General features: G+C 41.8%; 62 protein-coding genes and 2 rRNA genes (1 of these 64 running past the window's edge). 56 read left to right on the forward strand and 8 right to left on the reverse strand.

Translation table 11 applies throughout. The features are described from left to right. From BUB92_RS00700 to rsmI, 12 genes are all read left to right on the forward strand, one after another. A 23S ribosomal RNA gene (locus BUB92_RS00700) occupies positions 1-80 on the forward strand; the annotation flags it as partial. A 57-nt stretch (positions 81-137) separates the two neighbouring features. Then, positions 138-252: ribosomal RNA gene (gene rrf / locus BUB92_RS00705) — 5S ribosomal RNA — on the forward strand. A gap of 581 nt (positions 253-833) precedes the next feature. Beyond that, on the forward strand, positions 834-2,405 hold the full coding sequence (locus BUB92_RS00715; protein WP_073088947.1) for an esterase/lipase family protein: 1,572 nt from the start codon (positions 834-836) through the stop codon (positions 2,403-2,405). Positions 2,406-2,570: 165 nt separating this feature from the next. Continuing rightward, positions 2,571-2,789 carry a sigma factor G inhibitor Gin gene (locus tag BUB92_RS00720; RefSeq protein ID WP_073088949.1) on the forward strand — a complete coding sequence of 73 codons (219 nt, stop codon included), beginning with the start codon at positions 2,571-2,573 and terminating at the stop codon, positions 2,787-2,789. A 104-nt stretch (positions 2,790-2,893) separates the two neighbouring features. Next, on the forward strand, positions 2,894-4,327 hold the full coding sequence (locus BUB92_RS00725; protein ID WP_159432286.1) for an aminotransferase class I/II-fold pyridoxal phosphate-dependent enzyme: 1,434 nt from the start codon (positions 2,894-2,896) through the stop codon (positions 4,325-4,327). A gap of 23 nt (positions 4,328-4,350) precedes the next feature. Next, positions 4,351-4,989: a dTMP kinase gene (tmk, locus tag BUB92_RS00730; RefSeq protein ID WP_341372061.1), complete on the forward strand. Its 639-nt coding sequence runs from the start codon at positions 4,351-4,353 to the stop codon at positions 4,987-4,989. After that, positions 4,970-5,419, forward strand: a complete 450-nt coding sequence (locus BUB92_RS00735; protein ID WP_073088955.1) for a YaaR family protein — start codon at positions 4,970-4,972, stop codon at positions 5,417-5,419. Before tmk ends, BUB92_RS00735 begins: the two co-directional genes overlap by 20 nt. A 37-nt stretch (positions 5,420-5,456) precedes the next feature. Further along, positions 5,457-6,416 carry a DNA polymerase III subunit gene (locus BUB92_RS00740; RefSeq protein ID WP_073088956.1) on the forward strand — a complete coding sequence of 320 codons (960 nt, stop codon included), beginning with the start codon at positions 5,457-5,459 and terminating at the stop codon, positions 6,414-6,416. 53 nt (positions 6,417-6,469) lie between these two features. Next, positions 6,470-7,273, forward strand: a complete 804-nt coding sequence (locus tag BUB92_RS00745) for a PSP1 domain-containing protein (RefSeq protein WP_084728260.1) — start codon at positions 6,470-6,472, stop codon at positions 7,271-7,273. Then, positions 7,191-7,469, forward strand: coding sequence for an initiation control protein YabA (locus tag BUB92_RS00750; protein ID WP_073088958.1), 279 nt, complete (start codon positions 7,191-7,193; stop codon positions 7,467-7,469). Before BUB92_RS00745 ends, BUB92_RS00750 begins: the two co-directional genes overlap by 83 nt. Beyond that, positions 7,442-8,212 (forward strand): tRNA1(Val) (adenine(37)-N6)-methyltransferase, encoded by a 771-nt coding sequence (locus BUB92_RS00755; protein ID WP_159432287.1) that lies wholly within the window; start codon positions 7,442-7,444, stop codon positions 8,210-8,212. The genes BUB92_RS00750 and BUB92_RS00755 overlap by 28 nt, the downstream gene beginning before the upstream one ends. Beyond that, positions 8,202-9,044: a 16S rRNA (cytidine(1402)-2'-O)-methyltransferase gene (gene rsmI / locus BUB92_RS00760; protein ID WP_242938965.1), complete on the forward strand. Its 843-nt coding sequence runs from the start codon at positions 8,202-8,204 to the stop codon at positions 9,042-9,044. Before BUB92_RS00755 ends, rsmI begins: the two co-directional genes overlap by 11 nt. Before the next feature lie 17 nt (positions 9,045-9,061). Here the strand turns inward: rsmI and BUB92_RS00765 are convergent, their stop codons facing one another. Then, positions 9,062-9,310 carry an AbrB/MazE/SpoVT family DNA-binding domain-containing protein gene (locus tag BUB92_RS00765; protein WP_073089133.1) on the reverse strand — a complete coding sequence of 83 codons (249 nt, stop codon included), beginning with the start codon at positions 9,308-9,310 and terminating at the stop codon, positions 9,062-9,064. Between the two features lie 310 nt (positions 9,311-9,620). On the opposite strand from BUB92_RS00765, the gene metG reads away from it, so the two are divergent. The 17 genes from metG to BUB92_RS00850 all read left to right on the forward strand — a co-directional run bounded on the left by metG (position 9,621) and on the right by BUB92_RS00850 (position 23,399). After that, positions 9,621-11,558, forward strand: a complete 1,938-nt coding sequence (gene metG, locus BUB92_RS00770) for a methionine--tRNA ligase (protein WP_073088963.1) — start codon at positions 9,621-9,623, stop codon at positions 11,556-11,558. A 14-nt stretch (positions 11,559-11,572) separates the two neighbouring features. Beyond that, the gene (locus tag BUB92_RS00775) at positions 11,573-12,340 is read left to right on the forward strand and encodes a TatD family hydrolase (protein WP_073088965.1); all 768 of its coding nucleotides are present in this window, start codon (positions 11,573-11,575) and stop codon (positions 12,338-12,340) included. A gap of 235 nt (positions 12,341-12,575) precedes the next feature. Next, positions 12,576-13,544, forward strand: a complete 969-nt coding sequence (locus BUB92_RS11915) for a 3D domain-containing protein (RefSeq protein ID WP_073088966.1) — start codon at positions 12,576-12,578, stop codon at positions 13,542-13,544. A 165-nt stretch (positions 13,545-13,709) separates the two neighbouring features. Continuing rightward, positions 13,710-14,330, forward strand: a complete 621-nt coding sequence (locus tag BUB92_RS00785) for a YhcN/YlaJ family sporulation lipoprotein (RefSeq protein ID WP_073088968.1) — start codon at positions 13,710-13,712, stop codon at positions 14,328-14,330. 191 nt (positions 14,331-14,521) lie between these two features. Continuing rightward, positions 14,522-15,409 (forward strand): 16S rRNA (adenine(1518)-N(6)/adenine(1519)-N(6))-dimethyltransferase RsmA, encoded by an 888-nt coding sequence (gene rsmA / locus BUB92_RS00790; RefSeq protein ID WP_073088970.1) that lies wholly within the window; start codon positions 14,522-14,524, stop codon positions 15,407-15,409. Beyond that, complete coding sequence (locus BUB92_RS00795; protein WP_341372062.1) at positions 15,396-15,872, forward strand: ribonuclease H-like YkuK family protein; 477 nt, start codon at positions 15,396-15,398, stop codon at positions 15,870-15,872. The genes rsmA and BUB92_RS00795 overlap by 14 nt, the downstream gene beginning before the upstream one ends. A gap of 173 nt (positions 15,873-16,045) precedes the next feature. After that, positions 16,046-16,324, forward strand: coding sequence for a Veg family protein (locus tag BUB92_RS00800; protein WP_073088971.1), 279 nt, complete (start codon positions 16,046-16,048; stop codon positions 16,322-16,324). 120 nt (positions 16,325-16,444) lie between these two features. After that, the gene (locus BUB92_RS00805; RefSeq protein WP_143156822.1) at positions 16,445-17,212 is read left to right on the forward strand and encodes a hypothetical protein; all 768 of its coding nucleotides are present in this window, start codon (positions 16,445-16,447) and stop codon (positions 17,210-17,212) included. 91 nt (positions 17,213-17,303) lie between these two features. After that, a complete protein-coding gene (locus BUB92_RS00810; protein WP_073088975.1) occupies positions 17,304-18,590 on the forward strand; it encodes a glycosyltransferase in 1,287 nt (428 codons plus the stop codon). Positions 18,591-18,608: 18 nt separating this feature from the next. Further along, positions 18,609-19,274, forward strand: coding sequence for a glycosyltransferase family 2 protein (locus BUB92_RS00815; RefSeq protein ID WP_242938968.1), 666 nt, complete (start codon positions 18,609-18,611; stop codon positions 19,272-19,274). A 132-nt stretch (positions 19,275-19,406) separates the two neighbouring features. Beyond that, complete coding sequence (locus tag BUB92_RS00820) at positions 19,407-19,982, forward strand: hypothetical protein (RefSeq protein WP_073088978.1); 576 nt, start codon at positions 19,407-19,409, stop codon at positions 19,980-19,982. Between the two features lie 76 nt (positions 19,983-20,058). Next, the gene (locus tag BUB92_RS00825) at positions 20,059-20,277 is read left to right on the forward strand and encodes a hypothetical protein (protein ID WP_073088980.1); all 219 of its coding nucleotides are present in this window, start codon (positions 20,059-20,061) and stop codon (positions 20,275-20,277) included. 58 nt (positions 20,278-20,335) lie between these two features. Beyond that, entirely contained in the window at positions 20,336-21,199 is an 864-nt protein-coding gene (locus BUB92_RS00830) for a patatin-like phospholipase family protein (protein ID WP_073088990.1), read from the forward strand. An 84-nt stretch (positions 21,200-21,283) separates the two neighbouring features. Further along, a complete protein-coding gene (locus BUB92_RS11205) occupies positions 21,284-21,442 on the forward strand; it encodes a ribbon-helix-helix protein, CopG family (RefSeq protein WP_084728245.1) in 159 nt (52 codons plus the stop codon). A 164-nt stretch (positions 21,443-21,606) separates the two neighbouring features. After that, the gene (locus BUB92_RS00840) at positions 21,607-21,981 is read left to right on the forward strand and encodes a GntR family transcriptional regulator (RefSeq protein ID WP_073088992.1); all 375 of its coding nucleotides are present in this window, start codon (positions 21,607-21,609) and stop codon (positions 21,979-21,981) included. Continuing rightward, positions 21,974-22,666 (forward strand): ABC transporter ATP-binding protein, encoded by a 693-nt coding sequence (locus tag BUB92_RS00845; RefSeq protein ID WP_073088994.1) that lies wholly within the window; start codon positions 21,974-21,976, stop codon positions 22,664-22,666. Before BUB92_RS00840 ends, BUB92_RS00845 begins: the two co-directional genes overlap by 8 nt. Next, positions 22,659-23,399: a hypothetical protein gene (locus BUB92_RS00850; protein ID WP_073088996.1), complete on the forward strand. Its 741-nt coding sequence runs from the start codon at positions 22,659-22,661 to the stop codon at positions 23,397-23,399. The genes BUB92_RS00845 and BUB92_RS00850 overlap by 8 nt, the downstream gene beginning before the upstream one ends. 42 nt (positions 23,400-23,441) lie before the next feature. On the opposite strand, the gene BUB92_RS00855 is transcribed toward BUB92_RS00850, so the two are convergent. Together BUB92_RS00855 and BUB92_RS00860 are read right to left on the reverse strand one after the other, a co-directional pair. Next, the gene (locus BUB92_RS00855) at positions 23,442-24,095 is read right to left on the reverse strand and encodes a hypothetical protein (protein WP_073088998.1); all 654 of its coding nucleotides are present in this window, start codon (positions 24,093-24,095) and stop codon (positions 23,442-23,444) included. A 25-nt stretch (positions 24,096-24,120) separates the two neighbouring features. Then, positions 24,121-24,702: an anthranilate synthase component II gene (locus BUB92_RS00860; RefSeq protein ID WP_073089000.1), complete on the reverse strand. Its 582-nt coding sequence runs from the start codon at positions 24,700-24,702 to the stop codon at positions 24,121-24,123. 168 nt (positions 24,703-24,870) lie between these two features. Between BUB92_RS00860 and pabB the strand changes: the two genes are divergently transcribed. The 18 genes from pabB (at position 24,871) to BUB92_RS00960 (ending at position 41,025) form a co-directional block, all read left to right on the forward strand. Then, the gene (pabB, locus tag BUB92_RS00865) at positions 24,871-26,247 is read left to right on the forward strand and encodes an aminodeoxychorismate synthase component I (protein ID WP_073089001.1); all 1,377 of its coding nucleotides are present in this window, start codon (positions 24,871-24,873) and stop codon (positions 26,245-26,247) included. Further along, positions 26,231-27,049, forward strand: coding sequence for an aminotransferase class IV (locus tag BUB92_RS00870; protein ID WP_073089003.1), 819 nt, complete (start codon positions 26,231-26,233; stop codon positions 27,047-27,049). Before pabB ends, BUB92_RS00870 begins: the two co-directional genes overlap by 17 nt. 591 nt (positions 27,050-27,640) lie before the next feature. Then, a complete protein-coding gene (locus tag BUB92_RS11210) occupies positions 27,641-29,101 on the forward strand; it encodes a stalk domain-containing protein (RefSeq protein WP_084728246.1) in 1,461 nt (486 codons plus the stop codon). A 435-nt stretch (positions 29,102-29,536) separates the two neighbouring features. Continuing rightward, a complete protein-coding gene (locus tag BUB92_RS00895; RefSeq protein WP_073089006.1) occupies positions 29,537-30,487 on the forward strand; it encodes a COG1470 family protein in 951 nt (316 codons plus the stop codon). Between the two features lie 49 nt (positions 30,488-30,536). After that, complete coding sequence (locus BUB92_RS00900; RefSeq protein WP_073089008.1) at positions 30,537-31,007, forward strand: hypothetical protein; 471 nt, start codon at positions 30,537-30,539, stop codon at positions 31,005-31,007. Between the two features lie 176 nt (positions 31,008-31,183). Then, entirely contained in the window at positions 31,184-31,645 is a 462-nt protein-coding gene (locus tag BUB92_RS00905) for a hypothetical protein (protein ID WP_073089009.1), read from the forward strand. Between the two features lie 261 nt (positions 31,646-31,906). Then, positions 31,907-32,491, forward strand: a complete 585-nt coding sequence (gene spoIIR / locus BUB92_RS00910; RefSeq protein WP_073089011.1) for a stage II sporulation protein R — start codon at positions 31,907-31,909, stop codon at positions 32,489-32,491. 297 nt (positions 32,492-32,788) lie between these two features. Then, positions 32,789-33,598 (forward strand): ABC transporter ATP-binding protein SaoA, encoded by an 810-nt coding sequence (gene saoA, locus BUB92_RS00915; RefSeq protein ID WP_073089013.1) that lies wholly within the window; start codon positions 32,789-32,791, stop codon positions 33,596-33,598. 37 nt (positions 33,599-33,635) lie between these two features. Continuing rightward, positions 33,636-33,968, forward strand: coding sequence for a DsrE-related protein SaoD (gene saoD / locus BUB92_RS00920; RefSeq protein WP_073089014.1), 333 nt, complete (start codon positions 33,636-33,638; stop codon positions 33,966-33,968). A gap of 29 nt (positions 33,969-33,997) precedes the next feature. Beyond that, entirely contained in the window at positions 33,998-34,258 is a 261-nt protein-coding gene (gene saoT, locus BUB92_RS00925; RefSeq protein WP_073089016.1) for a thioredoxin-like (seleno)protein SaoT, read from the forward strand. Beyond that, positions 34,259-35,350, forward strand: coding sequence for an efflux transporter SaoE (gene saoE, locus BUB92_RS00930; RefSeq protein ID WP_073089017.1), 1,092 nt, complete (start codon positions 34,259-34,261; stop codon positions 35,348-35,350). It abuts the gene before it with no gap. Beyond that, positions 35,347-35,811 (forward strand): Cys-Cys-COOH (seleno)protein SaoC, encoded by a 465-nt coding sequence (saoC, locus tag BUB92_RS00935; protein WP_073089019.1) that lies wholly within the window; start codon positions 35,347-35,349, stop codon positions 35,809-35,811. Before saoE ends, saoC begins: the two co-directional genes overlap by 4 nt. A gap of 23 nt (positions 35,812-35,834) precedes the next feature. Next, on the forward strand, positions 35,835-36,935 hold the full coding sequence (saoX, locus tag BUB92_RS00940) for an ABC transporter substrate-binding subunit SaoX (RefSeq protein ID WP_073089020.1): 1,101 nt from the start codon (positions 35,835-35,837) through the stop codon (positions 36,933-36,935). Then, positions 36,895-37,773: an ABC transporter substrate-binding (seleno)protein SaoB gene (gene saoB / locus BUB92_RS11295; RefSeq protein WP_143156824.1), complete on the forward strand. Its 879-nt coding sequence runs from the start codon at positions 36,895-36,897 to the stop codon at positions 37,771-37,773. Before saoX ends, saoB begins: the two co-directional genes overlap by 41 nt. Continuing rightward, on the forward strand, positions 37,722-38,534 hold the full coding sequence (gene saoP, locus BUB92_RS00945) for an ABC transporter permease subunit SaoP (RefSeq protein WP_073089022.1): 813 nt from the start codon (positions 37,722-37,724) through the stop codon (positions 38,532-38,534). The genes saoB and saoP overlap by 52 nt, the downstream gene beginning before the upstream one ends. A 131-nt stretch (positions 38,535-38,665) precedes the next feature. Next, positions 38,666-39,535, forward strand: coding sequence for a 4-(cytidine 5'-diphospho)-2-C-methyl-D-erythritol kinase (gene ispE, locus BUB92_RS00950; RefSeq protein ID WP_073089023.1), 870 nt, complete (start codon positions 38,666-38,668; stop codon positions 39,533-39,535). Continuing rightward, entirely contained in the window at positions 39,535-40,230 is a 696-nt protein-coding gene (locus tag BUB92_RS00955; protein WP_073089025.1) for a GntR family transcriptional regulator, read from the forward strand. Before ispE ends, BUB92_RS00955 begins: the two co-directional genes overlap by 1 nt. A 15-nt stretch (positions 40,231-40,245) precedes the next feature. Further along, positions 40,246-41,025 (forward strand): nucleotidyltransferase family protein, encoded by a 780-nt coding sequence (locus BUB92_RS00960; RefSeq protein WP_073089027.1) that lies wholly within the window; start codon positions 40,246-40,248, stop codon positions 41,023-41,025. Positions 41,026-41,061: 36 nt separating this feature from the next. Here BUB92_RS00960 and murJ read toward each other — a convergent pair whose 3' ends face one another. The 5 genes from murJ to BUB92_RS00985 form a co-directional block, all read right to left on the reverse strand. After that, positions 41,062-42,609 carry a murein biosynthesis integral membrane protein MurJ gene (gene murJ / locus BUB92_RS00965; protein ID WP_073089029.1) on the reverse strand — a complete coding sequence of 516 codons (1,548 nt, stop codon included), beginning with the start codon at positions 42,607-42,609 and terminating at the stop codon, positions 41,062-41,064. A gap of 35 nt (positions 42,610-42,644) precedes the next feature. Beyond that, the gene (locus tag BUB92_RS00970) at positions 42,645-43,943 is read right to left on the reverse strand and encodes a nucleotide sugar dehydrogenase (RefSeq protein WP_073089030.1); all 1,299 of its coding nucleotides are present in this window, start codon (positions 43,941-43,943) and stop codon (positions 42,645-42,647) included. A gap of 159 nt (positions 43,944-44,102) precedes the next feature. Beyond that, the gene (locus BUB92_RS00975) at positions 44,103-45,257 is read right to left on the reverse strand and encodes a glycosyltransferase (RefSeq protein ID WP_073089031.1); all 1,155 of its coding nucleotides are present in this window, start codon (positions 45,255-45,257) and stop codon (positions 44,103-44,105) included. 9 nt (positions 45,258-45,266) lie between these two features. Beyond that, on the reverse strand, positions 45,267-46,526 hold the full coding sequence (locus BUB92_RS00980; protein ID WP_073089033.1) for an O-antigen ligase family protein: 1,260 nt from the start codon (positions 46,524-46,526) through the stop codon (positions 45,267-45,269). Between the two features lie 16 nt (positions 46,527-46,542). Next, the gene (locus BUB92_RS00985) at positions 46,543-47,028 is read right to left on the reverse strand and encodes a DUF4330 domain-containing protein (RefSeq protein WP_073089034.1); all 486 of its coding nucleotides are present in this window, start codon (positions 47,026-47,028) and stop codon (positions 46,543-46,545) included. Between the two features lie 189 nt (positions 47,029-47,217). On the opposite strand from BUB92_RS00985, the gene BUB92_RS00990 reads away from it, so the two are divergent. The 9 genes from BUB92_RS00990 to mfd form a co-directional block, all read left to right on the forward strand. Further along, positions 47,218-47,628: a hypothetical protein gene (locus BUB92_RS00990; RefSeq protein WP_073089036.1), complete on the forward strand. Its 411-nt coding sequence runs from the start codon at positions 47,218-47,220 to the stop codon at positions 47,626-47,628. Positions 47,629-47,648: 20 nt separating this feature from the next. Further along, a complete protein-coding gene (locus BUB92_RS00995) occupies positions 47,649-48,782 on the forward strand; it encodes a glycosyltransferase family 4 protein (protein WP_073089037.1) in 1,134 nt (377 codons plus the stop codon). A gap of 25 nt (positions 48,783-48,807) precedes the next feature. After that, complete coding sequence (gene csaB / locus BUB92_RS01000) at positions 48,808-49,905, forward strand: polysaccharide pyruvyl transferase CsaB (protein ID WP_073089039.1); 1,098 nt, start codon at positions 48,808-48,810, stop codon at positions 49,903-49,905. 152 nt (positions 49,906-50,057) lie between these two features. After that, positions 50,058-51,428: a bifunctional UDP-N-acetylglucosamine diphosphorylase/glucosamine-1-phosphate N-acetyltransferase GlmU gene (gene glmU, locus BUB92_RS01005; protein ID WP_073089040.1), complete on the forward strand. Its 1,371-nt coding sequence runs from the start codon at positions 50,058-50,060 to the stop codon at positions 51,426-51,428. Positions 51,429-51,446: 18 nt separating this feature from the next. Then, positions 51,447-52,397: a ribose-phosphate diphosphokinase gene (locus BUB92_RS01010; protein WP_073089042.1), complete on the forward strand. Its 951-nt coding sequence runs from the start codon at positions 51,447-51,449 to the stop codon at positions 52,395-52,397. Positions 52,398-52,491: 94 nt separating this feature from the next. Continuing rightward, on the forward strand, positions 52,492-53,103 hold the full coding sequence (locus BUB92_RS01015; RefSeq protein WP_073089044.1) for a 50S ribosomal protein L25: 612 nt from the start codon (positions 52,492-52,494) through the stop codon (positions 53,101-53,103). A 68-nt stretch (positions 53,104-53,171) separates the two neighbouring features. Further along, the gene (gene pth / locus BUB92_RS01020) at positions 53,172-53,726 is read left to right on the forward strand and encodes an aminoacyl-tRNA hydrolase (protein WP_073089046.1); all 555 of its coding nucleotides are present in this window, start codon (positions 53,172-53,174) and stop codon (positions 53,724-53,726) included. Between the two features lie 61 nt (positions 53,727-53,787). Further along, positions 53,788-53,952 carry a hypothetical protein gene (locus BUB92_RS11480; RefSeq protein ID WP_159432288.1) on the forward strand — a complete coding sequence of 55 codons (165 nt, stop codon included), beginning with the start codon at positions 53,788-53,790 and terminating at the stop codon, positions 53,950-53,952. Between the two features lie 37 nt (positions 53,953-53,989). After that, positions 53,990-57,053, forward strand: the 5' portion of a protein-coding gene (mfd, locus tag BUB92_RS01030) for a transcription-repair coupling factor (RefSeq protein WP_073089049.1). 146 nt of this gene lie beyond the right edge of the window; the window shows 3,064 of its 3,210 coding nt (coding positions 1-3,064); its start codon is at positions 53,990-53,992; the stop codon falls past the right edge of the window.

Below are 57,053 nucleotides of genomic sequence, written 5' to 3' on the forward strand. Positions count from 1 at the left end.
CTAGGTGGTAGATAGGCCGGGGGTGTAAGTACAGCGATGTATTAAGCCGACCGGTACTAATAGATCGAGGTCTTGACCTAAGGACCTTGAGGTTAAAGCGCTATCTGCAGTTTTGAGGGATTCAGGGAATAAGGATTCCTGGTGACGATAGCGGAGGGGAAACACCCGTATCCATCCCGAACACGGAAGTTAAGCCCTCCAGCGCCGATGGTACTGCAGCTGAAGCTGTGGGAGAGTAGGTCGTTGCCAGGATTAATTTTTTCTGCGGCTTTATTTTTGGTGAAGAAATTGAATTTTTTGCAAGAAGCCATAAAAATCATAAAAATACCGTGTTTTTTTGCACGACTGCTTTTTTTGCTTTACAGATTTTCTATCAAGGGTGTATTGGCTATATTTTTGCGTTTTGCCTGCATCAATCAAAATCTGACTTCCTAAGCTATAAATACATGAGTACCTGATATTCACTTCCTATTTGAACTGTATGAAAGCCTTTGGGACTTCGCTGAGAAGATGTTGCATTACCTTTCTTTTCATATCCTACAAGGTTTATCCTACTACTAGTTTGCCTCATTTTTTTCTTCAACCCTATCCTGATAAGAAACCTATTCATCCTGTGATCAATAAATTGCTTAGCTTTTCCAAAATTGCCTCAATTTTGGCCACAACATCTATGTTTTGTAGATACATTTGTGTAAATTCTGATTTGAAGTTTTTTATCTCTTCTAAAAATTATTACCATATTCCTAAAAAAAAATAGTTGTTTCCTTTTGTTTCGATTAGTAATATTATATTGTGAAATATATTAAGAAATTCCAAGGGGGTATATATTGTAAATGGGTAAAATTCTAAAACATCGTTATCTTTCTTTGTTTATTTTACTCATTGTATTTCTGGAGTTGATGGGTTTTCCGCAATTTGTTTATGCTAGCCAGAATTGTAATTCATCAGGTAATAAGTATCCTATAGTGCTTGTCCATGGATTAGGCGGTTTTGGACGCGATGAATTAGGTGGTGTTATAAAATATTGGGGTGGGGTTTATGATATACAAGAATATCTTAAGTCTCGTGGTTACGAAGTATATACAGTGTCTATAGGGCCGGTATCAAGTAATTGGGATCGTGCATGTGAACTCTATGCTCAGCTAGTGGGAGGAACAGTAGATTATGGAGCTGCTCATGCTGCTAAATATGGACATAAACGTTATGGAAGGACTTATCCGGGATTAATTCCTGATTTAGGTAAAATTGATCCTAAAACTGGAGAGATGAAAAAGGTTCATCTTATTGGACATAGCATGGGAGGGCAAACTATACGAACTTTAGTACAGCTTCTTGCTGAGGGTTGCGAAGAGGAAAGAAATTATTCTCAGGAAAATGTTTCTCCTCTTTTTATGGGAGGGAATAATTGGGTTAAAAGCGTAACTACTATATCAACTCCTCATGATGGAACTTCACTTGCTGATTATTACTATAATGATCCTAAAAGTGTAACCTGGCGGCAACATCTAATAGGATTGATAGCTTCAACACCTTTATCGGATAATTCTAATTTAAAATATGATCTAAAGCTTGATCAATGGGGGTTAACTTATAAAAAAGAAGAGTCTACTTATGAATATCTGAAACGAATCATAAATAGCAGTTTTTGGATGACAAATCGTGATCTTGCTAATTATGATGTGAGCATTGAAGGAGCTGCTGAATTAAATAGTTGGGTAAAGGCCCAGCCAGATGTATATTATTTTTCATGGGCTACTCAGGCTACAACTAAATCTAGATTCTCTGATTACCAGGTTCCTATATGGAGTATGTATCTAGAGGGCTGGCAGAGTGCCTATTTTATGGGTTCTTATACACGCAATATACCAGGAAAAATCCCTGTAACTAGTGAATGGTGGCCTAATGATGGAGCGGTAAATGTAATTTCTCAAAATGGACCTAAAATTAATTCAAATGATCGTATAATAAATTTCGATGGTAACCCGGTTCCAGGCGTATGGAATTTTATGGGTATCATGGATACATTTGATCATCGTGATATAATTGGTCTGGGTACTTATTGGAATCCCTGTCCTTGGTATTTAAAACATGTTGAGCTTTTAGCCAAGTTACCTACAGATTATATTTCTATACCAAAAGACATAGAGGAAGATATAATTTTAGACAGAGATTGTATGCCCGATAATGAAATTGGTGAATTTATTAATGATGATAATAATTATGTTGATAACCATAACAGTAGTTTAGATGATACTACTAGTGATGAAATTACAGAAAAGATGAGGGAAGTTAATGACAGAGAAAGCTCAGTAGATAGGGAAGTTTATAATGACAGTAATGACATAAATCCAGGGCTTTCAGAGCCTGGGGAGAATAAAGACTATGAAAGTGATTGTGCTCGTTAAAAGTATAGCAAAACAGTAAGGCTTTTACGGGATAAGAATTAAAAATCTTTTTGAAGAGGCCTAGATAAGGGTTATTTTTTCTTAGATATTAACGATTTTAACAATTTATCTATTATATACATATAATTAATTGGGGAAAAATATAAAATAAAAGGGTGTAAAAAAGTGCTTAATCAAATTTTGCCTTGGTCAGAAGACAGAGAATGTAAAGTTTTGCCTTGCTGTTGTATATGCGGAAAGATACCGGCGGAGGGGATTAGAGGGGTTATAAAACTAAAAAAAGCTTTTATATGTAAAAAATGCGAAGAAGAGATTGTCCATCTGGATATAGATTCGGCTCAATATGAAGTGGTTAAAGAAAAGATAAAAAAAATTCTCAAATGAAAAAGGGGGAATAATCCCCTTTTTTACTTGCTAGAGGATTTTATAAACCTTAGAATAAGAAAGAAAGTTTTATGCCGCTTTGGCGGGTAGACGAGGTGAGCTTTTTGGCAGGTAAGACCCCTATCTATTCTGCTTTGCTTAAATATATGGAAGAAAACTGTGTACGTCTTCATATGCCAGGACATGCCGGAGGAAAAGGTTTGGCTCCGCCTGTTTTCAAGCAAATGGGCTTTTTTGATGTTACGGAAATTCCGCCTTTTGATAATTTGCACCTGCCAACAGGGATAATCGAAGAGAGCAGACAACTGCTGGCTAAAGTCTATGGAGCCTATCAAAGCTTTTTTTTGGTAAATGGAGCTACCTCGGGCATACAAGCTCTTTTTTTAGGACTAGCTGGGGAAGGGGAAAAAGTTCTGGTTAATCGCCATATGCATACTTCATTTTTTGGAGGAATGGTGCTTGCTGGCTGTAAGCCGGTATATATACCTTATAAGGTGGATGGGGAATGGGGGCTGCCTTTAGCCGTGGCCGCAGCTGATGTGGATAAAGCACTTATGGATAACCCTGGTGCTCGATTTATTTTTATCACCAGCCCCACTTACTATGGAACGGCTTCGGATATAAAAGGCATAGCTGAGCTAGCTGGGAGATATAATATTCCTCTTGCTGTAGATGAAGCTCATGGCGGACATTTTGCTTTTCATCCCTCTTATCCACCATCGTCCCTGGCTTCAGGAGCTGATGCCGTGGTAAACGGCCTGCATAAAACCCTGCCGGTTTTTAATCAAGGGGCCTGTCTGCATATATCATCTTCCCTTAAAGATAAAGAACGGATATTTCGTTCTTATACGCTTTTGACTACCACCAGCCCTTCTTATCCTATATTGGCTTCGATTGAAATGGCACGGGCGGTTATGGAAGAAAAAGGTTATGAACTTTTAGATCGGGCTTTAAGATGGGCCGAGGAATATAAGAAAAAGATTAACCAGATAAAAGGCTTGCGGTGTGGGGATGAATTTTTAGAAGCCGAGGGAGTAACGGGACATGATCCTTTGAAACTGGTAATCTTCTGCGATGGATTGACTATTGATGGTTATAAGCTGGATTATCTACTGCGCAGGGATTACCGTATCCAGGTAGAAATGAGCCAGCCTCATCTTATTTTAGCCATGATGTCTATTTTTCATGAACGCGAAGATTGGGAAAAATTGTATAAAAGCTTAGCCTTTATAGCGGAAAAGTATTATAATGGGAAAAGGAAGGATAAACCCCGGGCCATAAACCTGATACCCCAGGTAGCCTTAACTCCCAGACAGGCTTTTCTGGCCCCTAAAAAGCAAGTGAAGTTTAAGGAGAGCAAAGGGTTTATAGCCGGGGAAATGGTTGCTGCCTATCCTCCAGGCATACCCTGCCTTTTGCCGGGAGAAGTTATAAGTGAAGAAGTGTATGATTATATTATGTATCTTAAAACAAGGGGAGCTTATCTGGTAGGAATAAAGGATAAAGATCTTAATTTTATTGATATAATTGAGACATAGGGATAAAAAAGGGGATAAAAATGATGGGGGTTTTTATAAGTATCGAAGGTATTGATGGCAGTGGAAAATCCAGCATTAAGGAAGGCATTTTATCTTTTTTGCAAGATTATAATCCAGTAGGGGTAAGGGAACCGGGAGGAACATTTATTTCGGAAAAAATCCGCGAACTTCTGCTGGATTTTAAAAATAGCAGCATAACTCCGCGTACGGAAGCTTTTTTATATGCTTCTTCCCGCAGTCAGCTGGTAGATGAGGTGATAAGGCCGGCTTTAGAGGCCGGGAAAATAGTGGTGGCTGACCGCTATATTGATTCTACTTTAGCCTATCAAGGCTATGGGCGGGGACTAGATTTAGAATTTTTGGAAATGCTCAACCAGCTTTGCACCGGGGGATTGAAACCTGATCTGACAATACTTTTGGATATTGACCCGGAAATAGGTATAAAAAGAAGGCGGGGAAAAAAGGAAGATCGACTAGAAGGGGAAGGCTTGCCCTTCCAGGAAAAAGTGCGTGCCGGGTATTTAGAACTGGCCCGAAGGGAACCGGAAAGGATAAAAGTTATTGATGCCGGGCGCAGCCTGGAAGAGGTTTTAAATGATGCGCTGGCTGCGGTCAGTCTTTTTTTACAGGGAAGTGGGTTAAATGAAGATAGAGCGAGATAAGAAGGAATGGACTAAGTTTAATATTCCCCGCTCTTTAGAAGCGAGAATAGTAAATAGAGGTGCTAATGCGAGTTTTGAGCAGGAGCTTGGGGCGCAAAGAGAAAACGAAATTAACCTTAAAATGCAGGAGATTTTAAACCGCATTGACCAGACAGCCCGCCGCTTAAAGGAAAGGCTCAGTTTGCAGGATCTTATGCTTTACAAAAAACTGGTAAAGGCATTTTTAGAGGAAGCGATAGCCCGGGCTTATCTTTTGAAGCGGGAAAGGAGCCGGAGCCGTCGCGGGAGGACTATTCTGATTACAGTAGAAACTGTTGATCGGGAGCTAGAAGAACTGATAAATGAATTTGTCCTTAATAAGGCAGAACCAGTAGCTATTTTAGATAAACTTGATAAGATACGGGGTATGCTGGTAGATCTGATGATATAATTTAAAATGGCTAAGTTTTAGCGGCAGGTGAATTTATATGCCTTTTCTGGCCCAGGTTAAAGGACAGGATAAAGCTTTGCATATACTGAAAAAGGCTGCTGAGGGAGGAAATATAAGCCATGCTTACCTCTTTATAGGTCCCGAAGGGGTAGGCAAGATGCTTACGGCCAGAATGTGGGCTTATTCTTTGTTATCCAGGGAAGACGAGAATGCAGCACTGTATCTTAGGGAAGGTATGCATCCCGATCTTCTGGTTATTGAGAGAGATGAAAACAAAACCTTGCTGGGCAAAGATAAAATAGTTAAAGACTTGGAACCCTGGCTGGCTTTAAAGCCTTATCATGCGGGGCACCGTATAGCTATAATAAGGGATGCCCACCTGTTAAGTATGGAAGGGGCCAATGCCCTTTTGAAAACCCTGGAAGAACCGCCTTCTTATGCGGTTATAATTCTGATAGCTGATGAAAATACGCTTTTAGAAACAATAGTATCCCGCTGCCAGGTAATAAGGTTTTCGCCTTTACCCTCCAGGGTACTAGAGGAGATACTCCTTACCCGGGGGATAAGCGAAGAAAAGGCAAAAGAGGCAGCTAGATTGGGACAGGGAAGTGTTGCCTATGCTCTGCATTTTGGGGAAGAGGAAATCTCGAAAAACTGGCAGACAGCGCTTTATATAGTAAGCATTTTAGGCAGAGACGGAGAAGCTGCCATAGGAGAAGCGGCCGAAAAGATGGAAGCTAATCCTCAGCTTATAATACGTATGCTGGAAACTATTTTAAGGGATATGCTGGTATATAATAGTACAGGAGAAGAGTTGTTGCTTACGGTAAAGGAGAGCCAGGATATAGTTAAAATGCTTAATAAAAGGTTAAATGAAGAAAAATTGAGACAAGCTATAAATAAGATAGGCGTGCTTAAAGGCTATTATCGGAGAAATGTAAATTCCTTGCTTATTAACATAAATGTTTGTTATGCAGTGAAAAATGCTTTGTTCTGAAAGGGCCTTATAAGCTTAGCCCCAAAAAGAAAGGAGAAAGGGGTTTTGGTTTTATGCCTTGGGTAGTAGGCGTAAGGTTTAAACCGGCAGGAAAGATATACTATTTTGATGGGGAAGATATAGATGTAAAAGTAGGAGATCCGGTTATTGTAGAAACTATAAGAGGGATAGAATACGGGACCGTAGTAATAGGCAGGAGGAATATAGAAGAAGAAAAGCTGGTTCTGCCGCTTAAAAAGGTTTTGCGCAAGGCTACGGAGGAAGATACAGCTCAGTATCTTAATAACAAGGCTCAGGAGAAGGATGCTCTGGAAATATGTAAAGAGAAGGTTAAGGAACATGGACTGCCCATGCATCTGATAGATGTAGAATATACTTTTGATAGAGGAAAGATAATATTCTATTTTACCGCTGAAGGCAGGGTAGATTTTCGGGAACTGGTAAAAGACCTGGCATCTATTTTCAAAACCAGGATCGAATTAAGGCAGATAGGGGTTAGAGATGAAGCCAAGATGGTAGGAGGGATAGGAACCTGCGGCCGGGTTTTATGTTGCCATACTTTCCTCGGAGAGTTTCAGCCGGTATCTATCCGCATGGCCAAGGAACAGAATCTTTCCCTTAATCCTACCAAGATATCAGGCAGCTGCGGAAGGCTTATGTGCTGCCTTAAGTACGAATCAGAACTTTATGAGGATAACCCGCAGGAAGATATAGATATAATCGCCGCCTGTGATATGGATGAGTATGGTGAAAAGTTGATTGAGGAGGACCATAATGGAAAAGAGTGTCCAGGAGCTCAAGATGATAATCCGGGAACTTATCCTGGAAGTGGGGGAACTGAAAGAGCGGATAGCTAATCTGGAAAAAAGTATGGCTTTATATGAAGAAGAAACCCGGCTGCCCGCAGTAACGGAAAACCTGTTTTTACAGGGAGAGAGTTATGAAAAGTTAGGCAGGCTTTATAAGGAAGGCTATCATGTATGTCCTGCTTCTTTTGGACAGGTGCGGCAGGGGGAATGCCTTTTTTGCATAGCGTTTATGGAAAAAGAATAGGAGGAATAGACTTGTTTTTAAAAGAGGAAGAAACCCTGGATAATCTTATCATAGGGGATCTTAAGATTATTCAGCCGAAAAAAGGCTACCGCTTTTCCATAGATGCTGTCCTCCTGGCTCATTTTTGCCGGCTGGAGGGAGTAAAAACCGTTATTGATTTGGGAACCGGCAGTGGGGTTATTCCTCTCATCTTAAGCCAGCGGGATAAGGAGATAAAAATAAAAGGGGTGGAAATCCAGCCCTCTATGGTAGATAGAGCAGGAAGAAGCATACAGCTTAACCGGCTGGAAGGGAGAATTGAGATCATACCGGGAGACATAAAAAAAATAAAAGAGATTTTGCCGGCAGCATGTGCTGAGCTTATAGTATGCAACCCTCCTTTTTGGCGAAAAAATGAGGGCCGGATAAGCCAGAATGAGGAGGAAGCTATAGCCCGGCATGAATTGGAGGTCGATCTGGAAACGGTGGCCAAAGCGGCTGCTTATCTTCTAGCTCCGGGAGGGAGGTTTGCTTTCATACAGCGAGCAGCCCGCTTTTTAGAGGGAGTTAAGGCTTTAGAAACGAATAAATTAGGAATTAGCCGGGTAAGATGGGTACATGCGAAAAAAGATCAGCCGGCCAAACTTGTTTTGGTAGAAGGGATTAAAAATAAATCTTCCCTCTTGCAGGTATTACCGCCTTTGTTTATTTATGAAGATGATGGAGATTACTGTGCAGAACTGAAGGAGATTTATGGGAGATAGTATGGGCAAGCTTTTCATATGTGGAACCCCGATAGGCAATCTGGAAGATGTAAGTGTAAGGCTTTTGAAAACTTTGCGCCGGGTAGACTTGATAGCCTGTGAAGATACACGTCATACGGCCAAGCTTTTGGCCCGGTATAAGATAAAAAAGCCGCTTATAAGCTATCATGAGCACTCAGGACAGGAAAGAGAAGCTTATATCCTAAAGCTGCTTCGAGAAGGGAAAAACATTGCCCTGGTTTCTGATGCCGGGATGCCGGGGATATCTGATCCCGGTGCAGGATTGATTAAAAAAGCCATAGAGGAAGGGATACCTTTAGAAGTTGTGCCCGGGCCTAGTGCGTTAGTTTCCGCCCTTGCTTTATCCGGAATGGATACTTCTTCTTTTGTTTTTGTCGGTTTTTTGCCGGCTAAAGAAGGAGCACGCGAAAAGCTTCTGCAGGAATTAAAAAGAGAAAAAAGAACCCTCATATTTTATGAAGCGCCGCACCGTCTGGTAAAGACTCTGCAATCTATGGCTAAAATCTTAGGAGAAGAAAGAAGGATAGCCGTAGCCCGAGAAATTACCAAGCTTTACGAAGAAGTGAGGAGAGGGAGTTTAAGGGAAATAGAGAGATATTTTGCCCATAACCCGCCTAAAGGTGAATTTACCCTGATAGTAGAAGGAGATAGGGAGGAAAAAGAGGTAGACAGGGAAAAGGTTTTAGCAGAGGTTAAAATGCTCATCGATAAAGGTATGGATAAAAAAGAGGCCCTCAAAATGAAGGCCCGGGAATACAAAATAAAAAAATCCGAACTTTATAAGTCCTTTCTGGACGAATATGATGATTAAAAAGGTTATGTACTATTTTATCCTACCTGTTTGTTGAGTTCGGTAAGGCAGTTGCGGCACAGATTTTTACCTTTATAGTTAATTACTTCTTCGGCATTGCCGCAAAAAATACAAGCCGGTTCGTATTTTTTGAGGATGATCTTATCACCGTCGACATAGATTTCCAGAGCATCTTTTTCTTCAATGCCCATAGTGCGTCTGAGCTCGATAGGGATAACAATGCGTCCTAACTCATCCACTTTTCTTACAACACCTGTTGATTTCATCATAGTAATTACTAAACCCCCTGTCATTTTATACTAGTTTTCACAACAAAGTGCACCAACAATGGCAGAAAAAGTCAAGCTATTTTTCAACATAAATGGACAGGAAAAAATTTTTTTGCCTATTTTTGTTCCCGGTTTACTGGGGAATAATCTAAAAAAAGCCATCATTTTACAAGGCTTGGGCTTAATGCCGGGATTACCGGAGGAATTTTATTTGTAAAATGAGTATTTTTGGCTTAGTATATAAATGGTATGTTGTTAGCGTTTGGTAAAAAGATGGTAAGGGAATAAAGGTACAGGAGGGAAATTTGTGGAGAAAAAAGGTACTTTTTATATCACTACTCCTATTTATTATCCCAGCGATAATCTGCATATAGGACATGCTTATTCTACCGTAGCGGCTGACTGTGTAGCCCGCTTCAAGAGAATGTGTGGCTACGATGTATTTTATCTAACCGGAACCGATGAACACGGGCAGAAGATTGAAAGGATTGCCAGATCAAGGGGGTTAGAACCTAGGGAACATGTAGACCGGATTGTCGAGAATATAAAGCATTTGTGGAAGGTACTTTTTATTTCCAATGATGATTTTATACGTACTACCGAGCCCCGGCATGAGAAAGTGGTACAGGAGCTTTTTAAGAAGGTTTATGATAAAGGGGATATTTATATATCCCAGTATGAAGGCTGGTACTGTACTCCTTGTGAAACCTTCTTTACGGAAAGACAGCTGGTAGATGGCAAATGCCCGGACTGTGGAAGGGAAGTAGAATTATTGAAAGAAGAGAGCTATTTTTTCCGCATGTCCAAATATGCCGACCGTTTACTTGAACATATATATAATAATCCTGATTTTATTCAGCCTGAATCCAGGCGCAATGAAGTTATAAACTTTATCAAGAGCGGACTGGAAGACCTCTGCGTCTCCCGTACCACCTTTAAGTGGGGGATTCCGGTTCCTTTTAAGGAAGATCATGTTATCTATGTATGGTTTGATGCCTTGATAAATTATTTAAGCGGCATAGGTTATGGGGAAGATAAGGAAAAATTTAACCGTTACTGGCCGGCTGATGTTCATCTTATGGCCAAAGATATACTGCGCTTTCATGCTATTATCTGGCCTACTATGCTTATGGCTATGGATTTGCCGCTGCCGAAAAAAGTTTTTGCCCACGGCTGGATTATGCTGGAAGGGGGCAAGATGTCAAAATCTAAAGGCAATGTGGTAGATCCTTTGATCCTGGTAGAAAAATACGGGGTAGATGCCCTGCGCTATTATCTTTTAAAAGAGCTTAATTTCGGGCAGGACGGTTTTTATTCCGAAGAAATGCTGGTAAACCGCATAAACAGTGATCTGGCCAATGACCTGGGAAATCTTATAAGCCGTACGGCAGCCATGATTGATAAATATTTTGCTGGAGAGATCCCTGCTCCTTTGGTTAAAGATGAGGTAGATGATGATTTAATAAGGGTATTTAATGAGGCTTATGCGGAAGCTACGGCGAAACTGGAAAAACTTGATTTTGCCGGCTATATTATGGCCGTCATGAAGCTGGTGGCTAGGGCCAACAAATATATTGATGAAACAGAACCCTGGCTTTTAGGAAAAGAGGATAAAAAAAGAGGTCGTCTGGCTACGGTGATGTACAATCTGGCCGAAGCTATAAGAGCCGCAGTTATAATGCTGGCTCCGGCTATGCCTACCCTGCCTGGGCGGGTAAATGAACAGATTGCTCTTTTTGCTGATCCCCATAATCTTAAATGGGAGGAAGCTGGTATATTTGGGCTGACCAGAGAAGGGAGCAAGGTTAAGAAAGGGGCGCCTCTTTTCCCCCGTATAGATGTAAAAAGCTTAAAGGAGGACAATAAGGTGCAGGAAGTCAAGGAAAAAGCCGAGGTAAAAGAAGAAAGTAAAGAAAAGGAGTATATAACTATTGACGATTTTGCCAGGCTGGACCTTAGGGTTGCCGAAGTAGTTGCCTGTGAAAAAATGCCGAATGCAGATAAGCTTTTGCTTCTTAAGGTTAAAGTAGGTGAAGAAGAAAGAACGGTAGTTTCAGGTATTGCCCAGTATTATCAGCCCGAAGAGCTGATAGGCAAAAAAGTTATACTGGTAGCTAACCTTAAACCGACTAAATTACGGGGAGTTTTATCCGAGGGCATGATCCTGGCTGCTTCTGACCGGGAGGAAAATCTTTTGGAAGTTTTAACTGTAAGCAAGGTACCGTCAGGTACCCAGGTAAGATAAAGGAGAAGAAGAATATGCTTATAGATACCCATGCTCATCTGCAAGATAAGGCTTTAAAAGCTGACCTAAAAGAGGTATTAAAAAGAGCAAAAGAGGCAGGAGTAAAAAAAATAATATGTATAGGATATGATTATCCGACTTCAGTGGAAGCAGTCGAGTTAGCCCGTAAATATGAAGGTATATATGCCGTAGTCGGTGTACATCCGCATGATGCCAAGGAATTGGATGAAGAGACGCTGGATAAGCTTTACCAGCTGGCCCGGGAAGAAAAAGTGGTAGCCGTAGGAGAGATAGGGCTTGATTACTACCGCAATCTATCACCCAGAGAAAAACAGAAGGAAGCCTTCATTGCCCAGATAAAATTGGCCCGTGAAGCCGGAAAGCCGGTGGTAATACATGACCGGGACGCCCATCAGGAGGTTCTGGATATAATCAAAAAAGAAAAAGCGGGGCTAAACGGTGGTGTCATGCACTGCTATTCTGGATATTTGCCTATGGCGATCGAACTTATGAAAGAGGGATTTTATATATCTTTTGCCGGGCCGGTAACTTTTAATAATGCTCGCAAAACGGTGGAGGTAGCAGCCAATATCCCGCTAGAGCGGATGCTTATTGAAACCGACTGTCCTTACTTAGCTCCGGAGCCAGTGCGGGGTAAGCGTAATGAACCGGCTTATGTAAGTTATGTAGCAGGCAAAATTGCGGAAATAAAGAGAAAAAGCTGGGAAGAGGTAGCTTATATTACGAGTTTGAATGCGGAAAAAGTTTTCCATTTGCGCTAAGGGTGCGAAAAAGCGCCCTTATTTTTTTATATAAAAATTTATTGTGACAATTTGTTTTTATTTTGAGGAATAAAATAAATTTATCAGGATAATAATTTAAAGAAAGGAGCTTACGGCCTGGAAGAGAAAATCATATAAGTAAAAATATGGATTAAGATTTGACTTTTGGTCTGGTTTCTGTCTAAAATGAAACGAAGGAATCATTTCCCTGGTTCCTAAAAAAAGGAGGAGAGAAATGGGTATTGTATGGTCTAAGAAGAGCACTTACCTTATAGCGGCTGTTTTAGGCGGCCTGCTTTTACTGGTAAGTCTGTTCTTTGCCCTGCAAAAACCGGTTACTGTTGAAGTTGATGGGAAGGTAATAAAGACTTGTGTATTTTTCTCAGGTACCGTAGCAGATGTTTTGCAAAAGAAAGGAATAGTTTTGGGCGACAAGGATAAAGTTGAGCCCGGCTTAAATACCAGAGTGCAGAAAAATACCAGGATTGTGGTAACGAGAGCTTTTAAAGTAGTGGTAATAGCAGATGGAGAAAGAAAAGAGGTAATAACTACACCAGTTACGATAAGTAAGGCTATAGAACTAGCAGGAGTAAAACTGGGAGATAAAGACATAGTAAAAACTAATCCTACCCAGTATACAGTACCGGGACAGGAGATTGAAGTTATAAGGGTAACGGAAAAGGAGGTTGAGGTAAAAGAACCTATACCTTTTACGGTAGAAAGAACTTATGATAACACATTAGAAAAAGGCCTTACCAAAACGCTGGTTAAAGGGCAGGAAGGTTTAGCACTGAATATAGTGAGGATTACTTACCACAATGGAGAAGAGGTAAAAAGAGAGGTTATAGACAGCAAAATACTGGTTCCTCCCAAGAATAAAGTGGTAGCTTTGGGAACTATAACTTCTGTATCCCGTGGTAGCTTGAGGTTTGATTTCCGCGAGGCCCGTTATATGCAAGCTTCTGCCTACACCTATACCGGAAGGCGGACAGCTACGGGAAAATATCCGGAAGTAGGCATGGTAGCAGTTGACCCGGCGGTAATACCTTTAGGAACCAGGCTTTATATTGAAGGATATGGTTATGCCGTAGCAGCTGATACGGGTGGAGCAGTGAAAGGAAATAAACTGGATGTATTTATGGAAACCAGGGAACAGTGTTTAAACTGGGGAAGGCGTACAGTAAAAGTATATATTCTTGATTAAATTAAGAAAGAAAAAAGCAGGGCGCAAAAGGCAGTAAATATTTACTGCCTTTTCTATTTTTTTCATGATTTAAAATGAAGAAATGCGGCAAACTTAAATTAAGCAAAGGAGGTGATCAAGATAAGAAAAAATTGGCTTGTAATTTCAATTTTGCTGGCCTTTTCTATGATTTTTGTTGTCGGCTGCCAGACTACGGCCAAAAAGCCTATTGAGCCGCAGAGTAATCAGGGAACGGTTCCTAGAAGCCAGAATTTGAGTACCGCGCCTGGCGCTACTGTCTTAACTGATGCGGAAGCTAAAGCCCTGGCAAAAAAGTTAGCCCGCATGGCCGATAATGTCGCCGGGGTGCAAAAAGCAACCGTAGTAGTTACTGAGGGGACGGGAACTACCCCGGTTGCCAACCAGCCTAGAACAGGCGTTACCACTATTAATAATGATCGGTTTAATGGTATGACTAATAATACAGGTACTGCTCCCGGAGGAAGGATGATTGCGGGACCTACGGGGGCTAATACCAGAGGAATAGTAGTCATGGTTGGACTAGATGTTGATCGGAGTATGATTAACAATACGGCTGAGATGGAACGGCTTAAAACTAAAGTGGCTAATAAACTTCTGCGTGCAGATAACAGAATATCGAGGGTATATGTTACTACTGATCCGGAGCTGGTAAAAAGAATTAAAAATACAGCAGCGGATATATTAGAAGGCAAGCCTTTATCAAGAATGAAGAGCGATTTAAATGAGCTGATGGATCGGATGAAAGGCGAAAGTTCGGCTTTTTAATCTTAAGCCCGGGATTATCCCGGGTATTATTTTGGGGTTTTATAAAAATTTCGCCAATTTACACTATATTTATATAATATAAAGCGAAATTATAAGACATATTATTATAATTAAGTAAGAAGCATATTCCTTGGGAATTTTTATGATATGTACTATAATAGAAAACAAAATTATCAGCAAGAGGAGTAAAGATGGAGAATACGACTTCGATAGCTGTTGTAAACAAATTAATGCGCGAATATAGCCTTATGCCCCGTAAGAAATGGGGCCAGAACTTTTTGGTGGATGCTAATATTGTAAGAAAAATTGTGCATTCTGCTCCGATTACCGGGGAGGATTATGTAGTCGAAATAGGGCCGGGTCTGGGAGCTTTGACAAGAGAATTGGCCTTAAACAGTAAAGGGGTTATGGCAGTTGATATAGATACTAGCCTTAAGGAACCTTTGGAGAGGATACTGGCTGGGCTTGATAATATCCGGGTAGTTTTTGCGGATATTATGAAATTAGACATAGAACAGAAATTAAGGGAAGTTTTTAATCTGAGCGAGGTTCCCTCTTACAAGGTATGTGCCAATATTCCCTATAATATAACTACTCCTATTATCTTTAAACTTTTAGAAGAATGTCCCCATATGCAGAGCGCAACCCTTATGATGCAAAAAGAAGTGGCGGAAAGGATTTTAGCCCTTCCCGGAAATAAAGATTATGGGCTTTTAACCGTAATGACTGCATATAGAGCGGAAACAGATTTTTTGCTTGATGTTTCCCGCAACTGTTTTTATCCTAAACCGGAGGTTGACTCCCGGGTAATAAGGATAACCCCTTTAGAGGAAAAGAAGGTAGAGGTAAAGGATGAGGAAAGTTTTAAGGATCTGGTAAAGAAAGCATTTCAGATGAGGCGTAAAACTATTCTTAATATCTGCAGTGTTTTTTACCATCTGGATAAACAGGATATAAAAATTAAGCTGGAGAAAGCAGGGATTATACCTAACAGCAGGCCTGAAGATTTAACTATTGAACAGTATGCTCTTATTCATAAGCTTTTGGGAGAACAGGAGGCCGGGAATGGTGAAGTTTAAAAGCCCCTCGCGGGGAGAAATGACGATGGATGAAGTAGTAGATGATATTATAAATTACATAAATGAGGATACCAGGCGCAGTTATAAGATAATAGTAGGTAGCGATTCCAAGGTTTGGGGCAAGGAAACCTGTTTTGTAAGTGCGGTAATTGTACATCGGGTAGGTAAAGGCGCGCGTTATTACTATTACAAAGAAATGGAGCCCCGTATCCGCAGTATGCGCCAGCGTATTTTTTATGAAGCTTCTTTAAGTTTGTCTTTAGCCGACGAACTTTCGCGGCTGTTGAAAGAAAAAGGCAGGGATAACCTGCCGGTGGAAATTCATCTCGATGTAGGCAATGAAGGGGAAACCCGCGAACTGGTCAAAGAGATTACGGGCATGATTATCGGCAGTGGTTTTGCTGCCTGCATAAAGCCGGATGCATGTGCAGCCAGCAAAGTAGCAGATAAATATACCAAATGAGGCGAAGTTTTTATCAAAATGTTAAATTAGTGTTAAAAAAATGTTTTATTTTTGTAATTAAACCTTGTTGACATATATGAAAAATTTTAATATACTATTTATTTTAAAACTTGACATCAGGAGGGGTTTGGGGTACAATTATTACGATTAATAAAATAGAAGAAGGTGATAATGTGAGTTCTCCCAGGGCTTTGGCAGATATAAGGAAAGACCTGGAGTCTTTTGTAGGAAGCAGGGTGAAGTTAAAGGCCAATAAGGGAAGAAACCGCATTGTAGAACGAGAGGGAGTACTGGAATCTATATACCCTAATATATTTGTGGTAAAAATCAATGAACGGAAAGTAGAAAGAAGGGTATCGTACAGTTATGCTGATGTGCTCACATCTACGGTTGAACTCTTCGTTTATGGCAATAAGAATGAGGAGATAAAAATAGCAGCGGTAAATGAATAAAAAAATAAGGGGAATATCGAGGCTGCGTGTTCAGGCAGCCTTTTTTATTTGGCGGTAATCATAGAGGGGCTGGCTTATAAATATAAATATGCTAATAGAATATGTTTTTTGAGGGCTGCGATGAAAGAAGAAATTTATATATGGGTTCCTGTTATACGGGGAAAACTTCATGAGCCTCGGGTTATAACCCTGGATAAATCTTATATTCTGGAAGAAAGTGGATGCAGGATAGAAGATATAAAAATAAAGCTTAGAGAAAGTGAAGCTCGAGTATATGGAGGGAATATAGGAGTAAATATAAAAGCTGATATTTTGTGCCTGGTGGAAAAAGGAGAAAAAGTGCAGCTTAAGACCTGGCAAGAAATTATAAACGATAATTTAGCCTTAACTGCCTTTGCTTATGCTGGGGAAAAGGGAGAAGAAATTAACGCCCGTATGAAAATTTTAAGCTTTTCCCTTAAGGGAGAAGAAGTAAATAGTAAGATTAATGTCCAGATACAGATTATATATACGGTTTTTTTAACTTCCTATCAGGAGGTTAAAATTGAGGGAGTAGAGATGAGAGATGAAGAAGATTTCAGGAAAGAATGGCTGCTGCCTGATTGGATAGAGCAAATAGACCGCTTAACGGAGGAGAACTATTATCTAAAGCAAAAGCTTTTTATGTATGAACAAGATATAAAGAGCCTTAAACAGGGGATAAAAAAGGCCGAAAAACGTAATATGGAACTTAAAGAACAGCTTAACCATTATAAAGGCTTAACGGAAAAACCGAAAAATAACCTGATGCCTGATAAGGAGCTTTTTTTACCTCCTAAAAGGGCTGGCTTCACCCCCAAAGAAATTGATCTGGGGCGCAGGATAAAGAAGATGTTTAGGGGAGAATGAGTGGTCAGCAGGCGGGCTGGTAAGAAGGCACTTATAAGATAGAGAAAGCATATGATAGTAGGACAGTTAATCTAAAATAGGGGGAAATTTGATGACCAACATCAGCTGCATACTGTACCCGCCGACGCTAGATTATTATTACCTGGTGCAGAGGCCGCAGCATTTGATGCAAAGCTTTGCCCGTCTAGGCATAAACTGTTTTTATCTTAATAATCCCCAGCCTCAAAGCAAGGTCGTAAGAGGTATTGATAATGTAATTCCTAACCTCTATCTTTTTAATAATGTCGATCCTGCGCCCTACCTTAAAGATGTAAAGCCCGTAGTATATTATACTTCGGCGGCTCAGGCTGATTTAGTCTTAAGGTATAATCCTTCTTTAGTTATATTTGATAGCGTAGATGATCCCAGTGATGAGTTTGCCGCCTGGCTCCCTTTTTATGAAAAGGCAGTAAGCACAGCTGATATAGTGCTTACTACCTCGGATAAACTGTTTGCAAGAGCCAGTAAGCTGAATCCTTCTACCTATCTTGTTCCTAATGGATGTGACTTTGAACATTTCTCCCGTTGGGATCTGCCGGTTCCGGATGATGTTGCCAATATAAAACGTCCGGTTATAGGATATGTAGGCGTAGTAGCCACCTGGGTAGATTTAGAGCTGGTTGCCAAGCTGGCAGATGCTTTTCCGGAGTACAGCATAGTTATGGTAGGACCTTTATATAATGTTACCAGGGTGCCTTACCGGCCTAATATTTACTGGATGGGCTATAAAGATTATAAGGATTTACCCCTTTATGTTCGGGTATTTGATATAGGGATAATTCCTTTTAAACAGACAACTATGGTGGAAGCAGTAAATCCCATAAAAATGTGGGAATATATGGCATCAGGCATTCCGGTGGTATCAACTTCCCTGCCTGAAGTCCAAAAATACGGGGATTTAATTTATACGGCAGCAACCCATGAACAATTTATAGAGATGGTAGTTAGAGCCCTGGCTGAAGATAGCCCGGAAAAGAGGGAGAAGAGGATTTTTACTGCCCGGCAAAATTCATGGATGGTAAGGGCGAAGCAGATTGTAAAAATTATTGAAGAAAAGCTGACAGAAAAAGAAATAAAAAGGGAGGAAAAGATTAATCCTTCTTATGTTGCGGCCTTAGCTGAAAAGATTATGCAAGATGCTCCCCAGGATATCTCCTATTTGCCGGCTGTTTCCGGTTTTGGCGGTCGGCTTAAAGTCGGACGCAGGTGGCGCATAAAGCTAACCACCTGGCCTAACCTGTATGAACGGGGAAAAGTGAATCGTTTTTATTTTTCCCGGGAATTAAAAATAAATATAATTAAAGGACCTGCCTTCTATTTCCGGAACGAAAGGGGTTAAAGGGTAAAATTGAAGGTTATGATAGGCTGTCCGGTGCGGAACCGGGCCTGGATTTTACCTCGTTATCTTAAGGCTCTGGAAGCTATGGATTATCCACTCGAGGCACGAGAATACTGTTTTATAGTCAATAACTCGCTTGATAGTACCGAAGATATTCTCAGGCAGTTTGCTATGTATGCCCGTGCTCCCGTAAAGATAGTGCTAGTTGATTTTGACCATCCGGGAGGAGATAAAAGAGGAGAATACAGCTTCCGGAGACTGGCTTATTTGCGAAACCTTCTGCTTAACCAGTTTATGCTTTCCGCTTGTTCCTACCTTTTTTCAGTGGATAGTGATATAATTGTTCCTCCTCATGCCTTATCTGCTCTTATCAGCCATGCCTGTGATATAGTTTCTGCTCTCGTTCCCAATGGAGAGTTAAGAGGAGGAAAAACCGTTTTTAATATCTTGAGAAAGGAAGAGAATGGAGGGTATGTGCATATAACCGATTTTCCCCGGGATAAAATCCAGGCGGTTGATGTAACAGGTGCTGCTTATCTTATCCATAAAAGGGTGATAGAAAAGGGGGTAAGGTATTCTGATTTGTATGGAGCTGAGGATATAGGATTTTGTGAAGAGGCAAGGCGGCTGGGATTTACCATTTTCTGCGACCCCCGTGTGGAATGCGAACATGTTATGAGATGAAAAAAATATTTTCCCTTCCTTGGGGAGTAACACTTTGGTTTCGGGTTTCATAGTATATCCTAGAAATCTAGAATTAAAGTTTTAAAAACTGCGTAGAGCAGGAAAGGGTAGATAATAAGGAGGGGAAAGTACATGAATCGCGATGGGCTTAAGTGTGAATTTCCGGAAGGTTGTATGCTTGATTTGTGGGCTAGGGTCATAAAGGCAAAATATGTAGCCAAACAGGTGCAGATTTTAGATACTTCTTTTTGTGTACCTGAAGAACAGGTGGGAGGAAAGATCTGTGCGGTAGAAGATATAAAGGTTAAAGTTATAAATGCCTCCTCAGAAATCCTCTTTCATCGGGTAAGAATGGTGATTGATTATGAAGTAATAATGTTTGTAGTCGTTGATGGCGAATATCAGATAGTAACAGTCAGTGACAGATATGAGCAGAATATAGAACTAGATGAATTTGACCCGCCCCTTACCATGGAAGAATTCCGGGAAGAAATTGAACAGTCTGAAGTCATTCTTAAGAACTGGTCTTTTGACTTCGAAATTAAAGGTAGCTGTGAAGATCCGGGCAATCCGTGCAATTTAACAACCCCGGTAGCTGGAACCTGTATAGGCTTAAAGGTATATGTAGACATAATCAACAAATTGGGCAAAATGCATGATGTAATAGTATATGGAGAAATTGAGCCCGAAGATTATCTTATCAAATAGGTGAGAGACTAGAGCTATGCTCGGCAATTAAGCCGGGCATTTATTTTGCAACAAAGGGGAGAAAGGGGGGATGGTATTGTCAAACATTAAAATAAGCCGGGAAGAGAAAAATCGCATGCGCCTCAAACTGGAGGAAATAGTAAGTATGATGAAGGAGATGGAAAAGAAAATAATTGTTTTTAATGAAAATACCGAAACAGAGGAGTACCGTAAATTTTGGCAAGAGCTTTTGGAAAACAACCGGAGTACAGTTAGAAAAGTTACTAATTTTATGGTTAGAAAATGCAACCGCTGAATTTAGATGATCTAGCCGGGGAGCTAGGGAAAATCAGGAGGAGAAAGAGGAGAAAAAGATGAAAAAACTGGGGGTAGCTTTAGGGGGAGGAGGACTTAAGGGATTAGCTCATATCGGGATATTGCAGGTTTTACATGAGAATAAAATCCCGGTTTCTTTTATAGCTGGAACCAGTGCGGGAAGCATAGTGGCGGCTCTTTTGGCGGCAGGGGTTTCTCCTTATGCTATGGAAAAACTAGTTTTAAATTTGGATAAAAGTGATTATATGGATTATGACCTTAAAGGGCTTTTAAAGTATGTTTTTTCTTTATATATTCCCGGATTTCAGGCTTCTTTAAGTGGATTTATAAAAGGGGATAAAATAGAAAAACTGGTGTATAAAATGACCGGAGGCAAGAAGTTAGATGATGCGGTTATGCCTCTAGCTATAATTGCCTGTGATATAGACAGTGGACGCGAAGTTATTTTTACCAATCAAGATTTAGTGGGTATAAATAAAAATATAACCGTAGTAAAGAAAGCATATCTGAGCCAGGCGGTAAGGGCCAGCATATCTATACCGGTAACTTTTATTCCGGCAAGGCTAGAAGGGATGCAGCTGGTAGATGGAGGTATTAAGGAAATAATCCCGGTCGGGGTAGTAAGGAGAATGGGGGCAGAATATGTATTATCCGTAAATTTAGGGCGTGCGCTATATGATACACCGGTCCAGGGTATGGAGCAGATCATAAAACGGACTTTGAGTATTTTGGTTTATGAAACTTCAGGTGATGTTCTGGAATATTATTCGGATATGGTTTTATCTCCCCCGGTTCCGGAAATAGGTTTAGGAGATATAAAAAAAGCGGCTGCCCTAATCCGTATAGGAAGGAGGACCATGAAGCAAAAACTGGCCGAGCTCCAGGCGGGACTTAATGAATAGAGATAGTAACAGAAAAGGCATTATTTACATATAATATCCACAAAGCATAGATTTTGCCGGGGGATACCGAGAGAGGAGGTTAAAATGGCCACCGATAAGTTTGAACACGCCACTTTTTATTTGACCAAAAAGCAGGTTGAGGATATAAAGCGTTTGGCCCGGGAAAAGCAGATTTCCCGGAGTGCCCTGGTCAGAATGATAATAAGGGAATATATAAACCGCGAGGAGGAAAAAGAAAAGTAGTCTTTTTTAAAAACCGATGGGGATAAAAACAGCCTAGGGGGTGATAATCTTCGGGCTGTTTTTATTTGCAGGAAATTACTAAATAAATTTGACATTATTATAAAAATGCAATACTATAAATATAGTAAACTAGTTAAATAGTGCACTAGAAAGGAGGTGAAAAAATGGATTTTGCTGCGGATAGACCTATATATATGCAGATTATTGAAGATTTTAAACGCAGGATGATAAGAGGAGAGCTTAAAACAGGTGATAAAATTCCTTCGCAAAGGGAGTATGCTCAGATGGTAAGGGTAAATCCCAATACGGTGCAGAGAGCTTATCGGGAGATGGAAAATATGGGGTTGGTGGAAACATTGAGAGGGCAGGGTACTTTTGTAAGGGTGGAAGAAGAAATGCTGATGGCTATGAAAAAAGAAATGGCAGAAGAAATAGCTGAACGATTTGTCCGCGAAATGAAAGATTTAGGTTTTGATTATGAAGATATAAAGATGCTGGTAGAAAAATTTTTACATAAAGGAGGGCAATCAAATGATTGAATTTAGTCAGGTTACTAAGCAGTATGGAAAGGTTAAAGCTCTAGATAGTATTAGCTTTAGTTTGTCTAAAGGTAGAATAATAGGCCTTTTTGGGCCGAATGGTGCTGGTAAGTCAACTGCTCTTAAGCTGATAGCAGGTCTCAGCCGTCCTGATCGGGGAAAGGTAGAAGTTGACGGGCAAAATCCTCAAGCAGCTAAGAGTAAAATTGCTTACCTGCCGGAAGTTGATTATCTCTATCCCTGGATGACTATAGAAGGGGCAGCTTGTTTTATAAAGGCTTTTTACCCGGATTGGGACGAGCATAAATATAAAGAGCTTATGCATTTTTTAAACCTGGAGCCAGATATGAAGATAAATAAGATTTCTAAAGGGCAAAGATCTAAAGCCAAGCTGCTTTTGGCAGTATCCAGGAGAGCTTCTTATCTCCTGCTGGATGAGCCGCTTTCCGGCGTAGATATTTTAAGCAGGGAAGAGATAATAAATACCCTTATCCGCGATTACCGGGAAGGTGAACAAACCATTGTAATAGCTACCCATGAGATTGGAGAAGTCGAAAATTTAGTAGATGAAGTGGTATTTGTAAAGAGAGGGAAGATAGTTCTTAAACAGGAGGCGGAAGTGATAAGGCAGGAAAGGGGAAAATCCCTAGTAGAAACAATGAAGGAGTTGATGAAAGGTGAGTAAGGTTGGTATGTTTAAAAACCTTTACCAAAAAGAAATGAGATGTCTGGCTGTTGATATAGGAGTTACATTAGGGATTATAATTTTAATGACTGTATTTGCTTTTTCCCGGGGCAGTTTGGGCCATGGGTATATTGTTGTTCCCGTTTTTCTTATGGCAGGATTAGCAGGGTTTATGCCTATTATATCTTCTTTTCGCATTTTTAGTGGGGAATGGAATAATAACATTATATATTTAACCCTTTCATTACCTGTAAAAGGGGAAATGGTCTTGGGAAGCAAAATGTTGGCTATACTTACCCAGTATGTCTTAGGAACTCTGCTTGTGGCATTGAGTGGCATTCTACTGGGGTTTTACATGTGGCCGGGTTTTTTTCAGCTTTTAAAATTAAATTACAGCTATATACCCTGGGGTTTTTATCTTTCTTTGTATATGCTGGGTATAGCTTTTTTTACCTATCTGGCAAGCCTTAGTTTTTTTAGCCAAATATTAGGAAGGATGGTGCCTCGTTTACAAAACCTGGCTACTTTCTTTATATTCCTGGGCTTATGGTGGGTGATAAAAAAGGTTGATTTTTATATAGCTCACATACTTTCACTGGATAAAATTTTTCTCCTTACACCAGATAAAATATGGCTCAATATTTTTTCCTGGTCCTTTACTATTTTGCTCATTCAGGGGCTACTGATTTTTGCGGCGGCAGTTATGGTATATAATCGAAAAATAGAATTATAGAGAGAAGCACCACGGGGAAGAACCGCGTGGTGCTTTAGTAGGCTAGTCGTGCAGCATGCGGGTGGCAAAATCTATTTCTAAACCCAAGAGGGCTCCGCTGAAAAAGAGCTTATGGAAAAAGTCATAATGCCTTTTTTTCTTTAACCATCCGGTTATATGGAGTTCTCTCGTGATAAAAGGTTCGATATATTCTTTATAAAAAGCGTCAAATATTTTGCCGGGCATTTTGCGCACTCCGATATTGTATTGCCTTAATACCCGATCAGTTCTTAAAATGCGGCTGGCCCACTCTTTTTCTACCCCTTGCATTTCTATGCGGGAAAAGTTTTTTTCCCGGCACGGCTCGGCTACCAGAAATAGATGGACGATAAAACCTAAAGAAACAGTCTGCTCCAGCATATGCCTTATTTTTTTCTTTTTTTCCGGGGAAAGAGACTCATCTTTTTTCGCTTTGAGATAGCGCTCAGGATAGCACATGTAAAGTTTTACCTGCGCAAAATGGGGCAGATCTTTTTCCCCCATAAGGACATCTACATAATTATTAAGGGAGGTTTCCCCGATGAGGGCAACATCTTTGACCATAGAGCGCAGGTGAGCATAGCGGGAAGTAAAGAAAAAGTTTTTCGGGTTGGTTGCCTTGTGGCACATATCCTGGTAAATCTTTTCCAGCGTATCAAATTCTGTTTTAAATTCCATGATCTGCTCCTCACTTTACCTGAAATTAATTCTGCTTTTTGCTGTAAATAGTTATGAAGTTGTGTAACATCTGGTGTCCGGCCTGAGAGAGGATAGATTCCGGATGAAACTGCACTCCTTCCACCGGCAGGCTTTTATGCCTTATGCCCATAATTTCCCCTTCTGCGGTGCGGGCGGTTACGATAAGGTCTTCCGGGACACTTTCCGGGTCTATAACTAGTGAATGGTAGCGGACTACTGTCAGCGGATTAGGAAGCCCGGTAAAAACCCCTTGGCCGTCATGATATACCGGGGAAGTTTTACCATGCATCTGACGCCAGTTGACTATGATTTTAGCTCCGAAAACCTGGCCGATAGCCTGATGACCCAGGCATATGCCGAAAATAGGAATTTTCCCGGCCAGTTTTTCTATTACTTCCAGGCTCACCCCGGATTCATTGGGAGTGCAGGGGCCAGGGGATATGAATATATGATCAGGATCAAGCTCTATAATTTCTTTTAAGGTTATTTCATCATTGCGTTTGACGATTACTTCCTGTTTGAGTTCCTGTAGATATTGTACCAGATTATAGGTAAAGGAGTCATAATTGTCTATCATGAGTATCATAAAAAATTCTCCTCCTTTTTTTACTTGTAAGATACCTTAAAAAACAATATAATTGTAGTGGAAAATTGAAAAAGTATCAATGGACGCTAATAGCTGGGATGCGAACCAGCACATACTTAGTATGTGCTGGTTTTTTATTTTAGAACCAAAGGAGAAGGAGGAGTTCTCTTGTATTTGAGAAAGCTTAATCTGAAATGTGATTTATGGAGTCTTTATGCCCGCTTAAACCGGAAAAACAGTTTCTTTTTGGACAGCAGCTTGCGGGATGATGATGTAGGGAAGTATTCTTTTATGGGTTATGATCCGGTTTTGATGGTACGCAGCCGGGGAGATATTATCGAATACCGGGAAGGAAAAAGTTTTAAGAAGGTTAAAGGCAATCCCTTATCTTTTGTGGATAAGGTTTTAAAGGCTAACCAGGATTTGCGGGGGCAAAAATCTCCCTTTCCTTTTGCCGGAGGCATCGTAGGTTATTTTTCTTATGACCTCAAAAATATGATAGAGAAGCTGCCGGTTAAAAATATTGATGATGTAGGGGTTTATGACCAGTACTGGGGCGTTTACGACACTTTTGTGGTCGAAGACCACCGGAATAAGAGTCTCTGGCTGGCAGGATATGATATAGAAAAACTAAACCGGATGGAGAAAGAATTGGAAGAAATAGCGGCTATAAGAAATCCTTTTGAGGAAGGTGCTTATATAGGGGAATTTAAGGCTAATTTTTCCCGGGAAGAATATGTAAAGGCGATTGCCAAAGTACGCGACTATATAAGACAGGGAGATATTTACCAGGTAAACTTGAGCCAGCGGTTCAAGTTTGAAGTAAAAGGAAGCAGCCGCTATATATATGATGTGATAAGAAGGATAAGCCCGGCTCCTTTTGCTGCTTTTTTAAGCTATGAGGAATTTGAAGTCCTTTCTATATCACCGGAAAGGTTTATTTTAATCGCTGGTGATTATATTGAAACCAGGCCTATAAAAGGTACCCGCCCCCGCGGCAGAAATCCGGAAGAAGACAGAATGCTGAGAGAAGAACTGGCTTGTAGCATAAAAGATAAAGCAGAGCTTTTGATGATTGTTGATCTGGAACGCAACGACCTGGGAAGGATAAGCCGTCCGGGGACAGTTAGGGTGCCGGAACTTTTCCGCATAAAAGATTATGCTACTATATTCCATCTTGATTCTATAGTTACGGGAAGGTTAAAACCGGGTATAACTTATGAGGAGATATTAAGGGCAACTTTCCCCGGCGGTTCCATAACCGGAGCTCCTAAAATAAGAGCCATGGAAATAATCGAAGAATTAGAACCGGTATGTCGGGGAGTTTATACCGGGTCTATAGGCTATATAGACTACCGGGGCAACTGCGATCTTAATATAGCTATAAGGACTATGGTGATAAAGGATGGCTGGGGCTACTATCAGGCGGGAGGCGGGCTTACGATTGATTCAGATCCCGAAATGGAATATGAAGAAACCTGGCACAAGACAAAATCTTTAGTTTTAACCCAAAAGGAGGTAAACCGGAGTGCTTGTCTGGTTTGATGGCAAGGTAATCCCGGAAGGGGAAGCAGGAGTAGGTATAAATACACCTTCTTTTCGCTATGGACAGGGCTTTTTCACTACTACCCGGATTGAGGAAGGGGTGCCGCTGTGGCTTAATGACCATATAACAAGGCTTAAATCTTTTTTAGAGGCTTTTTCTTTTCCTGTTTTCCCGGAAGAACCGGTAATAAAGGCTGCCCGGCTTATACCTTTTGTGAACGGCATAAGCCGGGGCGTTTTACGGATAATAGTTTTCCGGGAAGGGGAAAAAGCTAAAGTTTGCGTTATGGGTGAAAGCCTGGAATTAAAAGATATGATGCCGGTTAAAATAACTCTAGCCCCTTTTCGCCGGCATTCCAGTCAGCCTTTGTTGAGGGTAAAAAGCCTTAACTACTGGGAAAACATCCTGGCTTATGAGGAAGCAGAGAGGAAAGGCTTTTATGATGCCCTTTTTTTTAATGAAAAGGAAGAGGTGTGTGAGACCTCCCGCTCTAATATTTTTTGGGTTATTAATGATACAGTTTATACCCCGCATATAGACTGCGGTCTTTTGCCGGGGATAGCCAGGCAAAAGGTGCTGGAAGTTCTTAAAAAGGAAAACCTGAAAGTAAAAGAGGGTAGCTTTAAGCAGGAAGAATTAAAAAAAGCAGGAGAAGTCTTCCTTACCAACAGCCTGCGGGGAATAGTGCCGGTTGGAGAAATAGACGGAGTAAGCTATCAAGGCGAAGGAGAGATGGTTTCCTGGCTTAAGCGTAAATTAGAGGAAAAGATGCAGGAATATGTGAAAACCTATCATCGTTAGAATAAAAAAATAACAGACACCACTTATTCCTTTAAGTGATGTCTGATCTCGGGGGGGGGAATTAGAAAGTGTATAGTAAAATTGCATGTGGGGAAAAGCCACTGCAAACCTTACAATTGATATTGTAATAACTTTCACAATAAGTGTCAATAAAAAAACCTTAAATTTAACAAATTTTGCAATTAGATATTTTTTTATGCCTCATGAATATTACTTATGGGCTAATATCTTAAATGGTATATTAAAGGATTTAAATTTCAAAAAATTTAGAATGTAAATACTCTATTGTGCGCCGAAGGTGGTTTTAACTTCCGAAGGATAGGAAAGAATTTTTATCAGTCTACTTAAATAATATTTCCGGCATTTAGCCGCCAGGGCAAATATCTTCATATTCCTTCTGCTTTGGCAATTCTAGTATGCTCCTGGTTAAATATGCCATTTTGCGACCAGGCTCCTTTCTTTATAGGGAATATTTTTAGGACAACGGAAAGAAGCGCCAGCCTTGTAAAAATATTTTTCCTATGGTAAGCTGAGCCTAAAGGTAGGGTTGTATATTTGTAGGAGTGGAATATGAGAAAGGGATGGTAAGGTATGAAAAAAAGCAGGTTATTTTTAGGGATGATACTGGGGTTGTGGATGATAGCCTGGTGGTTTACGATGGCTACTTTTGTGCAGGCTGTGGATACAGCCCAGCTTGACTCCAGCATTCAGTTCATAAGGCCAAGTGGTAATATTGCTATAATTGGAGGGATGCAGTATCCTGTGCAGTGGGATGCTAGCGGCTCTATCAGCAGTGTATCTCTTTACTACGAGAGTCAAGACGGATGGACTTTAATTGATACGGTTTCAGGCAATCCGGGATCTTATCTCTGGAATGTGCCGACTCCGCCAGGACATTATATCGATACGAGATTAAAACTGGTAGTATGCAAATCATCATGGCAAGGAATACCGCCTATGCTGGTATTACGTTATTATTATAACACTTCTGATCTGGTCCGCATTGCAAATCCCCATTATGTTTTTCCCCCCAATAATCTGAACGCGGAAGCTTTATCCAGCACCTCTATTAAACTCACCTGGAATGATAATTCAAGCAACGAAACCGGATTCGGGATCTTGCAGATAGGAAGTGGAGGAACCTTAACTAAGATTGCTCAGGTAAATGCCGACACTACCTCCTATGTGGTGGAAGGGCTTGCTCCTGCCACCGAATATTCTTTTAGTGTTTATGCCTTTAACCCTCATTATGCATCATATCCCAGCAATATAGCTACGGCAACTACTCTGAGCGAGACAGTTATCCCTACTCCGCCGGCAAAACCGTCTGACCTTGCAGCTACCCCTCATGGCAAGGAGGCGATTTATCTTAGCTGGACAGATAATGCGACAGATGAAACGGCATTTATAATAGAACGCTCCCTTTATCCGGATCGTGACTTTACGGAAATAGCCCTGCTTCCTGCCGATACTATTGCTTATAAAAATACCGGACTTAATCCGGGAACCTTTTATTACTTCCGGGTCAAAGCGAGGAACAGTGCCGGTGATTCAGAATACTCCAATATAGCCGGGGCCCAGACTCTAGCGGAAGTAGAGCCGCCGCCAGCTACAGAGGCGGAAGAAGGTATAGAAACACCATCATTACCAAAGTCCATAGTTCTGCGCTTTTATATTGACAGCCAGAAGTATTATGTAGATGATCTGCCGGCTGCCTTAGATACGGCTCCCGTAATCCAGAACCGCCGAACCCTCTTGCCTATCCGCTATGTTGCCGAGCCTTTGGGGGCCGAGGTGGGATGGAGCCCTGACGAGCAGAAGGTCACTATCCAAATGGGGGATAAAAAACTGGAGCTGTGGATAAACCAGAATACTGCCCGGGTAAACGGGTTTAATAAATCCATCGATCCGGACAATTCCCGGGTAACGCCCATAATTTTGCCCCCTGGGCGCACCATGATGCCCCTGCGCTTTATTGCTGAAAATTTGGGGTGCCAGGTTGACTGGAACGAGAGCACGAGGGAAGTGCGCATAACTTATAATGAGCCGTAAACATGATACTGTAAATATTAGAATTTTTGTTGATTGCATCTTAACCGTAACAGACAGGCTTATTGCAAACATCCCTGCATCTTAAGGTAGGTGCAGGGATGTTTTTTGCATAACCGGAAATGACGATAAACAGGTAGAAAGCGGATACCGGCTTTATATTTAAGGAGCATGATAGTTAAAATTCTGATTATTAATTTAAAAACTGATAAATAGTAAAATTTAAACCTAGAAATTGCTTAAAAAAATAGGACTTATTTATTATTAAAAAAATCTTGCTAAAATTAGCAAAATAACAAATAATTATTTTCGAATGTGATAAAAAAATTTTATAAGGCCATAAAAAATGCGGATTTTCGACATAAAAAACAAAAAAGATAATCCCATAAAATAAAAATAATGATTAATAGTTATGTTATGCAGCAGGAGGATTTGGTAATGAAAAATTATCGGCATCCAGCCATTGTGGTTATAAATCTAGCCGTTTTATTTTTACTATTATTGCCAGCCAAGGCGGTAGAATTAAATGGAGTAAGTTTAGGACCTACTATAGTTGATAAGACGGTAAGACCGGGTGATTTTTTTGAGCAGGAATTTGAGGTGAAAAACAACGGTTCAGAAGAGATGAAGCTGGAGGTGTATATACAGGATTACCGCATCCAGGGAAATAAATGGGAAGAAGTAAAAAATCCGGATATTCGCTGGTCTCCTATGAAGTGGGCAACGATTATCAGTGCTCCGGAAAAGGTGGGTCCAGGGGAAAAAGGGAGGGTGAAGATTCGGTTTGATATACCGGAAAATGCTGAACAGGGAGAACATGTGACATATTTTAGCGCTAAGTTTATACCTGTTTTGGATCCCCAGGATAAGCAAACTACCGGTATAAGTGTTGCTTCGGAGATTCGCGCTCTGGTTTATATCAAGGTTACTGACCTTCTAGGTAACCTCGATCTTCGCCCCGGCTGGCATATAGATAAGGCAGGCACCAATTTCTGGCATTTTTCGCCACCTGTTTTTACTGTTGCTGTGACTAATACCGGAAATGTCCACCTCGAAGTAACAGGAAATATTGTTATTGAAGATGTTTGGCGAAGCCAGAAAACGGAGATTGCTATACCCAGATTTAATGTACTGCCTGAGCAAAACAAAACTATGCTTGTTAAGTGGGATGAAGCTCCTGTTGTAGGTTATTTTAAAGGTAAAATGCTTTTAACTTATGATGGGGAAAACTTTATCCCCAGCCAGTTTTCTTTTATAGTGATTCCGCTGCTTACATTGCTGGGCATTTTGCTTGTGGCGGGAGGAGGAATTTTAGCTATAGCCTTCTATATAGCCAGTTTGAGAAGAAGGCTTAAAGAAGCAGAAGAAAAGATTAAACGCGGAGACTAGAGATTTTTTATATAAAAAAACTATGCCTAAAGGAAGGAGGTGAAAGAGAGTGAAAAAAATGAACAAAATAGTCGTAGTTTTTGTGATGCTGGGATTGCTGTTATCTACAGCTGGCATAGTTCAGGCTGCTACCCTGGCTATAACTGCTAATGTACAATCGGTATTAAATCTGGCTCTTAACCCGACTACCATGAATTTTACTGATGTAGTACCTGGAGTTCCTACCGATCCGCAAATCCTTACGGCAACTACTACCGGAAACGGATCCTATCAGCTTACGCTGCAGGGAGCAGCTTTTACAGGCCCAGCAAGCCAGCCGGCTTCTGTTCTCCAATTCAAGGAAACAAGTGCTTCTACTTATGTATCAGCAACTACCGCTGCTATAAACATGCTGGCAAGCCCTTCAACAGCTACTAACGATGGAGATCAGAAGACCTTCCATATACGGCTTAACTTCCCGGCCCATGCACCGAATGGAACTTACAGTGCAAACATCACCATAACTGCTGTCCCACAATAAAAAAATTAAAATGCTCCTGGCAAGTGCTGTGTTGTTTGGGGAATAATTTAAGTAAACACAGCACTTGCTATTTTTATAATAATATACTTTTTACTATAATATAAAGTAAGATAAAATTTATCTTCGTATATAGCTGACGTTTTTGGCTACTCTGCCTGATGAAAGGGGGAGGACATATGAAAAAATATATTTCGGTTTTTATTATTGGTACCTTGATCTTATTTTTGCCGCTTTCAGCATGGGGAGCTAATTTAGCTGTGGTAGCTAATATAGAGAGGCCTGATGTTTTAGAATTAGGTCCTAGCATGCTCAGTTTTGAGGATGTTCATCCTGGCATTCCTACTGAACCCAAAGCTTTTAATACGATTTGCTATGGTAATAATCAGTATATGCTTACTATCAGTGGGACTAATCTATCAGGACCTGCAACTTTGAGTGCCAGTGTGGTTCAATACCGGGAAGCTGGTATGAGTAACTGGTTTGTTAATAGCACTGCTCCCCAGAATTTATTGACTTCACCTGCCATGGCTACTCCGGAAGGAGATGTAAAAGAGTTTGAAATAAGGCTTGTAGTTCCTCCCTCTGCTTTAAATGGAACTTATGTAGGGCAAATCATAATCACCATGGTACCTCAATAAAGGTTATGTTCTTCAAGCCGTAGTTTTTGGGGCTGCAGTATCTTTACGGACGAGATGCTCTAAAATACCCCTGTTTCTTGCTTTAGCCGGAAACAGGGGGATTTTTATCTGGAAAATGCGAAGATCCGCTTGTATCTTTACATGTTTATTCTTAGGATAACCAGGACAGTTTGCTTATTAAAAAACCCCCGCTTTTACCGTTTAAAAAAAGAAAATAAGGAAATAATTTAAACAAGGAGATTAATAGGGGGAGATAAATTAATGCGCAAACTAGCAAGTTTAATAATTATTGCCGGATTAGTTATAGCAGGGATGCAGGTTAAAGCCGGTGGAAAGCCGCTGGAAGATAGTGTACTGAGGCTCCATGTAGTTGCCAACAGTGATAGCATAGAAGACCAGGCCTTAAAAATTAAGGTCAAAGATGAAATTGTCAGGTTTATGCAGGATGAGTTTAGAGAGGCCAAAACCGAAGAGGAAGCAGTTTTAATAGCTAAAGAAAATAGACAGGAAATAAAAAAGATTGCTTTGAAGGTAATTAGAGAAGAAGGTTTTTCCTATCCGGTAGAGGTCTATGTTGATAAATTTGAATTTCCGGTTAAGTCTTACGGCAACCTGGTATTTCCCGCCGGAAGGTATGAAGCGGTAAAGGTAGTTATAGGAGAGGGAGAAGGGAAAAACTGGTGGTGTGTGCTTTTCCCGCCCCTGTGCCTGGTTTCTTCTTCAGATAAAGGGCTGAGTTTTGATTCTCCGGAAGAAGCCAGGGTTACTTTTAAATGTCTGGAACTCCTGCCCCGCGGGGTAAAATTAGGTGGACCGGAAGAAGGGGAAGTTATTAAGGCCAGGTAAAAATAAAATTTTTCAGCATGATAACCCTAAAATTAATAGATATTCCATCATTCCCCCTTAAAGCAGGGAAAGGTTAACCCTTCCCTGCTTATTACTTTATATACATATACTGGTTATAGCTTTTAGTTATTATAAAAATAAAATTAATATATTAAAAATGTAAAAAAACAGATTGAAGTCATGAAAAAGAATTATATAATGTAATTGGGTTTTATAAGCATACATTAGATTTTTAATTAATATCAATTATATTGGTTGGGATTAAAATCCCTCTGCAGCGAGAAAGGATGATAAGTGATGTATAAGATGGAAGTAAAAGGCCTTAGTAAGTCTTACGAAGTAGAAGGCAAGAGGCATATAGTTTTAGAAGATATTAATTTAAAAATTATGGAAGGGCAATTTGTAAGCCTCTTAGGTCCTTCTGGCTGTGGAAAAACTACTTTGCTTACTATAATGGGCGGTTTTCAAAGGCCAGACCGGGGAGAAGTTTTTTTAGAAGGTAAAAAAGTGGAAAAACCAGGTCCGGAGCGGGCATTTGTTTTTCAAAATTATGCTTTGTTTCCCTGGATGACAGTAAAGGAAAATATCCTTTATCCCTTAAAAAAACAAAGAATCTCCAAAAAAGAACAGGATGAGCGGCTGGAAGAACTCCTTAATTTAGTCAACCTTAAAGGAAAAGAAAATTTATATCCCCATCAGTTATCGGGCGGTATGAAACAGAGAACAGCAGTGGCACGGGGATTAGCCCCCAGGCCGCAGGTTTTGCTTATGGATGAGCCGCTAGGGGCCCTTGATTTTCAGATGCGCAAAACTATGCAGGAAGAAATGGAGCAGATTTTTATAAAAGATAAGACAACAGTTATCATGGTAACCCATGATGTGGAGGAGGCGGTTTATTTAAGCGACCGGATTATAGTCATGTCAAGCGCCCGGGGAACGATAATTGAAGACTTAGTTTTAAATGATGAACGCCCCCGTAACAGGATGTCATCTGCCTACCGGAGCAAGGTAAATTATCTGATGGAAGTGCTGCGCAGGGCAGTTAAAGGTGAATTTAATAAGGAAGGGGGAATAACGGAAGAAGAGCGCCGCTGCCTGGTGGTATAAGAGATGATTCTGAATAAAAATCAAGGAGGGTTTAATGATGAAAGTTGCTTATGTTTTTTCTTCGCCAAACAGCCAGAAAATTCTGAAAAACATGATTATACCGCAGATTATGGAGGACAGGCATGGGGTCGAAGTAGTAGGCATGTTCTTTTTTATGGATAATACTTTTTTCCTTTTAAATGGTACCGAAATGGGGGAAAGCCTGCAGAAACTGCATGAAAAAACAGGGCTTCTCCTCATGGCATGTGATCAATGTGCTTATGAGAGAGGGATTGCAGACCAGATTATACCTGGAGCATCTATCGGATGTTTCCCGCATCTTTATGCTTCTCTGGGCTCTATCGGTGTAGATCAGGTAATTACCCTTTAAGTTACAGGTTTTTAATGGAGGTGAGGATTATGGGTAAAGTTGAAATTGAATTTATAAATACCTGTTCCTGCTGTGCCAGTTATGAAGAGATGATCAAAAAAGCAGCTGCCCCTTATAAAGACCAGGTTAACCTCAAGTTTTATGCGGCAGGAAAAGATATGGACTATATACGCAAATACGGCATGGTAAGCAAAGGAACCATGATTATAAACGGTAAAAAGAAGTATGACCAGCTTAATCAGGAGATTATTGAAAGGGCTATAAAAGAGGCGGTAGAGGAGCAGGGTTAAATGTTTGTTTTTCAGTTTGTGGAGAAGGTTTTGTATGCAAGTTTTGAACTTTTAAAAGGGGCTTCGGTATGGCTGGTTATAAGTTTTATACTGGCTGGAATTTTGCATAATATATTGAGCCCGGAAAAACTGCAGGCTTCTTTGGGCAATAAAAAATTTTCTTCTCTGGTGAAAGCAGCCTTATCTGGTTTTTTGCTTCCCATATGCAGCTGTGGGGTAATACCTCTGGGATTGGGCCTTTATTATTCAGGTGCTTATTTAGGGCCGACCCTGGCTTTTATATGTGCAACCCCTATTATCAATCCGGCAGCTGTTCTCCTGGCTTACGGCCTTTTAGGGCCTCAGATTGCCACCATCTACCTGTTATGCGGTTTGCTGATTCCCATAGGGATAGGGTTTTTAGGCAATCTCTGGGCGGGAAATGAACTTAAAGCCCCGGGGATAGAGGAGCAGGAAGTCAGGGTAAGCCTGGAAAGCGGTGAAAAAATAAGCCTTAAGCAGAAGATCATAACCGGAGTGCAGTGGGGTTTTTTAGACCTGGGAGCTATGGTGAGCAAATGGGTAATAATAGGTATGCTGCTGGCAGGCTTTATAACTGCTGTGGTGCCGCCGCAATTTATCAAAGGCTATTTAGGTGACCCGGGAATTATATCTATAGGGGGGATAGCCCTTTTAGGAGCAATAATGTATGTTTGTGCAGTAGGGCATATTCCTTTTGTTGCTGCACTGGTAGCTAGCGGGGCAGCTCCCGGTATAGCCATAACTTTTTTGATGACCGGGGCGGCTACCAATCTGCCGGAGCTTTTGAGCATAGGCAAAATGATAGGGAAAAGAACAGTCTTTATTTATTCTTTGAGTATGGTCTTATTTTCACTGGCAGCTGGATATATAGCTAATCTTCTGCTTTTGCCTGATTTTGTGCCTTTTTTTGACCTTTCAAAAGGGCAGGAGGCTGTAAATCTGGCCAATAAGCTGATTTTTTCTTCTGCTCCCTGGATGCAGTATACCTGTGCCTTTCTAGTTATTGGATTGGCTCTTTACCACTACTGGCCGCGGATAAAAGTATTGTGGGTTCAGGAGGAAACTGCATGAAAGGGAAAAATGCCATAAAAGTGGCTTTGTTTCTTATAGCCTTAATTTTGGCAGGCAGCCTGCTCAGTAAATACCATGCCTCTAATGAAGGAAGGCAGGTTGGGGATTGGCCAGAGGCACTGAGGGAGTGGCAGGAGGCGAATCCGGGTAAAGAAGTGGTAGTGTGGGCAGAAGGCGATCTTGATGGTGATGGGGCTGAAGACCTGGTTATAATTTACCGCCAGCATAAGAAATGTTTTACCCGGGTACTGATTAGGAAGGGTAATGATTACCGCTTGTTAAGAGATATGCCGGCACCAGTTGAAAATCAGCAGATACAATTCAGGGATATTGATAATAAGCCTCCCGTTGAGCTTATTATCAGCGGTACCAAAGGAAGTGAGGTGGGATATGCTATTTACCGGATAGAGGAAGAGGGCCTTATCGATTTGTTTGCAGAAAATATGGATAACTGTTGTTAATCATAACTGAGGAGGAGATTTTCTTGAAAAGGAATTATAAATGGCTGACATTATTATTGCTTCTGGTTTTTGCCGTATCTATTACAGGTTGTGGTGGAACTAAGCCGGCAGCAGAAGGAGGAAAAGATGATTATGTAGTTAAGCTTGGCTATTATAACTGTGACCATATGATTGGGGCTGTGGTAGGAGAAGCAGCTGGCATCTATGAACAAATGGGGCTTAAGGTAAAGCTGTTTGGCAATGGGAAGGTTCCCCAGGCTATGGCAGCAGGACAGATGGATGTTGGTTATATAGGAACGCGGGGACTTATGGCCTCCAGGCCGAAAGGAGCACCCATAAAGGTAGCTGCCAACAACCATATAGGTGGTTCGATGTATCTGGTAGTCGCCAATGATATAAAATCACCCCAGGATCTTATTGGGCAACCTTTAGGTATTGGCAATGAACCGGAGAAAAGTGAAGATTGGCCGGTATATGCCAAAACTTTAGGAATACCGGTAGAAGGAAGCAATTACAAATGCATAGAGTTTGACTCAGACCAGGCAGCTTATCTGGCTCTTAAGACCGGGCAGATAAAAGGCTTTACCTGCTGTGATCCCTGGGCATCCATGGCGGAATATGAGGGAACCGGTTATATTATGGCTACTTATATGGAAATGATGACAGGTGATGAAAAACAGATGGGATCCTGCTGTGTTTATTCCATGAATGAAAACTTTAAAAAAGAACATCCTGAATTAGCCAGAAAAATGGTGCAGGCTCATGTGGAAGCCTTGAAATATGTTTATACTCACCCGATCAAATCTGCCCGGATATTTGCCGAGTATTACCATGTTCCGGAAGAGGTTGCCCTCAGGACTATTTATAAGAAGTGTGTAGCAGAAGGGCGGACGCTGACCTGGAAAATAGACGAGGGGCAGATGAGGTTTGCCATGAAGGTTTACCAGAATGAAAAACTTATGGATGAAGTGCCTGCTTATGAAGATGTTATTGATATAGAATTTTATAAGAGCTGCAATCTGGAAGATTTTGATAAATTTATAAAAGAAAAGGTTGACCCCGTATTCCCGGTGGGGATGAGCTATGAAGACTGGAAAAAGAAGGCTAAGGAAATTGATGCTTAAACATTTCCATTGTATGCAGTATATCATGAGGGGCAGAAGGTCGAAGAAGCATCTTCTGCTTCCTTTTTTGCTGATTATTTTTATGCCCTTTTTAGGAGGTTGCCAGAGCAAAGCCCACGATTTTCTGGTTATAGGAGTACCTGATGATGCCGGAGGCCTTATAGTAGAATATATGATAGCTAATAAGCTGCCTGGTTTAAAGGTAGAGGAGCGGTTCGACATGTATGCGATAAAAGATTGCTGCAGCAGTACTTCCGCCTGGGCTTTATCTAGCAGCGAGGTAAATATGGCTGTAATTTGTCCTGATGCAGCAGAAGACCTTATAGCCAAAGATGAGCGTTATGTTATTGTAGGCCCGGTACTGGCTAACTCAGACTTATTTGTTTTGGGCAGGGAGCAGAATATTAAAACCATAGGCTATACCCAGAATCGCTGGTATCAAAAAGACTTAATCCATAAGAAATGGAAGGGGGTAAGGCCGGTTCCCCTGCTTTCTACTGCTTTGCCTTATGCCCTGGAAAAAGGGGTGGTAGACGGAGTAGTTATTGATGTAAGCAAGTGCCAGGGGATAAAAGGAACCCTAATGCCTGTTTATGAGGAAGGGCAAGATGTGATTACTTATGTTCTGGTAGCTAACAAAGAAGTTCTGAACCTAAAGGAATTTAAAGAGATTATGCAGGCCTGGGATAAAGCAGCCCATGAACTTAATGAGGTGGAAAAATTAAGTGCTTTTTTACAACAAAATGTCTCGAATGGAGATGAAACCAAGGGGGTGGAAATTGAAATATGGAAAAAGGCGGGAGTGAAATTTTTATCCCCTCTGTCAGATCAAAAGTAGTGAAAAGGGAAAAAGCAGTTTCTTTTTTCTATATGCTTCTGACCCTAGTTCTATTTATATTAGTCTGGCAGATGGCAGCATTAAAATACAATAGTGAACTTTTGCTTCCTACTCCTTTAAAAACGGCGGTTGCTTTATATGATGCGGTAAGAGACCCCTGGATCTTAAAAAATCTTTTAATCACCTTAAAGCGGGTTTTGCTTGGTTTTTTATATGCTTTAGCCATTGGGGTGCCGCTGGGCTATCTGATGGGATATTCAAAAACGGTTTTGCAAATTATGGATCCCCTGATAGGTTCACTGCGGCAGGTGCCGATTATGGCCTGGGTGCCCTTAACGATAGTATGGTTTGGTCTGGGGGATGGGCCTACGGTATTTCTGATTGCTTTTTCCGGGGTTTTTCCCATCATTTTAAATACTATTGCCGGGGTTCAGGGCATAGATAGGGATTATTACCATGCAGCACGCAGTATGGGGGCTAAACCCTGGCATATCTTTTCCGATGTTATTTTTCCTGGATCACTTCCTGATATAATGACCGGAATGAGGATAGCTGTCGGGGCCGGATGGATGTCAGTTATCTGTGCTGAATTTATAGCAACAAGTGCCGGGTTTGGTTACGCTATGGTGGAAGCACAGACGCGTATGTATACGGATAAATTGATAGCCCTTATGATTATGGCAGGTATAGTAGGTTACCTTATCGATCGCTTGCTTTTATTCTTAAACATCCGGCTTATAAAATGGAGATATGTCGCTTGATTTTTAACCGGGCACCTGATTGGGCAGCTAATTTAGCCAAATCAGGTGCCATGGTTTTTTATTTATGAAAAATTTAAGCCAAAAAGAGTTTATAATATAATAATATAAATACTCCCAAAGGAGCAGTAGATATGGCAGAACATATATATATAGAAGCACCGGCCAAGGTGAACCTTTTTTTAGACATAAAAGGCAAACGGGATGACGGGTATCATGAAATCCAAACTGTTATGCACCTTATAGATTTGAAGGATGAAATAAGAATAAGTTTAAGAGATGAAGGGATTAGGGTAAGATGCAGCGAACCTTTTATCCCTCAAGGGAGTGAAAACCTGGCTTATAAGGCAGCGGCGATTTTTTCAGAGAAATGCGGTATTAGAAAAGGAGTAGAAATTTATATTGATAAAAAAATACCGGCTGGAGCAGGGTTAGGCGGCGGCAGCAGCGATGCAGCAGCTGTGCTTAAAGGGCTTAATAATCTGTTGGCCTGTAATGTACCCCATGAAGAGCTGGCTCTCTGGGCAGCCGAAATTGGCTCTGATGTGCCTTTTTTTATTTGGGAAAGGACGGCTTTAGCGGAAGGAAGGGGAGAATTGATAAGCCCGCTTAAAAGGGAAAACCTGCTTCATATGCTGCTTGTAAAACCGGACTTTTCTGTTTCTACTCCGGAAGCCTACCGAAATTTTAAAAAAGAAGAAGTGAAAATGTCGCGCGATCTCAAGGCTTTTCTTGCAGCCTGGGAAAATTATGATATTATTAGTATAGCGGAAAATATGATAAATGTTCTGGAAATGCCGGTTATAAAACTCTATCCGGAAATTGCCGGCATAAAAGATGATTTAAAAAGAGCCGGGGCTTTGAATGCCCTTATGTCCGGCAGTGGATCTGCTGTTTTCGGTATTTTCAGGGAAGAAAAAGAGGCCTTAAGGGCGTACAGCTTTTTGCAGGGAAAGTATCCTTTAGTTAAAGTGGTTACATCATATATTCGAGGTGATGAGTGATGGAAGAAAGAAGGCTCAAACCGGTTAATCTTGATTCCTATAAGCCGCTCAGGGAGCTGGTTTTGGAAGCGATAAGGGAAGCTATTATAAACGGCACTTTAAAACCGCGGGAGAGGCTGATGGAAATTCAGCTGGCGGAAGAGCTGGGAGTATCCCGTACTCCAGTAAGGGAAGCTTTGCGCAAACTGGAGCTGGAAGGGTTTATTGTCATGGTTCCGCGCAAAGGGGCTTATGTAGCTGACCTTTCTTTTAAAGATATTGCTGATGTTTTCGAGATAAGGGCAGCTCTAGAAGCACTGGCTGCCGGGTTGGCTGCTGAGCGCATTACGGACGAGGAACTGGAAGAGATGGAAAGGCTGCTGGTAGAGAAGGCAGAGGCGATTGCCGCTAATGATATGGAGAAATTAATTGAGGTAGATACTAAATTTCATGATGCTATTTACCGGGCCAGCCGCAATGAAAGGCTCTACCATATTATAAGCAATCTGCGGGAGCAGATTCAGAGATTCAGGACTACTTCTCTTGCCTATCCGGGAAGGATGAAGCAGTCGCTGGATGAACACCGGGGTATTGTGGAAGCTTTGCAGGCTAGGGATATACAGCTGGCCAGGAATCTAGCCCAGGAGCATATTGAAAACGCAGAAAACAGCATGTTAGAGGCGATAAAAAAGGACGGCTTTCCTATGCATGATTAATGGAGGTAAGCTTAAATGCAGTATGATGCTATTATTCTGGCTGGCGGCCAGAGCAGCAGTGAACTTAAAAAAATTGCTCCTTATGAGAATGAAGCCCTTATTATCATAGGCAATTACCCGATGATTTATTATGTTTATAAGGCTTTGCGCTCATCTCCTCTTATTCGCCGGGTGGCTATAAGCGGGCCGGTTGAAGCCTTAAAAAACATCTTTAGAGGAGAAAAAGAAATTTATTTTACCCCGGCTGGCGAGGATGCGGTGGATAGCTTTAAAAATGCGGTCGAGGTGCTGAAAGGAGAAGGCGGGATAACGGAAAAGATATTGATCATGCCTACCGATATACCTTTTATTACCCGGGAGGCGATTGAAGATTTTCTCCTGCGGAGTGAAGAGACCGGAGCCGACTTTTGCTATCCGATAACAGAAAAAAAGGTAAATGAAGAAAAGTTTCCCGGGGTTAAGCGAACTTATGTTACCCTTAAAGAAGGAACTTTTACCGGCGGAAATCTTTTTTTGCTGCGTGCAGAAGTGATAGACAGGGTTCTGAATATGGCGAAAGAACTGGTAAGGAGAAGGAAAAACCCGCTGGCTATGGCCAAGGTTTTGGGTTTTAATCTGGTTTTGGCCTACCTTATGAAAAACCTTACGATTGCCATGGCGGAAAAAAGGTTTAATGAAGTGGTAGGAATTAAAGGAAAAGCGATTATTTCCCCTTATGCTGAGGTAGGAGTCGATGTAGATAAACCGGGAGACCTGGAACTGGCCCAAAAATATCTTAAAGAAGTAGTGCTGTAAAATAGAGCCAAACCTGGCTTTAAGGTTTGGCTTTTTTTATGAGGTTTTCCTGAGAAGGAGATTTTTCAGGTATTCAGCTTCTTTTATGCGCAGAAGCAGGATGGATATAGTATATACGACACAACCGATTAGTATGGCACTGCTTACTTTTATGATTTGATAGGATATTCCGGAAAAAGGCAAAACCTTTTCTAGGCCTGAGTAAAATAGAGAAACGGCAATGCCCATGATGATAGAAGCGAGAACTATTTTGCCTCCTGCGGCCAAAAGGCTGGCTGGAGGCAGCGTATCTAGCCTGCGCTGTATGGAGATATATACGAGTACCAGATTACATATGGCAGCCAGTGAAGTGCCCAGAGCCAGCCCGCCATGAGCCAGATAGCGTATTAAAATCAGGCTGAAAATAAAATTAAGCAAAACAGAAAAAAGGCTTATTTTAACCGGCGTTTTGGTGTCCTGCATGGAGAAATAAGTACGGTTAAGGATCTGGGTAGCTCCCTGGGCAAAGAGACCCAGCAGGTAAAACTTAAGGGCAAGGACTGTCATGGCGGTAGAAGTTTGGTCAAAGGCGCCTCTTTCAAATAAGAGCTTCACCAGCGGGTCGGCCAGGACCAAAAGCCCTACACTGGCGGGGATGGTAAACAGCCACATCATATTGATGCCCATTACCGCATATTCGCCCAGCCGGGCCATGTCTTTCCTGGCGGCATGTTCGCTTAAAAAAGGGTAGATAACGGTGGAAATGGCCAGAGCAAAAAGGTTATAAGGCAGGAAAGTAAGTTTATTGGCATAGTTTAAAGCAGAAATACTGCCGGTAGTGAGCGTAGAAGCCAGTATTTTATCAATGATTACATATAACTGATTGACCGAGGTTCCGATAAGGGCAGGAACCATTAAAATCAGGATTTTTTTAACTCCCGGGTGAGTAAGCTGGATTTTAAGCTGATAGGAAAGATTTAAACCTCTTAAAAAAGGAATTTGTATCATAAACTGCAAAAGGGTACCCAGCAAGGTGCCAAGTGCCAGCCCGTATATGCCCAGATGGGGAACCAGAAATAACACTGCGAGGATTATGGACAAAGAAAAAACTATGGGAGCAAAAGCAGGGGGGGCAAATTTTTTAAAGGAATTGAGCAAAGCCCCTGCTAATGCAGATAAGGTTAAAAATAAGGCGGAAGGAAACATAATCCGGGTAAGTTCCACCGCCAGGCCTTTGGCTTCAGCACTAAAACCGGGAGCAATGAGAGAGATAAGCCCGGGGGAAAGGATTATTCCCAGCCCGGATATACCAAGGACACCTATTATGGAAAGGTTTATTATCAAACTGGCCAGAAGAGAAGCTTCCTTTTCTCCTTTCTGGATAATAGTATCGGTAAAAACAGGAATAAAGGTGGTGGCAATCGCCCCACCTATAATGACATATATCAGATTGGGCAGGATAAGTGATACGACATAGGCATCAGTATAGATACTGGTACCGTATTGGGCAGCAATTACCTGTTCCCGCACAAAGCCTAAAATCCTGCTTAAAATGCTTAAAATCAATATAATAGATGTCGCTTTGGCAATTGTTTTCCCCGACAATGGTTTTCCCCCGTATACTATTTATTTAATGATTATTACAGCTTTTCCAGTTTAAATCCTTTCGCAGTTACCCATTCATCATCCTGGTAGATGTTTTTGGTGTCAACAATGAAAGGAGTTCCTTCTTTGGACATCAAGCGGTAATAATAATCCAGGTTCATAAAATCAATGGCTGTTTGCCGGGCCAGAATCACTATCCCATGGGCATCTTTGACTGCTTCTTCGACTGTATCTACTTTATAATCATAACGGCTAGGAACTGCCGGGTCAAAGGCTTTTACTGTACAACCTGCGTTCTGCAGATGCTTTATGACCATATGGGCAGGGCTTATACGGTCATCGTTGGAAAAATCCTTCATTGCCAGTCCCAAAGCGGCTATCCGGGCCTGGTTAGGTGCTACTGGCAGGTTGCGCAGTACCAGATCAGCTACAAAACGAGGCATTTCTTCATTAACCCGGCGCGCAGTCAATAAAAGATCAAGTTTAACATTTAATTCTTCAGCTTTGGGCAAAAGATAGAAAACGGCATTGGGCAAACAGTAACCTCCTACTCCCGGACCGGGGGTGAGCAGATTAACCCGCTTATGGGTGTTGGCTACTTTTATCACTTCAAATATGTCTAATCCCATAGCTTTGGCAAAGCGGGCAAATTCGTTTACCATAGCAATATTTACATCCCGGGATATATTCTCCATGACTTTTGCTGTTTCCACTACTTCCATAGAACTGGCCTGGGTGATAGGAGCTTTAGTAACTATGGACATAAGCTCTAAAGCTTTGGCGGTACTCTCTTCATCTATACCTGCCAGAGCAGCAGGCATATTTTCAAATTCGTCAAAAGCCTTGCCTTCAGCAATCCTTTCCGAGGAATAGGCCAGATAAAAATCTTTTCCGGCTTTAAGGCCGCTTTCTCTTTCAAGAATAGGCATAATGATATTGCGAGTGGTACCGGGAATAACTGTACTCCTTATCAATACCAGGTCGCCTTTTTTAAGGCCCTGGCCTACGGTTTTGCACACTTCGATAAGGGGAGTTATGTCGCTTTTATAGTTTTCTACCGGGATGCCTACAGTTACTATTATATTGTCACATTCCTCCATGGCCTTGAGACCGTCGGTTATCGCTTTAAAGGAGCCCTTGGCCAGCTCTTCTCTTAAAATTTCCTGGATCGTCTTACCTTGATAGGTTTCGAAATGATGGGTTATGCCCCGGTTTAATTCATCAACCAGGTTAACATCAATATCTACTCCCGTAACTTTACAGCCGCGCATAGCAAAACTGAGGGCCAGGGGAAGCCCTACGAAACCAAGGCCAAACATGCAGACTTTTTTCATCGCTTATTCATTCCTCCAGTTCTTATACCGTTGTTTTAATACCTGAACGACAAGTTTATTTTATTTTGTGGACATCAAAGATATTTTACCCGACTTGTTCATAAAATCACAAGCACTCATAATATTAAAATTATTTATGAAAATACTTCATAGATGGGATTATTCTACTTTACTCCGGTATTTAGGTTCTATTTTGCTCATCATGAAATGAGCCCGGCTGTCCCAGGAATTTTCCTGGGCTTTATTAAGCCTTTCTTTTTTCTTTTCTTCACTATCATTATACAAGGCTCTCTGAACGGCCTTGACAAAACCTTGCTGCCCCCGGCCCAATTCGATTAACCCTGCGAAATCCATGATTTCAGGCATAGGGGTAGAAGCGATAGGTTTGCCGGTAGCCAGGTATTCGTAAAATTTTAAGGGACTTACGGTAGCCGTAAGTTCATTTTCCTTAAATGGGTTAAGGCATACATCAAATCCTTTTAAATACTGGGGCAGTATTTCCCTGTCTCTATGGCCGAGAAAATGCACATTTTTTACCCCTTTAAAAAGGGAAAGGTCGATATTGGCTCCTACCGGACCTACCATCACTACTGACCCCTGCGGGAAAGATAAGGCCACAGCTTTTATAAGATCTAAGTCTATCCATTCTTTTATTACTCCGACAAAACCCAGGATAGGCCTGGGAAGGTCTGCTATATCTTGGGCTACCGGAGTATCAGGATGCAAAGCCTTGTTGAAATGTTCTATATCGGCTGCATTGGGGGAAAGGTATATTTCCCGGCAATAAGGTTTTTTATCTTCATAAAGCCCGCGGGCGGTGCAGAAAACCAGATCACACTTTTGCAGAAGTTTTCGCTCCATAGCTTTAACCAGCCGGGGATTAAAACCTTCATAGGCTGAGTGTTCATCTACACAATCATAGACTACCATCACTTCATTCAACTTGCCTACCAGGTCACAGCTGGTATGAAGATAAGTCCACAAAACCGGCTTTTGAAACTCCAGCTCCTTAACGGCTTTATTGACAGCTTTAGCAATTATATGCTGGTTAATCCGGTTTATTCCCGGAAAACGGCTGCCAAAAGGGAATATGACAGGTGGGGAAAGAAGCCAGATATTTTCGTTTAGCCTGCGCAAACCCTTCTGGGCCATTTCTTTTTTAAAGGCTACATTAGGATCTTTAAAAGGAGACAAAAAAGAAATAGGCGGTTCTACATATAGAATACGATGGTTTTTAGGAAGCCGCCACATTATCTGCTGTTTCCTTGTCCATATAGGTTCCCAGTCCACCGATGAAATGCATATTATGTCCATAAATGCTTATTAACACCTCGATTTAGCAGTTTCATTTTCGGTTATTTGCGGAAGAGCCAGTATAAGTCCCAGCAAAAACCAGAAATAGGTGCTCATCATGGGCACTTCGAAAACATTTTCCACTGCATTATGGGCCAGGATGGCGATAAGACCTATAAGTATTCCCTTCCCCAGGCTTTGCATATATTCATCCCGGATGCGGGCTAAAGCTTTAACTGCCTCTCTTAAAGCCCAGGCCAGAAAGATAATAGTAGCTCCCAGGCCTATAAAGCCGGTTTCCACCCCTACCTTCAGATACCAGTTATCGGTGTAAAAACTTTCCGTGGGGAAATGACGGGCAGCTACCGCTCCTCCGAACTGGCCCAATCCTATCCCCAGCAGCGGGTAATTTTGCCAGTATTTGAGGGAAACATCCCAGCGGCCCAGCCTTCCCCCCCGTTCGGATGAGGCGATATATTCATCACTCATCATATATGCCATACGGTGGTAAACCGTGGGCATATAAGAGGGGATGAGAAAGGCGGCCAGAACTATGGCGATTATTATACGCCGGTCAATAAATATACCTAAAAGAAAGGTTGCCAGTATAAAGGCCAGCCAGGCTCCCCGGGAAAAAGTAAAGACCAGGCACAGAAGGAATACGGCTGCTACCAGGGCATATATTGCTTTTTTAAAGAGGTTTTGGCTCTTGAAGTAGAGCACAAAAGCAATGGGCAGGTTCAATACCATAAGGCTGCCCAGGATATTAGGGCTTCCTATTATAGAAAATACCCGGGTAGTTATATTGCCTTTTTCTGCCATATCCACCCAGTGGGCAGGTATTTCGACTCCCGCAAAATACTGGTAAATGCCATAAAGGGCTACCAGCACTGATACCAGGAGAAAAAGATCAATTATGCTTTTAAAATGTTCCCGGGAAAAAACCAGGTTATAAGCCAGAAAAAGCCAGAAAATAAACTGAACCATAACCCGCAAACCTTCTAGCGCTATGGCATAATTAGGAGAATTGACCAGCAGGATAAAAACCATAATGCCTATATAGGCTATGACTGGTATCAGCATGGCAGAGCCTTCAGGTCTTAGTTTTCTTATGGCTGTCTTAAATATAAAGGCTCCTACCAGTACGATAAAAAGTAATTCATCCCATATGCCGGCCAAAGAAGTAAAAGCTACATAACGGAAAAACCAGTCCAGGATTACATAAGGGACGACAAGATATAGCTCCCATGACAGCCAGGGTTTTTGAGGATTGACAGCTGTTTTTTCCATATACATTCCTCGCTTTTCATTTGACGATTTCCACGGAAACTATAGTAGCTTTTAATTCTACCAGCTGGGTTTTTACCACAAAATCTTCTTTGCCTGCTCTTACTGATTGACCGGCCAGGGTTATGCCGGCAGGACCTGCCTGGGTGCTTGTACCTTCTATAGTAAGGTGGATGTCTTTGCGAAAAGGATTAGTTGTCAGGACCATCTGGCCTTGCGCATTGGTAGTAACCCAGGCGGCAGGCTTTACTTCTATTTCTTTGATTTCCGCACTTGTTACCGCTCCGGCTGCTATTAAGCGATCCCCGGTTTTTAAGTTGTTTTCCACTCCTGGGTAAACAGCAGGGCATACTACCTTTAGCCTTACCGTTTGCGGCTCTGAACTGACGGGAGTAGCCCGGCCGCGGTAAATATAGCCTACAATCAGCAAAGCTATGATGAGGAGTATTATAAGGTCAATTACATTGATCAAGCCGAAAAGGCGGCCTTTATCGTCAATAATCATAAAAAAGAACCTCCTTTACATTTCCTTATTTAAAATAACTCAAATATATTACACAGGTTTTATATGGCTATGTCAATGTTTTAAAGCGAAAAACATAGAACAGGTGATATATAAAATTATGGCAGGATGATAAAAAAACAAAAATTTAATATAATAATACTTGATTAAGATATAACGGAGATGGTTTATATGCCTTACTGGCAGCACAGTACGATATACAGAATAGGGAAAAATAGCTTTATTATCCGCTTGCTGCAGGGCAGTTCCCGGAGAAATTATTATGCTGGTTCGGCCGTTTATAAGCTTAGCAGCCGGCTGCTGGATGCGGTTTTGCTGCCTCTTTATAAAGCAGGAGAGGCGATTTTAAGGATGTATCAGACTAGTCGGCTGCTTAAGTATGCCGGAAGCCTTGTGGGGCTTATGGCATTTATTTTGTTTACAGGAAAAGCATTTTCTACCGGTTATTTTGGCTTAAAAGCGGTATTTTATTTATCTGCAGCTTTCTTAGCTCTGATCCTGCCCTTAGCGCAGCTTAGGCCGGGAAGTTTAAAAGGGAGCCGGCTTGGGACTTTATTAAATTGGTGGATAAAGGCTGATTAACAGATAAAAAGGAGTATAGCATGAAAAAGATTAAGGTTCTTCACCTGATAGGTGGCGGGGAAATAGGCGGAGCCGAGAGGCTGGTATTGACTTTATTAAAACTTCTTAATAGGGATAGATATGAACCCTACCTTATATGTTTATGCCCGGGGCCGTTTGCTTCTCTGGCGCGCGCTAACGGGATAAAGGCAGATACGATTGCTATGCGGCACAAACTTGACATTTCTACCATCAGGCCACTAAGGGAATATATGAGGCAAAAGGGGATAGATATAGTTCATACCCATGGGGTACGCGCCAATCTGGTAGGGCGTATAGCTGCTCATAAAGAAAAGTTGCCGGTAGTAACTACTTTCCACAGCCGGTTGAGCTATGACTATGATAGCCGGCTGGCTGCGCTGGTAGCGACCTTGCTTACCAGAATGACCAACCGTTATACTGATCGTTTTATTGCTATTTCCTATGCCATAAAAGAAGAAATTTTGGCTATGGGGGTGCCGGATAGCAAGCTGCAGGTTATTCACAATGGCCTGGATACGGATAAGTTTAAATCTAACCGGGATGAAAAGGAAGTTAAGAGAGAGCTGGGCCTAAGCCCGGATAAAAAGATAGTAACTATGATTGCCAGGCTGCATCCGGTAAAAGGACATAAATATTTTATTCTGGCTGCCCGTGAAGTTATGCAGCATACTAAGGAAGTGCAGTTCCTTATCATCGGGGAAGGGAGTCTAAGACCCGAATTGGAACAGATGGTAAGAGAACTCCATTTAGAAGAAGAAGTCCTTATGCCGGGTTATTATAATGATATAGAAGATATTTATCGCATTTCCGATCTTATATGTGTACCTTCCCTTATGGAAGGATTAGGGCTGGTAGTTTTAGAAGCCATGTTTTTTAGAGTTCCGGTGATAGCAACCCGGGTGGGAGGGATTCCGGAGATAATAGAAGACGGAAAGGATGGTATCCTTATCCCCCCTGAAGATCACCGGGCTTTAGCCGAGAAGATAATAAGGCTTTTAGAAGATGAGCTTTTGCGCAAGAGGCTTACCGATAATGCACTGAAAAAGATAGAGAAGTTTACCATGGAGAATATGACCAAACAGGTAGAAGCTATATATGATGAGCTAGCAGGCTTTAAGCGTTACCAGGATTAAAAATTTTGTATATGGGAGCTTGACTATGAAGATATGTCTGTCAGGATATTACGGTTTTGACAATGCAGGTGATGAGGCATTACTGGCAGCTATAACCTCGACTTTACGGCGTTTATCCGCAGAAATAGAATTTGTAGTTTTTTCTGGCCAGCCTGAGCGAACCGCTTATCTGCATGGTTTGCGTGCGGTAAGCCGAACTAATCCTTTTGCCGTTATAAAAGAGCTCTGGCAGGCGGATTTGCTGATAAGCGGCGGGGGAAGCCTCATGCAGGATGTAACCAGCACGCGCTCCCTCGTTTATTATATAGGAATAGTAGCTTTGGCCAAGCTCTTGCGCAAACCGGTAGTATTTTATGCCCAGGGTATCGGACCTTTAAATAAAAGGTTTAGCCGTTTTCTCATGTTTCATATTGCCAATAAGGTAGACCTTATTACTTTGCGGGATATGGCTTCTTTAAATCTGCTTAAGGAAATAGGGGTAAAAAAGCCACCGGTAAGGGTTACTGCTGATCCTGTATTTACCTTAGAGCCAGAGGATGAGGATTATAAAAAGGCAGAGGCTATTTTACAAAGTTTTTTTCCCGCCAAGAACCCCATAATTGGGGTATCGGTGCGGAAATGGGAAAAACTAGCCGGGTATCAGGAGGTTTTAGCCCGGGTATTAGATGATTTAGCCGCAGAAGGCTATAAGATTGTTCTGGTGCCCATGGATTATCGCAACGACATGGAAGAATCGCGAAAGATTAAAAGCTTAATGGGAAAAGAATGTTATATTATTGACCAGAGCTTAAAAAGCACAGAATATATGGCTTTAATTTCTTTTTTTGAACTGATGATCGGCATGCGGTTGCACTCCTTGATTTTTTCGGCCAGTCAGGGTGTGCCTTTTGCCGCTATTTCCTATGATCCCAAGGTAGAAGCTTTTGCTGAAAGCTTTCATCTTAAGCCTTTAGCTCTGGATTACCGGGATATGAAAGCTTATATTGATAAATTGCTTAAAGATAAAGAAGTAAGAAACAGGGTAAAGGAAAAGGCGCAGGAGATGAAGGAAAAAGCTCTGGAGAACGCCTATCTTACATGGGGGGTACTGGAGGCAAGGCAGGTAAAAAAGAGGGGAAAATAATCCCTCTTTTTGGCTTAAAAATAAAAAAGATGTTATTTTCTAAATAGAAATAAAAAGTTATAATTACGAAGTGGCTTAGTTAAAAACTTTTACCGGCGTGTTAACATATAATACATAAAGATATTAAAAATTAAAAAAGGAGAGTTCATGAGGTGAGTTTTTCCGCTGTAGTTCTGGCTGCCGGCAAAGGGGTAAGGATGAAATCTGATCTGCCCAAAGTGGTGCATAAAGTGGCAGGAAAGCCTATGATAGTACATGTGGTGGAAAATCTTAAACAGGCAGGGATTGAAGATATAACCGTAGTGGTAGGGCATAAGCGGGAACTGGTAAAAGAGGTTTTAAGCCCTTTTAAAGTCAAATTTGCTCTGCAGGAAGAACAGCTGGGAACCGGACATGCCCTTTTGCAGGCTAAAGACCAGGTGGATTTAGAGAGCACTTTGCTGGTTTTAGCCGGGGATACCCCGCTTTTGACAGCTGCCACCCTAAAAAGACTTATATCTTTTCATGGCGAAAGCGGAGCCGTGGCTACGGTTTTATCGGCTGAGCTGGCTAATCCTTATGGCTATGGGCGTATTATAAGAGATAGTGATGATAATCTGCTTAAAATCGTGGAAGAAAAGGATGCCTCTTTGGAGGAGAAAAAAATTACCGAAATCAATGCCGGGATTTATTGTTTTAAGGCCCGGGAAGTATTTGATGTTTTATTACATCTCGATACGGACAATGCACAAGGGGAATATTATCTAACTGATGTCTTCAGCCTTTTTAACCGGGAAGGTAAAACCGTAAAAGTTTTAAAGATCGAAGATAGTGAGGAGATACAGGGAATAAATGATAAACTGCAGCTTATAGAAGCCGAAAAGGTTATGCGGAGAAGAAAAAATAGGGCTTTGCTGCAGGAAGGGGTTATTATCATAGATCCTGATACCACCTTTATTGACAGTGAGGTTAAGATAGGGAAAGATACGGTAGTTATGCCTTTTAGCTTTATAGAAGGGAAAACGGTTATTGGCGAAAGATGTGAAATAGGTCCTTATACCCGTATAACTTCTTCCCTCATCGGTAATGATGTAATTATCGAAAGTTCTCGGATTAAAGAAGCCGAGATAGGAGACAGATGCGTAATAGGTCCTTTTGCTTATCTGCGTCCGGGAACGGTCTTAAAGGAAGATGTCAAGATTGGCGATTTTGTAGAAGTTAAAAAATCTATAATTGGCAGAGGGAGCAAGATTCCTCATTTAAGCTATGTAGGGGATGCGCTTTTAGGCTGTGAAGTCAATATAGGAGCCGGAACTATTACCTGTAATTATGATGGGGTTAACAAACACCAGACGGTTATAGAAGATAAAGCTTTTATAGGCAGCAACACTAATCTGGTAGCTCCGGTAAAAATAGGGAAAGAAGCGGTAACCGGAGCCGGCTCTACGATTACCCGCGATGTGCCTGATTTTGCTCTGGCGGTAGAAAGAGCGGAACAGAAGCAGATTAGGGATTGGGCCAGGAGAAAGAAGAAAAAAGAATAGCAGGAGGTAATTAACAAAATGAAAGCATCCAGATGGCGGATGAAGCTTTTTACCGGCAATGCCAATCCGGCACTGGCCGAGGAAATTGCATCTTATCTAGGGATCCCGGTAGGCAATGCTAAGGTTGCCCGCTTTGCCGATGGAGAAATAAGCTGTGTGGTTGATGAAAGTGTAAGAGGGGTAGATGTTTTTGTGGTGCAGCCTACCTGTCCCCCGGTAAATGAACACCTGATGGAGCTTCTGGTTATGATCGATGCCTTTAAAAGGGCTTCAGCGGCCCGCATAAATGCAGTTATTCCTTATTATGGCTATGCCCGGCAGGATCGCAAGACTAGAGCCCGTGATCCTATTACGGCTAAACTGGTGGCTAACCTTATTTCGATAGCCGGAGCCCACCGGGTAGTAGCAGTTGACCTGCATGCCAACCAGATTCAGGGCTTTTTTGATATACCGGTTGACCATCTCCCCGGGGTGCCTACGATTGCCGAGTATTTTAAAAGTAAAAACCTTAAGAACCCGGTAGTGCTCTCCCCTGATGTAGGGGGAGTGACCAGGGCGCGGGATTTGGCAGCCCGGCTGGAAGCCCCTCTGGCAATTATAGATAAAAGAAGGCCGGCTCCTAATGTGTCAGAAGTAATGAATGTTATAGGTGATGTAGAAGGAAAATCAGTTATAATAATAGATGATATAATAGATACGGCAGGGACTCTGTGTTCAGCTGCCCAGGTAATGAAGGAAAAGGGAGCGGTAGAAGTATATGGATGCTGCACCCATCCTTTATTCTCCGGGCCGGCGGTAGAAAGGATGGCTGAAGCGCCATTTAAGGAAATCGTGATAACTAACACGATTCCTTTAAAAGAAGAAAAAAGGCTTCCCAATATGGTTGTTTTGTCAGTGGCCCCGCTGATCGGGGAGGCTATTCTTCGCATCCATGAAGATCTTTCGGTAAGCAAGCTTTTTGAGTCCTAAATATTTTTGGACATGCCTGTCTTTTGTTGTTATAATTTACTAATAATGGGGTAAAATGCTGACTATAATATTACTTAAGGAGGAGTGATATTATATGGCAGCAATAATGGCCAGCATCAAAGGACAGAGGCGTGAAATAGGGACCAAAGGCAAGCTTAACCGGCTTAAAAAAGAAGGGTATGTGCCGGGTATAGTTTATGGCAAGACGAAAGAAGCCTTACCGATAGCGGTAAACTCCCGGCATATAAACAAGATTTTCAGCACCTACGGCTTTCGGGGGCTTTTTAACCTGGAAATCGAAGGGGAAGAAAAGCCGGTAACTGTTCTCTTACGAGAAATGCAGACCCATCCGGTAACCAAGGAAATGATCCATCTTGACTTTTTTGCTATCGATATGAATGAAGAGATAACCAGTGAAGTTCCTATCGTCATTGCAGGGGAAGAAGAAATCCTGAAGAAGGGCGGCATACTCCAGTTAGGGGTAAAAGAGGTAGAAGTGGAATGTTTGCCTAAAGATTTGCCGGAGGCTATTATATGCGACATATCAGCTCTTGATATTGGGGATCATATGACGGTAGGCGATCTCAAGGCCCCGGCGGGAGTAAAGATAATAAGCGATCCCGATTCTATTGTCGTAACTATTCTGGCTCCGAAAGTAAGCGAAGAAGAAACTTCCCCGGCTGAAGAAACAGAAAGCGAAGCTTAATTTTCTGCATAGCAAGTCCCCTGGCTTTAGGCCGGGGGATTTATTATGAAAAGCTAAGGTGATAAAACATGAAGATAATTGTAGGATTAGGCAATCCCGGAGCTAAATACAGGGAAACCAGACACAATGTAGGGTTCAAAGCTGTGGACGAGCTGGCTTTACGGTACCGGGTGGAAAAAGAAGAATGCAAATATAACGGCCTTGTAGGGCATCTGCGTATAGAAAACGAAAAGGTACTGCTGGTAAAGCCTTTGACCTACATGAACTTAAGCGGCAAAGCGGTAGCCCCACTGGTGCATTTTTATAAACTAGACCTTAAGGATGTACTGGTCATTTATGATGATATGGATCTGCCTTTAGGAGCTTTAAGGCTTAGAGCTAAGGGGGGAACTGGAGGCCATAAGGGGGTGCTTTCGGTTGCGGAAATGCTTAAAAGTCAGGATTTTCCCCGTATACGCATAGGAATAGGGCGCCCGCCTGCCGATACGATTGATTGGGTCCTGGGGGAGTTTACCCCGGAAGAAAAACCTGTAATCGAAGCGGCCGTAAAAAAGGCAGCTGATGCTGCGGTATGCTGGGTTTTGGAAGGCATAGAAAAGGCTATGAACAAGTATAATGGATAAAAGGTATATTTGCCTCTTTGCGCAGGGAAAAATATTTACAAAAAGCAAAGGGGCGGGGAAGATGAAAATCTACCACATATGCGGGTTTTGTGATAAGGTATTTAGTGTATCAATATGTGATGAGGAAAAAGAAGGAATGCACCAGCTTCTGGGAGTCTGTCCGGAATGCAGTGAGGAACTGGCCTGGCAGCATGATGCGCTTATTTTTAAGGTTTACGAACATTAAGCGGTTTATCACCTTTTAACGGTGCGGAGGGTTAAATTTGGGACGCGATTTTTGGGATAAGCTGATTACGGCTTTGGAAGAAGGAAATGTTATTTTAAGTGGGCTTGCAGGAACAGCTCAGGCCTTTTTTTTGAGCCGTTTACTGGAGACATCAGGCAGGATTTTGGTCCTGGTCGAAAGTGAAGAAAAAGCTTATGATTTAGCCCACCTGCTTAAAGAGGGGGGCTTAAAGGACCAGGTCTTTGTGTTTCCCGGGCGCAGCCTGGTTTTTATTAAAGAAAATTATGCCCTCTCAGAAGTAGAAAGGATTACTGCCCTCTATACTGCCCTTTATCATCCCCGCCAAAAGAGTATATTTATAGCTACTCCTGATGGTATTCTGCATCCCGTCCTCTCACCTTTACAGATGAAAGAAAAGACCCTGTATTTAAAAAAAGAGGGAGAATATGAGCGGGAGGAGATAATTAAAAACCTGGTCGAATGCGGGTATATAAGGGTAAGCACGGTAAGAAACCGGGGGGAATTTGCCTTAAGGGGCGGGATTTTGGATATTTACCCCCTTAATGAAAAAGACCCCTTACGGATTGAGTTTTTTGGCGATATGGTTGATTCGGTAAGGTATTTTGATGTCCAAACCCAGAAGTCGGGAAAAAAGAAGGATGAAGCGCGCATTATACCGGCTGATGATTTCTGTGCGCAAGATTTAAAAGGGTCTCTATTCGATTATCTGGGGCCTAATGTGACTATATTTTTTGATGAACCGGTAAATTTTTATCAGGCCTGGGAAAGAGCAGGCAGGCGGTATAAAGATCTACTAAAAGAAGCCCGCCAAGCAGGTAAAGAGATAAGGGAACTTCCCCTGCTTGACCGGAAGGATATAGAAAAATATACCGTGAGGAAAACGGTTTTTCACTCTTTTTTCCCGGGCCATATGACTGATGTAAAAGCAGTCTTTAGGGAGCATATTGTGCAAAAAGAACTGGAGCCTTTTTATGTTAACCGGGATCTGCTTTTTTCCCGCATAAAAGAATGGCAGGATAAAGGTTATAAAGTAGAGATAGGGATAAGAGATGAACACTTAAAAAAGCTTATCCTGAGCGAGATGCTGGAAAGGAATATTTCCGGGGTAGAATTCAGAGATGGTGGGGTGGAAAAAGGCTTTGTAAGCCCTACCTTTAAACTGGCTTTAATCGGCGAAAGAGATATTTTTAGAAAATCTTCCCCCATGCGGGCTAAAAAAAGCCGGAGAGGCAAGAGGGAAGAGACTATTATCCTGGAAGATTTAAAAATAGGCGATTATGTGGTCCATGAAAATTACGGCATAGGGATATTCCGGGGAATAACTCAAGCCAGGGTAGATAACCTGATCCGCGAATATGTGCTTATAGAATATAGAGGAGGAGATAAGCTTTATCTCCCGCTGGATAAGATAGACAAACTTTATAAGTACAGCGGGATGGGAGAAAAAGAACCGCGCCTTAGCAAACTGGGAGGCAGTGAATGGGAGAGAACCCGCAAAAAAGTAGAAGAATCAGTAAGGGAAATGGCTAAAGAGCTTATCTCTATCTATGCTGCCCGGGAAGCAGAGGAAGGTTATGCTTTTTCCCCTGATACTCCCTGGCAGAAGGAGTTTGAGGATGCCTTCCCTTATGAAGAAACCCCGGACCAGCTTAAAGCTATTGAAGAGGTAAAGCGGGATATGGAAAGCCCCCGGCCTATGGAAAGGCTGATATGCGGGGATGTCGGTTATGGCAAAACCGAGGTGGCGATGCGGGCAGCCTTTAAGGCCGTTATGGATGGCAAACAGGTAGCCCTCCTGGTTCCTACCACCATACTGGCGGAACAGCATTATCAAACCTTTAAGGCCAGGTTTGCAGGGTATCCGGTGGTTATCGAATGTTTAAGCCGTTTTCGAACAGGAAGAGAACAGAAAAAGATTGTCGAGGATTTAAAAAAAGGGGTAGTAGATTTAGTGATAGGAACCCATCGGCTTTTGTCGGCCGATGTGCAGTTTAAAGACTTAGGCCTCTTAATCATTGATGAAGAACATCGCTTCGGGGTAAGGCAGAAAGAGAAAATAAGGCTTTTAAAAAAAACCGTGGATGTTTTAAGCCTTTCCGCTACCCCTATTCCCCGGAGCCTGCATATGGCCTTAACCGGGCTCAAGGATATGAGTGTGATTGAGACCCCTCCGGAAGGAAGGTATCCGGTTACTACCTATGTCATGGAATATAATGAAGAGATAATAAAAGAAGCGATCCAGCTGGAGATAGAGCGGGGAGGACAGGTGTTTTTCGTCCATAACCGCATCGAAGATATTTATAAGGTAAAGGAAGATCTGCAAAAACTTTTGCCCTGCCTCAAGATAGCCGTAGGGCATGGGAGGATGGAAGAAGAAGAGTTATCCCGGATAATGATGGATTTTATCCAAGGGGAATATAATCTTCTTCTGTGTACCACGATTATTGAATCAGGTTTGGATATGCCGAATGTCAATACTATAATCGTTGATGAAGCTGATAAAATGGGGTTGGCCCAGCTTTATCAGCTGCGGGGCCGGGTGGGCAGATCCAACCGTTTGGCTTATGCTTACCTTACCTATCGGCCTTATAAGGTGCTTACCGAAGAAGCCCAGAAGAGGCTTAATGCTATGCGGGAATTTAATGAGCTGGGGGCCGGTATGAAGATTGCCCTGCGCGACCTGGAGATAAGGGGGGCCGGCAATATATTAGGCCCGGAACAGCACGGGCATATTCAGGCCGTAGGTTTTGATCTTTACTGCCGGCTTTTGGAAGAAGAGACTGCCCGTCTGCGGGGAGAAAAGAAAAGGGAAGAAAGAGAAGCTCCTCAGGTAGATATAGACCTGGATTATTATATACCTGACAGCTATATTCCGGATCTGGGAAGCAAGGTGCGCATTTACCGGCGGCTTCTTTTAGCCTCCGATTTGAAGGAACTAGAAGAGATAAAGAGAGAGCTTTTAGACAGATTTGGCCCTTTGCCTTTGCCGGTGGAAAATTTCCTGCGCATCGCTTCTCTGCGCATAATGGCCAAAGACAAAGATATACGCGTTTTGAAGCATAGAAAGGGGAGAATAGATA

This window comes from Thermosyntropha lipolytica DSM 11003 (assembly GCF_900129805.1).
In the GTDB taxonomy this organism is placed as follows: domain Bacteria; phylum Bacillota; class Syntrophomonadia; order Syntrophomonadales; family Syntrophomonadaceae; genus Thermosyntropha; species Thermosyntropha lipolytica.

Coding starts and splice junctions, on each gene's coding strand:
- saoE (WP_073089017.1), top strand. CDS start 34,259: ATGTTTGTTTTTCAGTTTGTGGAGAAGGTTTTGTATGCAAGTTTTGAA.
- BUB92_RS00775 (WP_073088965.1), top strand. CDS start 11,573: ATGCTTATAGATACCCATGCTCATCTGCAAGATAAGGCTTTAAAAGCT.
- BUB92_RS00960 (WP_073089027.1), top strand. CDS start 40,246: ATGCAGTATGATGCTATTATTCTGGCTGGCGGCCAGAGCAGCAGTGAA.
- BUB92_RS00860 (WP_073089000.1), bottom strand. CDS start 24,702: ATGATACTCATGATAGACAATTATGACTCCTTTACCTATAATCTGGTA.
- BUB92_RS00990 (WP_073089036.1), top strand. CDS start 47,218: ATGCCTTACTGGCAGCACAGTACGATATACAGAATAGGGAAAAATAGC.
- BUB92_RS00745 (WP_084728260.1), top strand. CDS start 6,470: ATGCCTTGGGTAGTAGGCGTAAGGTTTAAACCGGCAGGAAAGATATAC.
- BUB92_RS11210 (WP_084728246.1), top strand. CDS start 27,641: ATGAAAAAAAGCAGGTTATTTTTAGGGATGATACTGGGGTTGTGGATG.
- BUB92_RS00975 (WP_073089031.1), bottom strand. CDS start 45,257: ATGGACATAATATGCATTTCATCGGTGGACTGGGAACCTATATGGACA.
- ispE (WP_073089023.1), top strand. CDS start 38,666: ATGGCAGAACATATATATATAGAAGCACCGGCCAAGGTGAACCTTTTT.
- saoA (WP_073089013.1), top strand. CDS start 32,789: ATGTATAAGATGGAAGTAAAAGGCCTTAGTAAGTCTTACGAAGTAGAA.
- BUB92_RS00715 (WP_073088947.1), top strand. CDS start 834: ATGGGTAAAATTCTAAAACATCGTTATCTTTCTTTGTTTATTTTACTC.
- rsmI (WP_242938965.1), top strand. CDS start 8,202: ATGGGAGATAGTATGGGCAAGCTTTTCATATGTGGAACCCCGATAGGC.
- BUB92_RS00735 (WP_073088955.1), top strand. CDS start 4,970: ATGAAGATAGAGCGAGATAAGAAGGAATGGACTAAGTTTAATATTCCC.
- BUB92_RS11915 (WP_073088966.1), top strand. CDS start 12,576: ATGGGTATTGTATGGTCTAAGAAGAGCACTTACCTTATAGCGGCTGTT.
- BUB92_RS00970 (WP_073089030.1), bottom strand. CDS start 43,943: ATGAAAAAAGTCTGCATGTTTGGCCTTGGTTTCGTAGGGCTTCCCCTG.
- saoD (WP_073089014.1), top strand. CDS start 33,636: ATGAAAGTTGCTTATGTTTTTTCTTCGCCAAACAGCCAGAAAATTCTG.
- saoP (WP_073089022.1), top strand. CDS start 37,722: ATGGAAAAAGGCGGGAGTGAAATTTTTATCCCCTCTGTCAGATCAAAA.
- BUB92_RS00855 (WP_073088998.1), bottom strand. CDS start 24,095: ATGGAATTTAAAACAGAATTTGATACGCTGGAAAAGATTTACCAGGAT.
- BUB92_RS00785 (WP_073088968.1), top strand. CDS start 13,710: ATGATTTTTGTTGTCGGCTGCCAGACTACGGCCAAAAAGCCTATTGAG.
- csaB (WP_073089039.1), top strand. CDS start 48,808: ATGAAGATATGTCTGTCAGGATATTACGGTTTTGACAATGCAGGTGAT.
- BUB92_RS11480 (WP_159432288.1), top strand. CDS start 53,788: ATGAAAATCTACCACATATGCGGGTTTTGTGATAAGGTATTTAGTGTA.
- BUB92_RS00795 (WP_341372062.1), top strand. CDS start 15,396: ATGGTGAAGTTTAAAAGCCCCTCGCGGGGAGAAATGACGATGGATGAA.
- BUB92_RS00985 (WP_073089034.1), bottom strand. CDS start 47,028: ATGATTATTGACGATAAAGGCCGCCTTTTCGGCTTGATCAATGTAATT.
- BUB92_RS00955 (WP_073089025.1), top strand. CDS start 39,535: ATGGAAGAAAGAAGGCTCAAACCGGTTAATCTTGATTCCTATAAGCCG.
- BUB92_RS00750 (WP_073088958.1), top strand. CDS start 7,191: ATGGAAAAGAGTGTCCAGGAGCTCAAGATGATAATCCGGGAACTTATC.
- BUB92_RS00805 (WP_143156822.1), top strand. CDS start 16,445: ATGAAAGAAGAAATTTATATATGGGTTCCTGTTATACGGGGAAAACTT.
- BUB92_RS00995 (WP_073089037.1), top strand. CDS start 47,649: ATGAAAAAGATTAAGGTTCTTCACCTGATAGGTGGCGGGGAAATAGGC.
- BUB92_RS00820 (WP_073088978.1), top strand. CDS start 19,407: ATGAATCGCGATGGGCTTAAGTGTGAATTTCCGGAAGGTTGTATGCTT.
- BUB92_RS01015 (WP_073089044.1), top strand. CDS start 52,492: ATGGCAGCAATAATGGCCAGCATCAAAGGACAGAGGCGTGAAATAGGG.
- saoT (WP_073089016.1), top strand. CDS start 33,998: ATGGGTAAAGTTGAAATTGAATTTATAAATACCTGTTCCTGCTGTGCC.
- BUB92_RS00905 (WP_073089009.1), top strand. CDS start 31,184: ATGAAAAAATATATTTCGGTTTTTATTATTGGTACCTTGATCTTATTT.
- rsmA (WP_073088970.1), top strand. CDS start 14,522: ATGGAGAATACGACTTCGATAGCTGTTGTAAACAAATTAATGCGCGAA.
- BUB92_RS00810 (WP_073088975.1), top strand. CDS start 17,304: ATGACCAACATCAGCTGCATACTGTACCCGCCGACGCTAGATTATTAT.
- saoB (WP_143156824.1), top strand. CDS start 36,895: ATGAAGACTGGAAAAAGAAGGCTAAGGAAATTGATGCTTAAACATTTC.
- pth (WP_073089046.1), top strand. CDS start 53,172: ATGAAGATAATTGTAGGATTAGGCAATCCCGGAGCTAAATACAGGGAA.
- BUB92_RS00765 (WP_073089133.1), bottom strand. CDS start 9,310: ATGAAATCAACAGGTGTTGTAAGAAAAGTGGATGAGTTAGGACGCATT.
- BUB92_RS01010 (WP_073089042.1), top strand. CDS start 51,447: ATGAAAGCATCCAGATGGCGGATGAAGCTTTTTACCGGCAATGCCAAT.
- BUB92_RS00980 (WP_073089033.1), bottom strand. CDS start 46,526: ATGGAAAAAACAGCTGTCAATCCTCAAAAACCCTGGCTGTCATGGGAG.
- BUB92_RS00815 (WP_242938968.1), top strand. CDS start 18,609: ATGATAGGCTGTCCGGTGCGGAACCGGGCCTGGATTTTACCTCGTTAT.
- BUB92_RS00845 (WP_073088994.1), top strand. CDS start 21,974: ATGATTGAATTTAGTCAGGTTACTAAGCAGTATGGAAAGGTTAAAGCT.
- BUB92_RS00740 (WP_073088956.1), top strand. CDS start 5,457: ATGCCTTTTCTGGCCCAGGTTAAAGGACAGGATAAAGCTTTGCATATA.
- saoC (WP_073089019.1), top strand. CDS start 35,347: ATGAAAGGGAAAAATGCCATAAAAGTGGCTTTGTTTCTTATAGCCTTA.
- spoIIR (WP_073089011.1), top strand. CDS start 31,907: ATGCGCAAACTAGCAAGTTTAATAATTATTGCCGGATTAGTTATAGCA.
- BUB92_RS11205 (WP_084728245.1), top strand. CDS start 21,284: ATGGCCACCGATAAGTTTGAACACGCCACTTTTTATTTGACCAAAAAG.
- tmk (WP_341372061.1), top strand. CDS start 4,351: ATGGGGGTTTTTATAAGTATCGAAGGTATTGATGGCAGTGGAAAATCC.
- BUB92_RS00840 (WP_073088992.1), top strand. CDS start 21,607: ATGGATTTTGCTGCGGATAGACCTATATATATGCAGATTATTGAAGAT.
- BUB92_RS00895 (WP_073089006.1), top strand. CDS start 29,537: ATGAAAAATTATCGGCATCCAGCCATTGTGGTTATAAATCTAGCCGTT.
- BUB92_RS00830 (WP_073088990.1), top strand. CDS start 20,336: ATGAAAAAACTGGGGGTAGCTTTAGGGGGAGGAGGACTTAAGGGATTA.